General features: G+C 69.0%; 50 protein-coding genes and 5 pseudogenes (1 of these 55 only partly in view). 30 read left to right on the plus strand and 25 right to left on the minus strand.

Annotation, left to right across the window (positions count from 1 at the left end):
- Positions 1 to 153, plus strand: partial view of a hypothetical protein gene (locus ACFVWD_RS13225; protein WP_389595832.1) — the final stretch only. The gene continues 699 nt to the left of window position 1, outside the view; 153 of the gene's 852 nt are visible here — the last part of the coding sequence; the start codon falls outside the window, past its left edge; its stop codon occupies positions 151 to 153.
- A 226-nt stretch (positions 154 to 379) separates the two neighbouring features.
- Positions 380 to 790 (plus strand): actin-binding ADF family protein, encoded by a 411-nt coding sequence (locus ACFVWD_RS13230; protein ID WP_389595834.1) that lies wholly within the window; start codon positions 380 to 382, stop codon positions 788 to 790.
- A gap of 171 nt (positions 791 to 961) precedes the next feature.
- Here ACFVWD_RS13230 and ACFVWD_RS13235 read toward each other — a convergent pair whose 3' ends face one another.
- The 5 genes from ACFVWD_RS13235 to ACFVWD_RS13255 all read right to left on the minus strand — a co-directional run bounded on the left by ACFVWD_RS13235 (position 962) and on the right by ACFVWD_RS13255 (position 5,872).
- The gene (locus ACFVWD_RS13235; RefSeq protein WP_389595910.1) at positions 962 to 1,486 is read right to left on the minus strand and encodes an AAA family ATPase; all 525 of its coding nucleotides are present in this window, start codon (positions 1,484 to 1,486) and stop codon (positions 962 to 964) included.
- A gap of 229 nt (positions 1,487 to 1,715) precedes the next feature.
- Entirely contained in the window at positions 1,716 to 3,392 is a 1,677-nt protein-coding gene (gene murJ / locus ACFVWD_RS13240) for a murein biosynthesis integral membrane protein MurJ (RefSeq protein ID WP_389595835.1), read from the minus strand.
- Positions 3,370 to 3,855 carry an Lrp/AsnC family transcriptional regulator gene (locus ACFVWD_RS13245; RefSeq protein ID WP_389595912.1) on the minus strand — a complete coding sequence of 162 codons (486 nt, stop codon included), beginning with the start codon at positions 3,853 to 3,855 and terminating at the stop codon, positions 3,370 to 3,372. Before ACFVWD_RS13245 ends, murJ begins: the two co-directional genes overlap by 23 nt.
- A gap of 596 nt (positions 3,856 to 4,451) precedes the next feature.
- On the minus strand, positions 4,452 to 5,018 hold the full coding sequence (locus ACFVWD_RS13250; protein WP_389595837.1) for a GNAT family N-acetyltransferase: 567 nt from the start codon (positions 5,016 to 5,018) through the stop codon (positions 4,452 to 4,454).
- A 260-nt stretch (positions 5,019 to 5,278) separates the two neighbouring features.
- A complete protein-coding gene (locus tag ACFVWD_RS13255; RefSeq protein WP_389595914.1) occupies positions 5,279 to 5,872 on the minus strand; it encodes a carboxylesterase family protein in 594 nt (197 codons plus the stop codon).
- 71 nt (positions 5,873 to 5,943) lie between these two features.
- On the opposite strand from ACFVWD_RS13255, the gene ACFVWD_RS13260 reads away from it, so the two are divergent.
- Positions 5,944 to 7,296 carry an IS701 family transposase gene (locus ACFVWD_RS13260; protein ID WP_389595839.1) on the plus strand — a complete coding sequence of 451 codons (1,353 nt, stop codon included), beginning with the start codon at positions 5,944 to 5,946 and terminating at the stop codon, positions 7,294 to 7,296.
- 7 nt (positions 7,297 to 7,303) lie between these two features.
- On the opposite strand, the gene ACFVWD_RS13265 is transcribed toward ACFVWD_RS13260, so the two are convergent.
- Positions 7,304 to 8,314 carry a carboxylesterase family protein gene (locus tag ACFVWD_RS13265; RefSeq protein ID WP_389595841.1) on the minus strand — a complete coding sequence of 337 codons (1,011 nt, stop codon included), beginning with the start codon at positions 8,312 to 8,314 and terminating at the stop codon, positions 7,304 to 7,306.
- 114 nt (positions 8,315 to 8,428) lie between these two features.
- On the opposite strand from ACFVWD_RS13265, the gene ACFVWD_RS13270 reads away from it, so the two are divergent.
- Positions 8,429 to 9,403: an Lrp/AsnC family transcriptional regulator gene (locus ACFVWD_RS13270; RefSeq protein ID WP_389595843.1), complete on the plus strand. Its 975-nt coding sequence runs from the start codon at positions 8,429 to 8,431 to the stop codon at positions 9,401 to 9,403.
- Between the two features lie 656 nt (positions 9,404 to 10,059).
- Here the strand turns inward: ACFVWD_RS13270 and ACFVWD_RS13275 are convergent.
- Positions 10,060 to 10,959 (minus strand): LysR substrate-binding domain-containing protein, encoded by a 900-nt coding sequence (locus ACFVWD_RS13275; RefSeq protein WP_389595845.1) that lies wholly within the window; start codon positions 10,957 to 10,959, stop codon positions 10,060 to 10,062.
- 147 nt (positions 10,960 to 11,106) lie between these two features.
- Between ACFVWD_RS13275 and ACFVWD_RS13280 the strand changes: the two genes are divergently transcribed.
- From ACFVWD_RS13280 to ACFVWD_RS13290, 3 genes are all read left to right on the plus strand, one after another.
- Positions 11,107 to 12,117: an aldo/keto reductase gene (locus ACFVWD_RS13280; protein WP_389595847.1), complete on the plus strand. Its 1,011-nt coding sequence runs from the start codon at positions 11,107 to 11,109 to the stop codon at positions 12,115 to 12,117.
- Positions 12,118 to 12,146: 29 nt separating this feature from the next.
- The gene (locus ACFVWD_RS13285; protein ID WP_389595849.1) at positions 12,147 to 12,560 is read left to right on the plus strand and encodes an SRPBCC family protein; all 414 of its coding nucleotides are present in this window, start codon (positions 12,147 to 12,149) and stop codon (positions 12,558 to 12,560) included.
- A gap of 182 nt (positions 12,561 to 12,742) precedes the next feature.
- Positions 12,743 to 13,027 (plus strand): hypothetical protein, encoded by a 285-nt coding sequence (locus ACFVWD_RS13290; protein ID WP_389595850.1) that lies wholly within the window; start codon positions 12,743 to 12,745, stop codon positions 13,025 to 13,027.
- A 24-nt stretch (positions 13,028 to 13,051) separates the two neighbouring features.
- On the opposite strand, the gene ACFVWD_RS13295 is transcribed toward ACFVWD_RS13290, so the two are convergent.
- On the minus strand, positions 13,052 to 13,792 hold the full coding sequence (locus ACFVWD_RS13295) for an SDR family NAD(P)-dependent oxidoreductase (RefSeq protein WP_389595852.1): 741 nt from the start codon (positions 13,790 to 13,792) through the stop codon (positions 13,052 to 13,054).
- Positions 13,793 to 13,978: 186 nt separating this feature from the next.
- On the opposite strand from ACFVWD_RS13295, the pseudogene ACFVWD_RS13300 reads away from it, so the two are divergent.
- Positions 13,979 to 14,593: pseudogene (locus tag ACFVWD_RS13300) on the plus strand (dihydrofolate reductase family protein).
- Positions 14,594 to 14,888: 295 nt separating this feature from the next.
- Complete coding sequence (locus tag ACFVWD_RS13305; RefSeq protein ID WP_389595853.1) at positions 14,889 to 15,125, plus strand: hypothetical protein; 237 nt, start codon at positions 14,889 to 14,891, stop codon at positions 15,123 to 15,125.
- A 189-nt stretch (positions 15,126 to 15,314) separates the two neighbouring features.
- Here the strand turns inward: ACFVWD_RS13305 and ACFVWD_RS13310 are convergent, their stop codons facing one another.
- Positions 15,315 to 16,436, minus strand: coding sequence for a trypsin-like serine peptidase (locus ACFVWD_RS13310; protein WP_389595855.1), 1,122 nt, complete (start codon positions 16,434 to 16,436; stop codon positions 15,315 to 15,317).
- Positions 16,437 to 16,966: 530 nt separating this feature from the next.
- Here ACFVWD_RS13310 and ACFVWD_RS13315 point away from each other — a divergent pair.
- Entirely contained in the window at positions 16,967 to 17,365 is a 399-nt protein-coding gene (locus ACFVWD_RS13315) for a hypothetical protein (protein ID WP_389595857.1), read from the plus strand.
- 625 nt (positions 17,366 to 17,990) lie between these two features.
- Here ACFVWD_RS13315 and ACFVWD_RS13320 read toward each other — a convergent pair.
- Positions 17,991 to 19,505: a glycosyltransferase family 39 protein gene (locus ACFVWD_RS13320; RefSeq protein ID WP_389595858.1), complete on the minus strand. Its 1,515-nt coding sequence runs from the start codon at positions 19,503 to 19,505 to the stop codon at positions 17,991 to 17,993.
- A gap of 399 nt (positions 19,506 to 19,904) precedes the next feature.
- Here ACFVWD_RS13320 and ACFVWD_RS13325 point away from each other — a divergent pair, with 399 nt between their 5' ends.
- Positions 19,905 to 20,558 carry a DUF1707 domain-containing protein gene (locus ACFVWD_RS13325; RefSeq protein ID WP_389595860.1) on the plus strand — a complete coding sequence of 218 codons (654 nt, stop codon included), beginning with the start codon at positions 19,905 to 19,907 and terminating at the stop codon, positions 20,556 to 20,558.
- Between the two features lie 630 nt (positions 20,559 to 21,188).
- Here the strand turns inward: ACFVWD_RS13325 and gcvH are convergent.
- Positions 21,189 to 21,578, minus strand: a complete 390-nt coding sequence (gcvH, locus tag ACFVWD_RS13330) for a glycine cleavage system protein GcvH (RefSeq protein ID WP_389595862.1) — start codon at positions 21,576 to 21,578, stop codon at positions 21,189 to 21,191.
- A gap of 290 nt (positions 21,579 to 21,868) precedes the next feature.
- On the opposite strand from gcvH, the gene ACFVWD_RS13335 reads away from it, so the two are divergent.
- A complete protein-coding gene (locus ACFVWD_RS13335) occupies positions 21,869 to 22,288 on the plus strand; it encodes a DUF6417 family protein (RefSeq protein ID WP_389595863.1) in 420 nt (139 codons plus the stop codon).
- Between the two features lie 20 nt (positions 22,289 to 22,308).
- On the opposite strand, the gene ACFVWD_RS13340 is transcribed toward ACFVWD_RS13335, so the two are convergent.
- Both ACFVWD_RS13340 and ACFVWD_RS13345 read right to left on the minus strand, forming a co-directional pair.
- Entirely contained in the window at positions 22,309 to 22,461 is a 153-nt protein-coding gene (locus tag ACFVWD_RS13340; RefSeq protein WP_389595865.1) for a hypothetical protein, read from the minus strand.
- Between the two features lie 150 nt (positions 22,462 to 22,611).
- On the minus strand, positions 22,612 to 23,235 hold the full coding sequence (locus ACFVWD_RS13345; RefSeq protein WP_389595867.1) for a LysE family translocator: 624 nt from the start codon (positions 23,233 to 23,235) through the stop codon (positions 22,612 to 22,614).
- A gap of 93 nt (positions 23,236 to 23,328) precedes the next feature.
- Here ACFVWD_RS13345 and ACFVWD_RS13350 point away from each other — a divergent pair, with 93 nt between their 5' ends.
- A complete protein-coding gene (locus tag ACFVWD_RS13350; RefSeq protein WP_389595869.1) occupies positions 23,329 to 24,318 on the plus strand; it encodes a CehA/McbA family metallohydrolase in 990 nt (329 codons plus the stop codon).
- A gap of 51 nt (positions 24,319 to 24,369) precedes the next feature.
- Here the strand turns inward: ACFVWD_RS13350 and ACFVWD_RS13355 are convergent.
- Together ACFVWD_RS13355 and ACFVWD_RS13360 are read right to left on the minus strand one after the other, a co-directional pair.
- Positions 24,370 to 24,713, minus strand: a pseudogene (locus tag ACFVWD_RS13355) (transposase); the annotation flags it as partial.
- 523 nt (positions 24,714 to 25,236) lie between these two features.
- Positions 25,237 to 25,836: a cation transporter gene (locus tag ACFVWD_RS13360; RefSeq protein WP_389595871.1), complete on the minus strand. Its 600-nt coding sequence runs from the start codon at positions 25,834 to 25,836 to the stop codon at positions 25,237 to 25,239.
- A gap of 498 nt (positions 25,837 to 26,334) precedes the next feature.
- On the opposite strand from ACFVWD_RS13360, the pseudogene ACFVWD_RS13365 reads away from it, so the two are divergent.
- From ACFVWD_RS13365 to ACFVWD_RS13375, 3 genes and pseudogenes are all read left to right on the plus strand, one after another.
- Positions 26,335 to 26,827, plus strand: a pseudogene (locus ACFVWD_RS13365) (FAD-dependent oxidoreductase); the annotation flags it as partial.
- Positions 26,828 to 27,118: 291 nt separating this feature from the next.
- On the plus strand, positions 27,119 to 27,241 hold the full coding sequence (locus ACFVWD_RS13370; RefSeq protein WP_389595872.1) for a hypothetical protein: 123 nt from the start codon (positions 27,119 to 27,121) through the stop codon (positions 27,239 to 27,241).
- Positions 27,242 to 27,520: 279 nt separating this feature from the next.
- On the plus strand, positions 27,521 to 28,252 hold the full coding sequence (locus ACFVWD_RS13375; protein ID WP_389595873.1) for a hypothetical protein: 732 nt from the start codon (positions 27,521 to 27,523) through the stop codon (positions 28,250 to 28,252).
- A gap of 146 nt (positions 28,253 to 28,398) precedes the next feature.
- Here the strand turns inward: ACFVWD_RS13375 and ACFVWD_RS13380 are convergent, their stop codons facing one another.
- The gene (locus ACFVWD_RS13380; protein ID WP_389595875.1) at positions 28,399 to 29,673 is read right to left on the minus strand and encodes a phosphatase PAP2 family protein; all 1,275 of its coding nucleotides are present in this window, start codon (positions 29,671 to 29,673) and stop codon (positions 28,399 to 28,401) included.
- Between the two features lie 1,328 nt (positions 29,674 to 31,001).
- Between ACFVWD_RS13380 and ACFVWD_RS13385 the strand changes: the two genes are divergently transcribed.
- From ACFVWD_RS13385 to ACFVWD_RS13395, 3 genes and pseudogenes are all read left to right on the plus strand, one after another.
- Complete coding sequence (locus tag ACFVWD_RS13385; RefSeq protein ID WP_389595877.1) at positions 31,002 to 31,277, plus strand: hypothetical protein; 276 nt, start codon at positions 31,002 to 31,004, stop codon at positions 31,275 to 31,277.
- 117 nt (positions 31,278 to 31,394) lie between these two features.
- The gene (locus ACFVWD_RS13390; protein WP_168514631.1) at positions 31,395 to 31,748 is read left to right on the plus strand and encodes a VOC family protein; all 354 of its coding nucleotides are present in this window, start codon (positions 31,395 to 31,397) and stop codon (positions 31,746 to 31,748) included.
- Positions 31,749 to 31,943: 195 nt separating this feature from the next.
- Positions 31,944 to 32,168: pseudogene (locus ACFVWD_RS13395) on the plus strand (IS630 family transposase); the annotation flags it as partial.
- Positions 32,169 to 32,173: 5 nt separating this feature from the next.
- Here the strand turns inward: ACFVWD_RS13395 and ACFVWD_RS13400 are convergent.
- Together ACFVWD_RS13400 and ACFVWD_RS13405 are read right to left on the minus strand one after the other, a co-directional pair.
- Positions 32,174 to 32,761, minus strand: a complete 588-nt coding sequence (locus ACFVWD_RS13400) for an inositol monophosphatase family protein (RefSeq protein WP_389595878.1) — start codon at positions 32,759 to 32,761, stop codon at positions 32,174 to 32,176.
- Positions 32,653 to 33,021, minus strand: a complete 369-nt coding sequence (locus ACFVWD_RS13405; RefSeq protein WP_389595880.1) for an inositol monophosphatase family protein — start codon at positions 33,019 to 33,021, stop codon at positions 32,653 to 32,655. Before ACFVWD_RS13405 ends, ACFVWD_RS13400 begins: the two co-directional genes overlap by 109 nt.
- Positions 33,022 to 33,458: 437 nt before the next feature.
- On the opposite strand from ACFVWD_RS13405, the gene ACFVWD_RS13410 reads away from it, so the two are divergent.
- The 4 genes from ACFVWD_RS13410 to ACFVWD_RS13425 all read left to right on the plus strand — a co-directional run bounded on the left by ACFVWD_RS13410 (position 33,459) and on the right by ACFVWD_RS13425 (position 36,260).
- Positions 33,459 to 33,983 (plus strand): GNAT family N-acetyltransferase, encoded by a 525-nt coding sequence (locus ACFVWD_RS13410; protein ID WP_389595882.1) that lies wholly within the window; start codon positions 33,459 to 33,461, stop codon positions 33,981 to 33,983.
- A 228-nt stretch (positions 33,984 to 34,211) separates the two neighbouring features.
- Complete coding sequence (locus ACFVWD_RS13415) at positions 34,212 to 34,841, plus strand: hypothetical protein (protein WP_389595884.1); 630 nt, start codon at positions 34,212 to 34,214, stop codon at positions 34,839 to 34,841.
- A 555-nt stretch (positions 34,842 to 35,396) separates the two neighbouring features.
- Entirely contained in the window at positions 35,397 to 35,600 is a 204-nt protein-coding gene (locus tag ACFVWD_RS13420; protein WP_060899524.1) for a cold-shock protein, read from the plus strand.
- A 180-nt stretch (positions 35,601 to 35,780) separates the two neighbouring features.
- Positions 35,781 to 36,260 carry a hypothetical protein gene (locus tag ACFVWD_RS13425; protein WP_389595886.1) on the plus strand — a complete coding sequence of 160 codons (480 nt, stop codon included), beginning with the start codon at positions 35,781 to 35,783 and terminating at the stop codon, positions 36,258 to 36,260.
- Between the two features lie 95 nt (positions 36,261 to 36,355).
- On the opposite strand, the gene ACFVWD_RS13430 is transcribed toward ACFVWD_RS13425, so the two are convergent.
- The 3 genes from ACFVWD_RS13430 to ACFVWD_RS13440 form a co-directional block, all read right to left on the minus strand.
- Positions 36,356 to 36,532 (minus strand): hypothetical protein, encoded by a 177-nt coding sequence (locus ACFVWD_RS13430; protein ID WP_389595887.1) that lies wholly within the window; start codon positions 36,530 to 36,532, stop codon positions 36,356 to 36,358.
- A complete protein-coding gene (locus tag ACFVWD_RS13435; RefSeq protein ID WP_389595889.1) occupies positions 36,529 to 38,526 on the minus strand; it encodes a hypothetical protein in 1,998 nt (665 codons plus the stop codon). The genes ACFVWD_RS13430 and ACFVWD_RS13435 overlap by 4 nt, the downstream gene beginning before the upstream one ends.
- Positions 38,527 to 38,748: 222 nt before the next feature.
- Complete coding sequence (locus ACFVWD_RS13440; protein ID WP_389595891.1) at positions 38,749 to 39,201, minus strand: hypothetical protein; 453 nt, start codon at positions 39,199 to 39,201, stop codon at positions 38,749 to 38,751.
- Between the two features lie 250 nt (positions 39,202 to 39,451).
- Between ACFVWD_RS13440 and ACFVWD_RS13445 the strand changes: the two genes are divergently transcribed.
- From ACFVWD_RS13445 to ACFVWD_RS13465, 5 genes are all read left to right on the plus strand, one after another.
- Positions 39,452 to 39,922 carry a hypothetical protein gene (locus tag ACFVWD_RS13445; protein WP_389595892.1) on the plus strand — a complete coding sequence of 157 codons (471 nt, stop codon included), beginning with the start codon at positions 39,452 to 39,454 and terminating at the stop codon, positions 39,920 to 39,922.
- Entirely contained in the window at positions 39,892 to 41,310 is a 1,419-nt protein-coding gene (locus tag ACFVWD_RS13450) for a hypothetical protein (RefSeq protein ID WP_389595894.1), read from the plus strand. The genes ACFVWD_RS13445 and ACFVWD_RS13450 overlap by 31 nt, the downstream gene beginning before the upstream one ends.
- Positions 41,307 to 42,734: a VWA domain-containing protein gene (locus ACFVWD_RS13455; protein ID WP_389595896.1), complete on the plus strand. Its 1,428-nt coding sequence runs from the start codon at positions 41,307 to 41,309 to the stop codon at positions 42,732 to 42,734. Before ACFVWD_RS13450 ends, ACFVWD_RS13455 begins: the two co-directional genes overlap by 4 nt.
- Before the next feature lie 59 nt (positions 42,735 to 42,793).
- Entirely contained in the window at positions 42,794 to 43,906 is a 1,113-nt protein-coding gene (locus tag ACFVWD_RS13460; protein ID WP_075030117.1) for an AAA family ATPase, read from the plus strand.
- A gap of 113 nt (positions 43,907 to 44,019) precedes the next feature.
- Entirely contained in the window at positions 44,020 to 46,788 is a 2,769-nt protein-coding gene (locus ACFVWD_RS13465; protein ID WP_389595916.1) for a hypothetical protein, read from the plus strand.
- Positions 46,789 to 46,819: 31 nt separating this feature from the next.
- On the opposite strand, the pseudogene ACFVWD_RS13470 reads toward ACFVWD_RS13465, so the two are convergent.
- A pseudogene (locus tag ACFVWD_RS13470) lies at positions 46,820 to 47,331 on the minus strand (GDSL-type esterase/lipase family protein); the annotation flags it as partial.
- A 530-nt stretch (positions 47,332 to 47,861) separates the two neighbouring features.
- On the opposite strand from ACFVWD_RS13470, the gene ACFVWD_RS13475 reads away from it, so the two are divergent.
- Both ACFVWD_RS13475 and ACFVWD_RS13480 read left to right on the plus strand, forming a co-directional pair.
- The gene (locus ACFVWD_RS13475) at positions 47,862 to 50,831 is read left to right on the plus strand and encodes an aminotransferase (protein WP_389595897.1); all 2,970 of its coding nucleotides are present in this window, start codon (positions 47,862 to 47,864) and stop codon (positions 50,829 to 50,831) included.
- 8 nt (positions 50,832 to 50,839) lie between these two features.
- Complete coding sequence (locus ACFVWD_RS13480; protein ID WP_389595899.1) at positions 50,840 to 51,871, plus strand: LacI family DNA-binding transcriptional regulator; 1,032 nt, start codon at positions 50,840 to 50,842, stop codon at positions 51,869 to 51,871.
- A gap of 73 nt (positions 51,872 to 51,944) precedes the next feature.
- Here ACFVWD_RS13480 and ACFVWD_RS13485 read toward each other — a convergent pair whose 3' ends face one another.
- The 3 genes from ACFVWD_RS13485 to ACFVWD_RS13495 form a co-directional block, all read right to left on the minus strand.
- Complete coding sequence (locus tag ACFVWD_RS13485; protein WP_389595917.1) at positions 51,945 to 53,825, minus strand: ATP-binding cassette domain-containing protein; 1,881 nt, start codon at positions 53,823 to 53,825, stop codon at positions 51,945 to 51,947.
- A gap of 91 nt (positions 53,826 to 53,916) precedes the next feature.
- On the minus strand, positions 53,917 to 54,240 hold the full coding sequence (locus ACFVWD_RS13490; RefSeq protein WP_389595900.1) for a hypothetical protein: 324 nt from the start codon (positions 54,238 to 54,240) through the stop codon (positions 53,917 to 53,919).
- Positions 54,241 to 54,603: 363 nt separating this feature from the next.
- Positions 54,604 to 55,593 (minus strand): alpha/beta fold hydrolase, encoded by a 990-nt coding sequence (locus ACFVWD_RS13495; protein WP_389595902.1) that lies wholly within the window; start codon positions 55,591 to 55,593, stop codon positions 54,604 to 54,606.
- Between the last annotated feature and the right edge of the window lie 313 nt (positions 55,594 to 55,906).

Genomic DNA, 55,906 nt, shown 5'->3' on the forward strand with positions numbered 1-55,906 from the left:
GAGGCCGAGGCGCTCACCGACCGCCTTGACGCCGCCCCGTACTCCCACCTCGGCACTGCCGCCACCGCGCGCCTCACCGAGCTGGCGGGCGGCTTCACGAGAACCCTCAGGGCGGCGGGTGCCTTCCCCGCGGCGCACTTCGGCAAGGGTTGAGACCGAGGGCCGGGTCCTCGGTCGGTTGCCGCCCGGCGCGGCATGCGCCGGGCGGCCCAGGGACGTACGGCCGAAGCAGCGGCTGACGCCGGGCGTCTGGATCACCGCCCGCCGGCACGCCCTGGTCAGCCAGAACAGGTGCTCAGAGCACGCGGCCCAGAACCTCCCGGGGAGCCGGTTCGTTGAGCCGCTTGGCCTGCTCTCCCAATGATCAGAAGGACTCGTCGTGAGCGGTGGTTTCCCAGTGGACGACAGCTGTATCAGCGCCTTCCAGGAGCTGAAGAGCAGGCGGGACATCAACACAGTGATCTACCGGCTCAGCGACAACCTGGAGACCGTCATCCCCGACTCCAAGGGGAACCTGACACATGACGAACTGCTGAAGGCCCTGCCGGCCGTCGAGTCCCGGTACGTTGTCCACGACCTGCTCTTCGCAACAGCGGACGGGACCCGTCAGGAAAAGATCGTGCTGATCTCCTGGTGCCCGGCGGGGACGGGGGCGGGGGCCGAGGAGAGGATCGCGCACTCCTCCGGCTACAGCACACTGCGGAACCTGCTCGATGGTGTCCAGGTCTTCGTGCAGGCCACAGACCTGTCCGACCTGGAGTACAAGGCGCTCGTATCCCGGGCCTGTTGACCCGTCCCTCCACCTTGGCGGTGATCAGGGCGCGCCATCGTCGACTGGTGGCCGGCTCGCCCGTCGACCCACCGAGTGCCGGACGCCCGCACGGGGGCTCGGCGATTTCAGCATGCGAGTAGCCGGTCGACCACGCTCCCGGACGGGCCGCACCAGGGTCGGGCCGGACAGTCACATGAAAGACGGCCACCGATCGGCGGCCCACTCGAGCCAGCCCGGCCACCCTGGAGGCGCACCGCCGATATCCTGCCCATCGAGCTCGATGGCATTGGGCTCCTCGAACAGCGTCCTCCAGTGCAAGAGGTCCGCCTCGCTCATCGGGAAGGTCCGATCCGGAGCGGTCGACTGGCGATGGGCGATCCGAGCGCGTTGGGTCTCCTGGTCCACCGGCATGTACACGAGGTGACAGGACGCGCCCACAGCCTCCACCAACCAGCGGATCGCGGACCTCTCGTCACGAGACCAGCATCCGAAATCCAGGACGACGTTGGTTCCGAGTCTCAGTGCTTCCAGAGCAAGCGAGAGCATCCGCCCTTCCAGGACATCGCGTTTCCCGTCCGACTCCGGCTCGCCGAACAGCGGAATCATCCACTCGTCCGGCGTCAGCCGCAGCGCGCTGTGCTCCTTCGCCAGCTGCCGAGCCCTCGTGGTCTTTCCGGCCCCCGGCAGGCCGACGATCAGAAACAACCTGGTCACACCGGGATCGTTCACGGAAACCACATGAAGGACAACTGCTTTCTCTGAGGAGCAGGCGGGGAAGCTCTCACAGGCGCTCCGGTTCGGGGCAGGCCAGTGCTTCCGAGTCACTGTCCCGGCCGGAGCGAAGTCCCCGGGCAAGCTCTGCGGCCGAGGATGCCGCGGGCTCACGGTGAGCGTGTGCACCGCTCCCTGAGCCCTGTCGACGTCACGTCTGTCGGCGCCGGGTTCAACCCAGCCCCGGCAGGCTGCGCAGTTCCCCGATGCGCATGAGCCGCGCAAAGAGCAGGAACAGCAGGGCCATCGCGATGCCGCCCGCGGCCAGTGAAAGCGCCGGCGTCGAGGAAGCCGATGTCAGACTCTGGCTGCAGGAGCGGGCGATGAGCCACCCGGCGCCTCCGGCAGCGGTGGCGGCCGCGGTCAGTCTCGCGTAGGTGCGGCAGATCCGCCGGCCATCGAGCAGCCCCTCAGTGCGCCGCCGCAGCCGCGAAGCCGTAAGCAGCAGGCCGATCGCGTAGGACAGAGCGTAGGCGGCGGCCATCCCCGTGACCGCCCATCGCGGGGACAGCAGGAGGTGGCAGGCCGTGGCGAGAGCGATGTTGATGCCGCTGATCCACAGCGCCATCCGGAACGGCGTACGGGTGTCTTCGAAAGCGTAGAAGCCGCGCAGCAGGAGGTACTGGGCGGAGAACGGGACCAATCCCAGACCGAGGGCTTGCAGCATGTGGCCCAGGGGGACGGTGGCTTCGGCGTCGGCGGCGCCGTGGGCGAACAGTAGTTGGGCCAGCTGCGGACCGAACGCGACGAAGAAGAAGGCGGCCGGGACGATGATGACGCCGCTGACCCGCAGCGCGCGTGACAGGTCGGCGCGCAGGTCATCGACACGGTGCTCGGTCACTGCCCGGCTCATGCGCGGGAGCAGGGCTGTCACAAGGGAGACGGTGACGATCGACTGGGGCAGCATCCAGATCTGCTGGGCGTAGCTGTAGGCGGTGTAGCCGACGCCGTCGTGGGGCAGGGCGGCGTCGGCGGCGGAGGCCAGGCGGGTGACCACCGTGCTCGCCACGAGGTTGGCCAGCACGAACAGCAGGGTCCAGCGTGCTGCGTTCACGCTCTTGCGCAGGCCGGTTCCTCGCCAGTCGAAGCGCGGTCGGAACCGGAATCCGGCTGCCTGGGCGTAGGGAATCAAGGTGAGTGCCTGGAGGGCCAGGGCGAGTGTGGTTCCGATTCCGAGCAGCCTGACTTGGGCGCCGGTGATGTCCGAGATCTGTTCGGGGGCGGTCACCATGCCCAGGTAGAGGCCGAACATGGTGATCAGGACGAGGTTGTTGAGGACCGGGGTCCACGTCATCGCGCCGAACCGGCTCCGGGCGTTGAGGACTTGGCCGAAGATGCTGAACACGCCGTAGAAGAAGATCTGCGGGAGCAGGAAGCGGGCGAAGACCACGGTCAGGTCGAACGCGTCGTGCGTGGCGGGTGTGTCGTGCTGGTAGACACTGATGATCTCAGGGGCGGCCCACGTGGCCAGCGCGGTCCCCACGCCGAGGACGCACAGCACCAGGGTGACCAGGCGTTGCTCAAAAGCGGCTCCGCCGTCGGAGTCGTCTGCGCGGGCCCGGACCAGTTGGGGAACCAGGACGGAGTTCAACGCGCCGCCGATCAGCAGGAAGTACAAACTGGTCGGCACCGTGTTGGCCTGGTTGTAGGTGGTGGCCAGCAGCCCGGTGCCCAGCGCGGCGGCCTGCAGCACCTGCCGTATCAGTCCGGTGGCGCGCGAAACCACCGTTCCCGCCGCCATCAGCGCAGACGAACGCAGCAGCCCGTCCCCGCCTTTGGCCTTCTTCGGGGCGGCATGCCTCCGTCTGGTGGACCGCGCTAATCGCTCAGGCGACGTCTCCTTGGTCATGAGCACAATCTACGATCCGGACCTCACCCGCTTGGAGGGGCCTCGGGCTTCGAGGACTGCCGCAGCGACAGGTGGCCAGACGCGGGAGAGAGACCGCTGATGAGCACCATGTGCGCAAGGAGGGTCGGCCGGTTTGGTCCGCACCCCGGTGTAATGTCGGACCGATGACCTTCTTGCGCATGTGCCCATAGACCACCGACGTCCGTACGACGGCGAGTTCTGGGCACTTCGTCAGCTTGTCCGGGACCACTGCGTGAAGATGGTCGGTGTCCCGGACGGCGATCACCGCCTGCAGCCCGCGACCGACCGCCGCGAGGTCCGCCTCAGCGTGAAGTCCCGTCAGGATGCCGCTCCTGCGCAGCGACCGGATTCGCTCCAGACACGTGGACGGGGCGACACCGAGTTCCTGAACCATGTCCCGATTGGTGCGCCGACCGTCCTCCTGGAGCATCGGCGCCTTCATCGTCGTACGCAACGGGGCCGAGGATGGCGGCAGTTCGCGCTGGCCGGGGGACTCCTGCTGCTGCTCGGCGGGCTGGCCTGGGCCGGCTACAACGTGCTCGGCAAGCGCGCGAGCGCCGGCCAGGACGCCGCGAGCGTCACCTACTACCAGACCCTGGCGGGCGCGACTGCCTCATCGCTGCTGGGGCGCCTCCTCGATCTCTCGCCGCAACGTCTCCCACACATCGGCCAGGCTGTTGCCGCGCCCGCCACCGCGAGGGTGCCGAGCCGGATCAAACGGTGCGGGCGCCGTCCATCTGCGGACGTTGACGGTTCGCCGCACCGACCTGGTTCCGACCGAAGCGGCCAGGTATCGCCGACCAGCATGGCCAACCGCCGCTGAGCATCGTGTTGAGGACGGCCTCCTGGCCCGCCAACTCACGGGCAGTGCTTCCTTCGGGGGCAGTTCCCGCGATGCTTCGGCGAGCATCGGCCGGACCGGAGGAGTCAGCGCCACACCGCTGACGAGCAGGGACTGCGGCTGGTGGTGCGGATCGGCTTTCACCAGCCGAGGAAGGTCACCGCCGCGGCCGGCAGTGTGGAGAGGGCGCAGGGACCTCAGGCATCCATGCGCCGTATGTGCAGGTGACCGTCGCGAGGGAAGGAGGGTGGCGCCGCGGGCAGGACGCTGTCGAAGTCGTACCGGCTCTTCTGCGCAACCCGGCACGACGCCAGGTTGTCCTCCTGGTGCAGGAGTTCGAGACGCTCCAGCCCGTCGGCTTCGAAGGTGTCGAAGGCCCAGTTCGTGAGAGCCTCCAGAGCGCGCGGGGCCACTCCCCGCCCGCGAGCGTGCGTCGCGGTCCAGTAGCCCACCTCGGCCGCCGGTTTGCCGGAGGCGACTTCTTTGAGGACGACGTTGCCCAGCAACTGTGCGCGAACTGGACCGGATTGTGCCTCAAGGACGGCGAAGCTGAACCGGTCTTCCGCTGTCCAGCTTCGCTGCTGGGCCTGCACCCACCGTGCCCCGTCAGCATCGTTGTCCACGACATGGCTCGTCCAGCGGCGCAATCCGGGATCCCGGTGCGCCTCGACCAGAGCGGCAACGTCCTCCATGCACCAGGGGCGAAGAACGAGAGCGGGAGAGGCCGGCGTCGCGGCCACCTGAAGTACGACGGAGGCAGTCACCAACTGATCATATGCGGCGCGGCGTTCTCACCCCTGCGCGAGGGCCGTCACACCCCGTTGGAACGCCGTCTGCGCCTTGCCCGGGCCCGTTGTCAGTGGCGGCGCGTATGGTCCGATCATGAGCATTCCCGCGGTTGAGGACTCGTGGGGCCGTATCGACGCGTGGCTCCGAACGGCTTGCCACCGATCCAGTGGGTGACGGTCTTCATCGGCGGGACTCCTGCAAAGGTGACGGTGGCGGGCGGCGAGGTTCCTGTCGCTCACCCCACGGGCCTTGACTGCGACTGGATGGACCGCGGGCTCGGCCACGGGCACTCCCCCCACGGCCCCGAGGACGGGACTGATGAAATGGAATTTACTGTTCCGAAGTGTAGGACCTGGGAGTTCGATCCAGCGGCGTACGGCTGCCAGGAGGTCAGGCCCTCCCCATTGGGGAAGCCGGTGGTCACGAATGAAGCCAGTGCACCCGCGAAGGACCGCCAGAGCGCCTCGGTCCGAGCCCCGATGCGGCCGAGCATGGGGCTGTCCGGGTAGCTGTCGAACGTGCCGAAGAGGAACGGGAGCTCCCCGCAGTGGGTGGCCCCCAGGTTGGCCACGTCGGGCTCGGGACGAAAGTCCCACTGGTAGACGTACGCGTTGTTGCCGCCGGCGGCGTGGTGCGTGGCGATCTCGATCACGCCCCCTTGGAAGACCGTCTCGGTCTCCACGTCCGTCACGACCTGTGCGGGGGTTGCACTGGGACGCTGCGCCTCGTGCCGCTCGTAGAGCGCCTGGGCGTCACCACCGTGCAGGCTGACGAGGAAGTTCAGTGCTTCCTCACGCGTGAGCGTCTGACACGGCAGCTGTAGTTCCAGCGTCCGGGCTGGTCAGCGTGTTGCCGGGGCGGGCGCGCGCATGAGTACGGCCACCGTGATCATGAACGTTTGTGACGACGTATCAAGACGCGGTGGCCGTGGAGGCAACGATAGCCGAGCGGGCGTGGGGCGAGGCGTTCGGGAGGGCGATGCGGGCGGTCGCGGGCTGCTTTGTGCGACGTGAAGCCCGGGCGACGGCGGCGGAGTTGGTCGCGGGGCTGTTGCTGGAGGTGGACACGCGGAACTGCTGGACGCTCGCGCAGGTTCTGGGACATCCGGGCCCGCACCGGCTGCAGCACCTGCTCTCGCGCGCCCGGTTCGACCATGAGCGGGCCCGGCAGGAGATCGCCTGCCTCGTGATCGATGAACTCGCTGGCCAGAGCGTGGTGTTGGTGGCGGACGAGACGGGGGATGCGAAGTCGTCCACGGACTGCGTGGGCGCCGGCCGGCAATACTGCGGTGCAATCGGCGGTGTCGGACTGTGCCAGGTGGCGGTGCACCTGGCGGCGGTTACCGCGGCGACGAAGGTGATCATCAATCGGGCCCTGTATCTCCCGGCGGACTGGGCTGCGGACGAGGAACGCCGCGAGGTCGCCGGAGTGCCGCAGGAGATCACCTTCGCGACGAAGCCGCAGCAGGCGCTGGCCATGGTCACCGACGCGTTCGCCGCCGGCCTGAAGGCCCGCTGGTTCGCGGGCGACGAGGTGTACTGCGGGCGCGAACTACGCCGGGGCATACGGGCGCTGGGGCTCGGCTACACCGTTGGTATCGCCGCCACCTACCAGGTCATCGACGGGACCGGACGCCGGTGGGAGGCCCGCAAAATGATCAACAAGGTACGGCCCGGGCAGTGGATGCGCCGGCAGACCGGACACGGCACCAAGGGTGCCCGCGAGTACGACTGGGCCTGGCTCGATGTCCGCCCCGACGACGCTCCCGACGAGAACCGGAACGAGAAGGAGTCCGGGACGAGTGTGCTGGTCGCGCGGCGGCACCGCTACACCGGCGAGGTGTCCTACTTCCGCTGCTGGGCACCCGGCGACGTCTCGCTCGGCACGCTGGTGGAAGTGATCTGTCGCAGGTGGCGGATCGAGGAAACCTTCCAACTCGCCAAGGGCTTCACCGGACTCGACCAGGGCCAGGTGACCTGCTGGAACTCCTGGATGCGCTGGTCACTGTTCTCCCTGATCGCCGCCGCCGTCCTTGCCCTCACGGCCACCGCCGTCCACGACGCCGCCGAGGACGAGCCCGCGCTCGTCCCGCTGAGCTGCCCCGAGCTCATCCGGCTCCTGCGAGCCCTCGTGCTGCCGCCACCCGTCCGCGACCGCGAGCACGTCCTGCACTGGACCGCCTGGCGACGCCATCACCAAGCAGTCGCGACCGCCTGCCACCAGCAAAGACACCACCGTCACGACCAACCGTGATCAAGAACTACAGCTGCCGTGTCTGAATGCGTTTGTTGAACGTGAAGAAGGCGGTCATCTCGTCCCGCGTCGATCCGATGAGCAGGTCCTTGCCGGCCAGGGCGCCTGCCTCGAGTGCCTGCCTCCACGCGTAAGGCATGCCCGATCCGCCGAGCACCGGGTACATCGGCGGCGCGACGACACCGAACTCGGCCTTGTCCACCATGAGTTTCGAGTAGGCAGCCAACAACTCCTCGACACGCACCTCGCGCAGCGCGTGGGCGAGGTCCGCGGAGTCTTCAAGACCCAAGAGGCGCAGGTAGGACTTGGTGTTCTCGGTTGCCAGCTCGGGGTCCTGCGGTTCAAGGCCCCATGGACCACTCTCGGCGATCACCCGGCGGATCATCTTGCCGGTCTCCGGGTCGACCGCGAGCTGAAAGGCGGAGAAGGCACCGGCCGACTGGCCGCCGACCGTCACGGTCTCGGGGTCGCCGCCGAAGGCCGCGATGTTGTCCCTCACCCAGCGCAGCACCGCGCCCTGGTCCTGGGCGCCAAGGTTGTCGGCACCGATCTCCGGCAGCCGGAGATTGCCGAGCGAGCCGACCCGGTAGTTGGCGGTGACCACCACCATGTTGCCCAGCGCGGCCAGTCGGGCCCCGTCGTACCAGTCCCAGCCGCCCGAACCACTGGTGAATCCGCCGCCGTGAAACCACACCAGGACCGGTAGGGAAGCGTTGCCGTCCAGCACATGCTGGGGGCTCCAGACGTTCAGTGTGAGCGAGCCGTCTTCGTCCCAGCTCTGCTTCCGGTTGCCCATGACCAGCTCGAGCCTGGACGGCCCCTGGGGCGCGGCCGGGCCCGCTTGCACGGCTTCCCGCACTCCGCTCCATGCGGGGTGCGGCTGCGGCGGCGCGAAGCGCAGCTTCCCGACGGGAGAGGCGGCGTAGGGGACACCGCGGAAGGACGCCACCGCGCCCTCGACGACACCGTGCACTCTGCCCTTGTCCGTGGCCACGATCGGCCGGTTCTGCTGCGTCATCGCTCCTGCCTTTCATCCTGTGATGTGCTCTGTGACCGTTGTATTTTTAGGCAGCAGGAAGCAGCCAGAAATGGCATGCGCAGACACGGAAAGAAGACAGCTGGCGGGTTCAGAATGCAGAAAGAGCGCCATTCTCTCGGTGAAACGGACCGGAGGATCGCCGCGGTCCTGATGTCCTTGCCGCGAGCGTCCTGGCGTGCGGTGGGCGAAGCTCTCGGTATCTCCGAACGCACCGTCGTGCGCCGTGCCGCCACGCTGTACCACGACGGCACACTGCGCGCCACGGCCGTGCGCAACCCGGCATGCTTCCCCGACATGGTGCCGATGGCGCTGCGCATCCGCTGCCGCCCCAACCGCATCGCCGCTGTGGCCACGACTCTGGCACGCCGCCCCGACACGCTCTGGGTGGACGTCTTGGGCGGTGGAGACGAAATCTGCACCGTCCTCTTCCTCGACGGGGCCGCTGCACGCAACGCCCTCCTGCTGCGCGACCTGCCCGCGACAGCCGCTGTTCAGAGCTGGACCTCACATGCGCTGCTGCGCGTCTTCCCGGCCGGTTTCGCCTGGAACGCCGGCCTGCTGCCGAAGGAATTCGTGAGCCTCATGGACGACGCGCAGCCGCTCGCCACTGCTCCCGAGCCACTGCCCATCGATCGTCCGCTCATCGACGGGTTGATCGAGGACGGGCGCGCCACATACACCGAACTGGCGCACCGGACGGGCACCACGGCCCTTACCGCCCGCCGCCGGCTGGACACACTGATCAGCGGCCAAGTCCTCAGGCTCGCAACCGAGATCGACCTTGCCCTGCTCGGTGTTCACGCGGAAGCACTGCTGTGGATCACCGTCGCACCCGGCGGCCTCGAACAGGCCGGACAGGAACTCGGCCGTCACCCCCAGGTCCGTTTCACCGCTGCCACCACTGGGTCGAGCAACCTCCTGGTGGCCGCCGCCGCAGCCGATCTCAACGCTCTCTACACCTTCCTCACCGATTCGATCGGCACTCTTGAGCACATCACCGGCATCGAGGTCACCTCCATCCTGACCACCGTCAAGCGGACCGGCCTCGTCCGCCCCGGCAGTATCTGAACCCGCGAAGAACCCGCGAACCAGGGAATCCGGCGACGCCGACAGGGGACACGCGCACCCTCGGATCGGAAAACCTGCAGGTCGGCGTTGTCCAACGAACCGATTCGTTCGGGCTTGTGTCTCAGCGAACCCAGCCGCGCGGCCGAGTGCGCGGGGGTGCTGATGGCTGTACCGGCCGGCGTGGATCCGGCGGAACCGTGCGTCGAGCTGCCGTACGTGGACGCGGTGCACGGGTGTCGTCGGCGTCCGCTGCGGGACTGTGCGACGGGCCGGTTACCCCCGTAGGAACGAAGGGATGGTCGGACCAGCCCGCCGGTCGCCGGTCCAGCAGAAAACCTCGCTCGTGTGCTGGACATCCGGCCCCACAACAGGAGCAAGGGCTGCTCCTCAGGCATTCGAACTGCCCAGGTGCCCTGCCAGGTCGTGCAGCGTCCACTCGCCGCAGTGCTCTTCGGTACGGACAGGTCGCCGTCGAGGCATGCGCGGAAGGCGTTGAGCTCATTGCGCAGATGGTGAAGCAGAGAAGCCGAGTCCATGACAGGCGCCGCAGGCATGCGGACTCGCCGGGGTGTCTCGGCCGCTGCCAGGCATCAACGATGGACGCGAGCATCTGCGCACCCCGCTGCCCAGTAGGACATGGACCTGTCGGAGAGGGCTTAGGCGGTGCTGCTTGTGCGCAGGACTGTGGCGCGGAACGAGGTCACGAGGGGTCGCAGGTCGACTCGGTGCCATGCGGCCCACAGTTGGATGCATGTGTCGTGCCAGGGAAGCTCGCGCACCGCGACATCCTCAGTAGTGGCGCGCACCATGCTGTTTTGCACGAATGCGAGTCCGAGCCCGGAGGCGACCAGGCCGAGCGCGGTCAGCGGCTCGGCGGCGTCGAGGCGGATGTCGGGCGTGAAGCCGGCTGCCGTGCAGGCGGCGACGAACGTGTCGCGCCAGGTGGGGTCCTGGGCATTCTCGACTGCGATCCACGGCTGACCATCGAGGTCCCCGGGAGTCACTTTTTCCTGGCTGGCGAGCGGATGCCCTGCGGGCAGGGCGAGTAGCAGCGGGTCCTCGAGCAGAGGTGCGGCCAGCAGGTCGGGGTCATCCGCGGTCGGAGGTTCATGGACGAGCGCGATGTCGAGGCTGCGCTGCCGCAGGCCTTCGAACTGCTCGGTCGGCGAAAGGTTGTACAGGGCGATGTGGATGCCGGGGCGTTCGTTGTGCAGAGCGCGTAGTGCGCCGGGCAGGATGCCGGTGTGCATGGCGTCTGCGACGTAGCCGATGCACAGGCCGCCCTCTTCTCCGCGGCCCAGCCGACGGCCCAGGTTCTCCAGACGATCCGCATGCCGCAGTAGCGCGCGGGCTTCGGCCAGGAAGACCTGGCCGTCCCGGGTGAGCCGGATTCTCTGCTGGCCGCGTTCGAACAGGGCAAGGCCCAGGTTCTGCTCGAGTTGCGCGATCTGCCGGCTGAGCGGTGACTGGGAGATGTGCAGCCGCTCGGCGGCCCGGCCGACGTGTTCGGTCTCGGCGACGGCGACGAAGTAGCGGAGTTGCCGCAGGTCAAGCATGTCAGACCTCTAAGGACTCAAGTGTGTCCAAGTAAGTCTTGGACAGTCTCAAGTCTAGATCCTAGCCTCGAACGTGCCAGACCGACGGACCGCGCAAACGGCGCAGAAAGCACATCCGTCGCCACTCGCACAGCAAGGATCCGCACCATGTCCATCAAGTCCTTCCTGCCCGGCCGCCTGGGCTTCGGCACCGCACCGCTGGGCAACATGTTCCGAGCCATACCCGACGAGGAGGCCGCGGCCACCGTGGACGCCGCCTGGGACAACGGCATCCGCTACTTCGACACCGCGCCCTTCTACGGCGCGGGCCTGTCCGAGATCCGGCTCGGTGAAGCCCTGGCCGACCGCCCCCGCGACGAGTTCGTCCTGAGCACGAAGGTCGGCCGCGTCATCCTCGACGAGATCGAGGACCCCTCCGCCCGCGACCTGGGCGAGAAGGGCGGACTGTTCGAACATGGACGCCCCAACAAGATCGTCAACGACTACTCGGCCGACGCCACGCTGCGCTCCATCGACGAGAGCCTCAAGCGGCTGAAGACAGACCGCCTCGACATCGTGTGGGTGCACGACGTCGCGCAGGACTTTTACGGCGACGAGTGGCTCGCCGCATACGAGACCGCCCGTACCGGCGCGTTCCGGGTGCTGCAGAAGCTGCGCGACGAAGGCGTCATCAGGGCCTGGGGCCTCGGGGTCAACCGGGTCGAGCCCCTGGAGCTGACGCTGGACCTCGACGAGCCGAAGCCGGACGCGTTCCTCCTCGCCGGCCGCTACACGCTGCTTGACCACGAGCGGGCCCTGCAGCGGCTGCTGCCGACGGCGAAGGCTCAGAACGTCGACATCGTCGTCGGCGGACCCTACAGCTCCGGCGTCCTGGCCGGCGGGCAGCACTTCGAATACCAGAAGGCCCCCGCCCCTGTCATCACCAAGGTGGAGCGCATCAAGGCGCTCGCGGGGCAGCACGGCGTCGGCATCAAGGCGGCAGCGTTGCAGTTCTCCCTTGCTCACCCCGCGGTTGTCGCGGCCATCCCCGGCGCCTCCCGGCCGAGCCGCATCGTAGAGGACGTCGCCGCACTCGGCGAGAAGGTCCCGGCGGCCTTCTGGACGGCTCTGCGCACGGAGGGGCTGATCGCTCAGGACGCCCCCGTACCCAGCGCCTGACCTCCACCTCACCTGTTCGGGAGACGACCATGGCGACCACGACCGCAACCATCGACATCCCCGCGCCCGCCGCGCGCGTGTGGCAGCTCATCGGCGGCTTCGACTCCCTGCCCGACTGGCTGCCCTACATTCCCAAGAGCACGCTCAGCGAGGGCGGCCGCGTCCGTAGCCTCACGAACGAGGAAGGCGGCGTCATCGTCGAACGCCTCGAAGCGTTCGACAACCAGGCGCGCACGTACAGCTACTCCATTCTTCAGGCCCCGTTCCCTGTCACCGGCTACCGCTCCACCCTCACCGTGTACGAAGTGCCCGGCGGTCAGAGCCGTGTGGAGTGGTCCGGCACCTTCACACCGGCAGGGACAAGCGATGAAGAAGCGATCACCCTGTTCCACGGCATCTACGCCGAGGGCCTGGCCGCACTGAAGAAGACACTCGACGCGTGACACGACACGGGATGCTCGGCAGCGCCCACCGGCGTCCCATGGTGCCCGACGAGCGTCAACCGGGGACCCGGCTCGATCTATGACGAGGTGAGGAAGTACCTGCCCCGCGACCAGCTGCACCGGACGGCCGGTCGTGGGGCCCGGGCTCGCTTCATCGGAGGAAAAAGGGAAGGCGAAACAGCATGAGCGGACCTGTCAAGGTCTACCTGCTATGGCACGTACATCACCGGGCCGAAGAAGACGGAGCGATTCGGCATTTCACAAATCCCGATGACTTCCGGTCCGACGAAGAAGCCGGCGACGATGTCAAACACCTCGGCACTTATTCAAGCCGCGAGGTCGCGCAGAAACGCATAGAACGGGCCCGGAGTCTTCCCGGTTTTGCCGACGAGCCCGACTGCTTCTACGTCGAAGAGGCTGTGATCGACGAGGACCAATGGACAGAAGGGTACGTAACGGAACCCTGACAGCGCTTTGGTCGAGCTCCCGTGTCAGGCGGTGAAGCCGCCGTCGACATGGATCGAGGCTCCGGTGATGTACGCGCCGTCCGCACTCGCCAGGTGGGCGACGGTGGCCGCGATCTCGGCCGCTTCCGCATAGCGGCCGACAGCGGTGAAGCCGGCGATCATCTCGGCGTTCGGCCCGTCGGCGGGGTTGGCGTCCGTGTCGGTGGGGCCGGGGTGCACCAGATTGACGGTGACTCCACGCGGGCCGAGTTCTCGGGCGAGGCCCTTCGTCATCCCGACCAGAGCCGTCTTGCTCATCGAGTACAGCGCCAGTCCGGGGAATGCCGCACGCTCGGCGACATTGCTGCCGATGCTGATGATGCGGCCGCCCTGGTCCATGTGACGCACCGCCGCCTGGGACGCTGCGAACGGCGCCCGGACGTTCACCGCCAGAGTGCGATCGATCTCTGCCGACCCCAGGGATTCAAGTGGGCCAACGAGGAAGACGCCGGCGTTATTGACCAGGATGTCGAGTCTGCCGAACATCGCGGCGGCCTCGTCCACCGCGGCGGTGAGTGCCTCAGGGACCGCGCTGTCGGCTTGGATGGCAAGGGCCCGGCGCCCCCTGGCCTTGATCTGCTCCACGACCTCGCCGGCGCGTTCCGCGCTGTTCTCATAGGTCAGGACGAGGTCGGCGCCTTCTTCGGCCAGTCGTAACGCCACAGCGGCACCGATACCCCGGCTTCCGCCCGTGACCAAGGCCACGTTTCCTTCAAGTCGGTTCATGACGTCGAGCATTGCTGGCAGCAATGCCGGAAGCTGGCGGGAATCCGACCTGGCGTTCCACTGCCGGGAAGGCACCCTCTGACGGGTGGGGGCTGTCGAGTGTCGCCGGGAGTGTCGAATACGTGGGCTCCCGATCGACGTGAGAGTAAAGGCAGCGCATCCCAGGACGTCAGGAGCAACCCCATCGTGACCGTAACCGCGGATATGGCCATCTCCCTCGACGGCTGCGTCGCCGGCACCGACGTCGCCATCGACAACCCGGGAGGCGACGGTGCCGAGCCGCTCTTCGAGTGGATCCACAGCCTTGCGAGCTGGCGGCAGCGTCAGGGCATGACCGGCGGGGAGGAGAACCGCGACTCGGTGCTGATGCGCGAGTAGTTCGATGCCACCGGCGCGGTGGTCATGGGGCGGATGATGTACGACACGGGGGAGGAGTTCTGGGGTGACAACCCGCCGTTCAGGGCCCCGGTCTTCGTGCTCACCCACCGCCCCCGGCCGGCCCTGGTCAAGGAGGGCGGCACCACCTTCACCTTCGTCACCGACGGCATCCACAGCGCCCTCGACCAGGCGAAGGCCGCCGCCGGGGACAAGAACGTCGACATCGCGGGCGGGGCGAGAACGGTGCGGCAGTACCTCAGGGAGGGACTCATCGACGAGCTGCAGCTGCACATGGTGCCCGCGCTGCTCGGAGAGGGACTGCGGCTCTTCGAGGGACTGGGCGCTGGGCGGCGGAATCTTGAGCCGGTCAGGGTGGTCGACACGCCCCTCGCCACCCACTTGAAGTACCGCTTCGTGAAGTGACTCGGCACGGATGAAGCTCGGCCCCGGCAGCCCACTACTGCTGCCGGGACCGAGGGCCTTCGGCGGTCCAGGACGAAGTCCCGTGCAGGACGAGGGGGAGAGACGCGGCGTCGGCAAGTGGCTCGGGTCCGGGTTGTTCGCCGGAGTTGAAGACAGGCCTTAGGCGTCCTGCTACGTAGTTCCCCTGATGCCCTGATCTCTCAGGCACCGTACGGTCGTTGGGTGTCGGGCCCGGACCGAATGCACTGCGCCGAGGCTCGGCCAGACACATCCGTCCCGCACTGACGGAGTGAACATGAGGACGAAGCCCACGAGCCTGCTGTACGGGCTCCGCGCGAACGGATGGCTGGAGCTGTTCGTGGCGGGTGCCTCAGGTGTGGGGTGCGTGGGGCTGCTGATCGCGGGCGCCCGGGGCGCCGTTTCCCCGTGGTGGTGCGTGGCCGCGGTGCCGTTGGGAGCGTTCAATGCCGTAGAGGTCATCGGCTTTGTCCTGGCACGGCAGAGCCCCCAGCACGCCGGACCTGGCCTTTGACGGACGGCTCGGCAGACCTCTGGCCTACCAGATCGAGGACAGGCTGCGGGTGCCCAGCCGATCCTCGTGCGGGGTGTGACGGCCCTGGACCTCAGCCCGGTCGAACCGCTCGCAGTGAGGTTGGGAGACAGCCACGAGTGGCCCGGCGCCCCGGTGGTGGCGGGGCGTCGGGGCTGCGGTGGTTGTGGCTCAGGGGGTCGCGGCGACGAGTGTGTGTTCGGTCCCTGGCCGGGTGGCGCCGGTGTCGGTGTACATGGTGATGTCGTCGTCGGACCAGCGGATGACGAGGTCGTCGGTGGCCCCGTTTCCGGTGTAGTCGCCGGCCGTGAGGGTTTGCGCGTGAGTCCAGGTGCTGTTGGAGGCCAGCAGTTGCCGCGTGGGGTCGAAGTGCCCGCTGTGGCGGATGTCGCCGGAGGCCAGGAGGCTGGCGTGCTGCCAGGTGCCCGCCGAGCCGGGCAGGACCGGGCTGCCCGTCGACGGCTGGTAGGGCGGTCTCGCGCCCACCGTGCGATGGGCGGCGGCGTCGTTGAACAGGCTCTGGGCGTCCTTGCCGTAGATGGGCGCGTACGTCACCCAGTCGTCGTTGGCGTCGTTGCCGCCTCCGTTGTATCCGCCGGTGTTGCCGATGACCTTGCCGGTGCCGGTGGTGCGGTCGTAGTTCTCGATCCACGGGCCGCCGGAGACCCCTCCGTAGAAGCCGGTGCAGGTCATGCGCACCTGCCGGTATCCGGGCAGGCGCGAGGTGGTGACGTGGCAGCGGATCGCCTGGTGCTTCGAATTGACGCGTTCGGAGCTGGGATACCCGATGACCGTGACGTTGTGGGTGTAGTTGGTGGTGGGCGTGAACGTCAGGGCGCCCGTCACGTCCTCCACTTTGCCCCGGCTGTTGCGATCGACCTGCGCGAAGGCCAGGTCCAGGTCGGAGGTGGGCTTCTTGGTGTTCGCCGCGTAGCGCGGATCGATGTACGTCTGTGACACCGGGAAGACGCCGCGCGGCTGGTTCGCGGCGGACAGCCCGTCGCGGTACTGCGGCACGAAGATACGGTGGGTGGCCCTCTCCAGACCGCGGCCGCAGTGCCCGGCGGTCAGGACGATGTCATGGGCGGCCGTGTGCACCACGCTGCCCGTGCAGTACGTGCTCTTGCCACCCAAGGGCTTGCCGTCGTAGAAGAACGTGCCCACCATCGGGTGGCCGCCGAAGTGCTCGGGATGGGGCGTGCCGGTCGGTGGCGTGCCGCGCGCGCCGATGTGGGGCGCCGAGGCTGCAGGGGCCTGGCCGGGTGGGCTCTCGAGCGGGACCGCGTTGTCCATGCGGCTGGCAGTCCAGTACTTCTCCTCCTCGCTCAGGCTTGGGCCGCCGGAGGAGGTCGGGGAGACAGACGGGCGGCTGGGCTGGGCGGGAGTCGGCGTCGCCGAGGGGGCGGGCGACACTGCCGCCGCCCCGGGCCCTGTCGGACGGGCCATCGCTGCAGCGGGGACCGGCGGCACCGGAGTACCGGTCGCGGCAAGCGCCTGGCCTGTGCCGAGTATGCCCACGCACAGACCGAGCGCTAGGGCCGGAATCCATCTGGAACTGGAACTCAACGAGGTGTCTTTCCGTCTTGGAGAAAGCCGAACGGCGGTCAATACCGATCTCACATAATCGGACATATGTTCGACATGGTGGTGAGTAGCTTAGCGTCACCTGCGGCTTGACGCGGCGTCACAAGTCAGACAGGCGAGGCCTTGGACCGATTCCGCACCGCGGCAGTGGTGGTACTGCCGCTCCTGCTGCCCCTCCTGGCCGCCGGACCGCCTCCGCCGCCGGACCGGCACCGCTGCCGTTCGGCAGTGTCCGGTCCGTGCACCCCGGCCATACGCTGGCCGCCACCGCAGCGAGCGGACAGGCCGTGAACGGCGACGCCATTACCTCCCCGGTATTGCCGAAGGCCGGGCGGATGCGGATGACGGCACCCCGGCTGACGGCCGCCGTCACCATCGCCTGCGACGCCCGGCCCGGCACCTACCCGGTCACGCTGACCGGTGCCGGTGTCTCACGCCCGGCCGAGCGCGGGGCCCCGTGGGCACACGTACGCGCCGAACCGGCCGACGAGGCCGCGCGTCGCGCCTGCCGGGGCAAGGTCAAGACGAGCCCCCCGCCCGACCGGGAGGAACACTGGGCGGCGAACACCACCTGGCCCCAGTCGGAACGGGATGTCAGGTCTTTCCGTGCCGGCAGCCGTCACGATCACCGACAATGACGACGAGGGGCTGGACGGGTCATCTCCCTCTCGTCCCCCGCCTTCGCCGACCAGCCCGTCCCGCGCGGCGCACGAGCGGTCCTGACCGCCACCGCCACCCTCAGATGCGACGTTGCGTCAGGTCTCTACCCCGTCTATCGGCACGCTCCCGACCAGGGCAAGAACCGCCCGAACCAGCCATGGGCCCGGCTGCGCATCGCCCCTGCCTCCAGAACAAGTACCTGCCCCGCGCAGCAGGCGGCGCATCTCTCCGGGACATCCCGCACCGAGGTCGTGACCTGGGTCGCAGGTGGCGTAGTTCTCGCTGCTGTCGCGGGCACGGCACTCCTCCTCAAGCGCTTCCGGTCCCGCCGTGCGGACACCGCGGGGACGCCGCCACGCTCAATCGACTGACGCTTCGTCAAGTATCAGCCTGGGACATGCATTTGGAGCGTGCACAAATTGGCGCGAGCTCCCAATGAGACGACTGCGATACGACTGTCATCACCCCCACGGGCGGCGGGAGCTCAGGCCGGTGCGGTCTCCTTCGCCTGCACCAGGGCAGCGAACGGGGAGCGCTGGCGACCGGTGCGGCCAGACGGTCGTGTCGGTCCCGGACAGCCGCAGCCCAGCTCCGGCCTGAGGCTCACCAGTTCCGGGACGAAGACATCACCCGGCTGTCTCCCCGCAGGCACAAGAACCTCGACGTGCCGGGCGGCCCCAGTTCATCGCGCCGAGTGTGGCGGCGCTGGTACACCGTGACCCGGCGGCCGCGTTCGTAGGTTTCGGAGCAGCGGACGAAGTGTGCCTGCAGGACACGTTGTTTGGCCCGGTCGCGATCTGTGGTGGCGTATGGCGCGCTCTCGTCGCTGACGACGATGACGCGGTGTACGGCCGGCATGGCGTCCGCTATCTGTTCCGGGGTGCCCTCCACGCCGTTCAAGGTGCCGGATTCCAGCGGGCCGCGGACCAGCGCCAGATCTCTGGTCCCGGTGAATTCGGCGGGCGAGACAAGGGCGGTGTCACGGCGTGCCGCGGGGATGTACAGCACCACGTCACCCGCCTCACGGACCGCAGCGACGTTCTCGGCCGTGGACAGCACGTCGTCGACTCGGCCGGCCGCACTGCGCAGTGACAGCTCGACGGGAAGCAGCCCGAGAAAGGCGAGAGCCATGACCACGACGATCAGTCGGCGAGGTGGCGTGCGGAGGCGGAACGCGAGGGCGCGGCACGCCGCGCCGATGAGGAGGGCGAGCCCGAGGTGGCTGAACAGGACGTAGCGGGCCAGGTAGACGGGATGGGCCAGAGAGACGGCGAGCAGTAGGAGTGGAGGAAGGACAAGCAGTGGCAGGGCAACCGTGGTGAGCGGGAGTCGGGCGCCGCGGGGCGTGCGGTGGTCCCCTCTCGGGCGTGCGAACCATGCGCAGAGCGCGCCCGCGAGCAGCGTCAGTAGGAGGCCGAGCAGTGTGCTCCGGTGGATCGAGGGGATCCAGGCGACCTGCGCCGACTGTGCCTTGCTGGCCATGACGAGGGGCATCGTGCCGATCACGGCGGCAGACGAGGCGACCGCCCATCGCAGGACGGTCGCGCGGGGCAGGCGGGCGAGGGCGATCGTCACTGCGTGTGCGAACAGCACCAGGAGCGAGAACCAGTTGAGCAGTGCACCCGTCAGCACGGCCATGCCGTACGCGACCCAGTGGCCGGCGTCCGGGCGGTCGACCGCCGCGACCAGCAGCCAGCAGGCCAGTGCCACACAGGCCGCGACCAGAGAATACGGACGTCCCTCCTGCGCATACTGCTGGACCGCGGGGATCAGGGCGAAAGCCAGGCCCGCGGCCAGCCCCGTGCACCGGTCGGCCAGTCGGGTACCCAGGAGCGTGACCAGGGCGGCGGCGCCGGCCATGGCCAGAACGGAGGGCAGTCGCAGGGCGAGGAGGCTGTCTCCGAAGACGGCGAAAACGCCGTGCATGAACAGGTAGTAGAGGCCGTGGACGACATCGATCCGGTCCAGCAGGTGCCAGATCTCGGGAACGGTCCTGTGGGCCACCTGCCACGTCGCCGCCTCGTCGCGCCACATGCTGTTCTCGCGTCTGATCCCCCAGAGGCCAAGGAGAAGAGTGAGGGCTGTCGGACCGACCGCATCAGGTGTTGTTTTGGGCATGACAAATCCCTGGATCGGTGCGAAGGAGGAGGTGAGCGGAACGCCAGGCAGTCGCCGGACGATCCCGATCATGTGCAGCACGCTAGGCGGCGGGAGGGATCGGGGTCGTCACCTGCGATGACGACCCGGGGGGTCCGCCACAGGAGCTACGGTGGTCCCTGATCCGGCCGTTGGGCGTAGTCCTCCAGTGCCAGGCCGACCGGGAACAGCAGGGGCATATCAACGGCGGGCGTCACCGAGGCAGCGCTGCTGTTGTGGGGGCATGGGGATCAACGCTGACGATCGCCTCTCCTTCGTGATGGGGGTTGGCCGGGACTCATGTCGCGATATAGCGTTAGTCCTCTCGTCGTGCCGCTGGCTGCACCGCGCGAACCCCTTCGACAGGATCAGGACGGAAGCATGTCGCAGGAGATCTCGCCCAACAGGAAGCACCCCGGCCCCGGCTCGTCGCCCGAGCTGCGGGCCTCTCATGCGGACCGGGACGGAGTGGTGGACGTACTGCGTGTCGCGGCGGGGGACGGCCTGCTGACCGCGGCCGAGTTGGACGAGCGTCTGGAGGCTGCTCTGTCGGCGCGGACCGTCAGCGAACTGACGCCGCTCACCGCTGACCTGCCGCCCGTGTCGACCTCGACCGGAGCGGCCGTGGCAGAGGTCAAGGATGTGCTTCGGATCGACCGGAGGTTCAGTGCGGTCGAACGTGCGGGGCGCTGGGTGGTGCCGCGGAGGCTGGAGCTTGCAGTGGAGTGGTGCGAGGTGACACTCGACTTCACTCAGGCAGTGATTACGCAGGACACCTTGCGGATCGACGTGGACATGCAAGGCAAGACCCTGACGCTGGTCACCAAGCCGGGCATCGTGGTCGATGCCGATGCCCTGACACTGGAACACAGCAAGGTCAAGATCCGTCAGGCTCCGGCCCCTGGTACGCAGATCACGCTGCGAGTGGAGCTGGTCGGCAAGAAGAGCTTTGGTCGCGTCGTGGTGCGGTCCCCACGTCGGACGTTGGGACAGTGGCTGCTGCGCAAGCCCGCGTCCCTGCCTGCTGGCGATTGACTCTTGGAGCCCTTCTATCTTGATTTCTGCAGGCCACTGGCCCTGGTGTGAGAGGTGGGCGGGACCCTCGAGACGGTCGACGGCGTGATCGCCTCACAGCGATCGTCTGTCGCCGAGCGACCTCGGTGTTCGTCAGCACCAGCAGGATCCGCCACGACTCAACGCGCTGGGCAACCGGCCGGAGGTCGACGTCCTGGGCACGCACCGCTTGGGCCGGTTCGAACAGTTCGTCGCTCGTCGCCTGGACGGGTAGGCGGGACTTCGTAGGTGGAGCGGTCACGCACCAACCATTTTCGGGTCCGCCCGTCCGCCCGCCCGTCCGCCCGCCCGTCCTTCTGGCCGGAGCCCGTGCCGCACAGACATGTCCGCGCAGCCGTCGGCCCTCCCGTGGGGAGGCCGGGAGGGACGGCGCGGCCCGCCAAGGTGACAGCACACGGACGGGCCCAAGGGCGGGGGCCTCCGCCTGGGAGCAAGAGGATCACCGCCGTCACAGCATGGCACTGGATTCGGCCAGGCGACAGGGTTATGGCCGGAATCCGCCCACAGTGGCACGTCCGCGCCGTCCGGCCGCCGCCCATGGTCGCGAGGAATGTGGCGGGGCCTGGCTGGGCCCCGCCACACGTGGGAGGGCTAATCCCCGGACGTGATGTAAGCGTCGTACTCCTTCGCGCTCAGCAGGCCGTCGGAGCTCGGGTCCTTGAGGCTGATCTCAATCAGCCATCCGTCGCCGTACGGGTCTGTGTTGACCAACTCGGGCTCGTCGTTCAGCCGGTCGTTGCGTGCGGTCACCTGGCCGGCGGCCGGCATGTAGAGCTCGGTGACAGCCTTCACCGATTCCGCGGAACCGAACGGCTCGTAGGCCTCGAACTTCGCGCCGATGTTGGGTTGCTCCACATAGACGAGGTCGCCGAGCTCCTTTTGGGCGTGGTCGGTGATGCCGACGCGGGCCTTGCCGCCGCTCATGGTGAGGACCCATTCGTGGTCCTTCGTGTATTTGAGTTCTTTGGGGATGTTCGTCACACCCCAAGGCTGCTACAGGATGTGCTCATAAGGTAATAAATTCGACATGTCGAGTGAGTGTTGCCTCGAGAATTCCTCCGTGCGGCTTCGGGTCCCCTGCGCCGGGCACGTCTGGCAGAGGACCGGCGGCGGTGCCTCACGGCCACCGTGTAGCCCTCCGATGCCGGCGGATCGCCACCCCGGCAGGGAACACAGGCCGTCGCCCATCGACGTCTACGGTCGGCGAACGCGTACGGATGCGGCACACAACGCAGGGGAGTGGGATGAGGAGTTGAGAGCGGGCGCTGTCGGTGCTGGAGGCGCCGGGCGAGCGCGGGCGGGCGGCCGGGCGCGGCTGGACGCTGGACACGGAGCTCCTCCCGCCGCGCCAGCAGCAGGTGAACGCGCTGGAGAGCCAGTGCCAGGTGGAGCTTGCCGACCGGGAGGACCGCGCGGAGCAGCGGTTCTGGGAGGGGCCGCCCGTGCGGTGGGCGGCCCGTCTGACGCCGTACGGCCACGACCCTCGCCTACGGCTGGCAGAGCAGGTCAGGGCGGCATCGTGTGATCACGGGATCAAGCGGTGGCAGCGGTATCTGACGCAGGAGCAGATGGAGTCGGCGGCCTACGGGTTGTGGCTGCACCGGATGACGGGAGCCGCCGCGGAGGCCAACCGCTTCGCCCGCGAATACGGCGTCGCGCACAGCCCGGCTCCGGGCTCGGACGTTCGATGACTGGCGGGAGCCACCAGCCATCACTGCGGCACTGCTGCGGCGCTCTCGTCGAAGGCCAGGCCGCGCTGTTCGAGCTGCCGCGTCTCGTAGCGGCCCTCGATCGTGGCCTCGACGTCAAAGGTGTGCGCGACTGTTGCTGGGTAACCGATCAGCTCAAGCGCCCGACTGGGCAACGGCTGCTGAGCCGCCTCCTTCGATTCCCAGAGCAGGACGGTGCCCCACCTGTCTCACCAGACGATGACAGCGTGCACAGCGGTCCTCTTCCCTTGCGCGAGCGAGCGAGCGAGTGAGCGGACGGACGGGACGGGACCGGCTCCGACTGCCTACGACTCGACCGCCAGGCGCAGCCCCAGCCCGACCAGGACAGCCCCGGAGATCTGCTCCATCCGGCGCTGAATCGACCGCCGCTGGAGTACACCGCGGACCCGTCCGGCCAGCCAGATCAGTGGAAGGTACCAGAGCAGGTCGATCACGGCCCAGATCACCGAGAAGGCGAGCAAGGTCGGCAGTACGGGAGCTCCCTGCGGCACGAACTGTGGCAGGAAGGACACGGCGAACACGCCCGCCTTGGGATTGGCGAAGTTGGTGACCAATCCCTGCCAGTACGCCCGTCGGTGCGACACCGCCGCCGTTTCCGCCGGTTCCTCACCCAGTCCGTCAGGCCGCCGCCCCCGCCACAGAGCACGCGCCCCCATCCACACCAGCAGCGCGGCGCCGAAGATCCGCGTCGCGTCGTAGGCGACCTGCGAGGCCAGCAGAAGGGCGGAGAGCCCCAACGCCGCCGCGAGGCCCCACAGCAACACCCCGCACTCATTGCCCAGGACCGTGGCGATACCGCTTCTGCGGCCGTTCATCACCGCACGGCGCAGGATCACGGCCGTACTCGGCCCCGGGACCATCGCAATCAGAAAGGCCGCACCGGCGAACGCAATTACGGAACTGAACATGGGGTCAGCGTATCGAGCCCGCGACTACGAAACCCTCTCCGCTCCGCTTACCCTGCATGCGTTCGGTTGGCAGGGGAACGATGGAGGACAGGGATGCCGGTGGCGAACTTCCCGCCCCTGCGCGTGGCTGGTCGAGGGCGTAGCTGGTATCGCGGGGACTGCCACGTCCATTCCGTGCACTCGGACGGCGAGCTCACCCCGGAGCAGCTGGCAGCCGGCGCGTGTGCGGTAGGGCTCGACTTCATCGCGACCACGGAACACAACACCGCTGAGGCGCATGATGCTTGGGCTCCCCACGTCGATCACGATCTCCTGGTGGTCCTTGGCGAGGAGATGACGACCGAGACCGGGCATTGGCTCGCTCTCGGTATCGGCCCCGGGCAGGTGATCGACTGGGAGTACCGGGTGCGGGACGGGCTGATCGACCAGCACCTGGATCAGGTTCACGGAGTCGGCGGTTTGTGCGTGGCAGCGCACCCGCACGCGCCTTATCCGTCCGGCGGCTTCATGTATCCGTATCAGGGCTTTGACGTGGTCGAGGTATGGAACGGGCTGTGGACGTCGGACCGATCGTGGAATGCCGACAACGAGGCGGCCCTGGCCGAGTGGGGACGCAGCCTGGCCGCAGATGTCCACAAGGGTCAGTGGCGACCGGCGATGGGCAACAGCGACACCCATCTGGAGGGCCAGATCGGCATCCCGCACACCGTTGTGTTCGCCGAGGAGCTGAGCACCCAGGCGATCCTTGCCGGCATCCGCGCGGGTCGGAGTTGGATCGCCGAATCGGCCACCGTCGAAGTGTCGCTCACTGCCTCCGCGGGTGAACACCGCGCAGAGGTGGGCGAGCACCTCAAGACCTTGGGACAGAGGGTCGCTGTGCGGGCACACGTACGCGGTGTCCCGTCGGCGACCGTCAGCTTCCATACCGACCGGGGCAAGGTCCACCGCGAACCACTTCCCAGCAATGGCACTGGCACCGCCGAGTGGTTCACCACAGCGCAGGAGTCGGCTTTCATCAGGATCGAGGTACGTCACCCGCACGGGCACATGGCGGCGCTCACCAACCCGATCATCCTGTCCTGAACCTACGTGCTGATTCGTCGCAGGCAGATGAGGCTGCAGGCGAGCCGGAGCAGGCGCTGGTGCATCGAGCAGTGGGATCAGTTGGGTGACATCGCGCCGGTTTCCCCCGGTCACAGAGACAGCCAGTGGGGTCCCGCAACGATCCACGATCACATGGTGTTGAGAACCGGTCCTGCCGCGGTCGACGGCCGAGGCCAGACACCGGCCTCGGCCCCGTCCCGCAAGCGGCGCCAACCGGTCACCTCCGAGCACCCCACCACCTGAACGGGGACGTCTCGCCAGGCAACGCCTTCGCGGAGCACATGAACGATGCCTGCCAGCGCGACCCGGTCCGTCACCGGCGGGCGTCCAGGACGACGGTGGCGCCCGGCAGGACGGACCGGCAGCAACGAGGCTCAGGGAGCGCGGGCGAAGTGGCGGACAGCGTAGTAGTCCAGGTTCAGGTCGCGGTGATACTGCATAACGACCGGCCCTGACAATGGAGTTGCCGAACCTCCGTGTGCTTCCGGAGCATCGTGGCGACGATACGGCGTGGTCGCCCGCGGGAGTCCAGCATCCCCGTCCGGTATCCCGTCCGGCATCGGTGGGATCCCCTCGCCGCCGATGTCTGCTTCGCCGTCCGGTTCAGGCGCTCGGAGGCCCGAGCAGTGGCTGGTCAGACACTTCTCCACGGCCTGGGCGAGGTTGTGCCAGACATGCCGCCGGTGCCCCAAATCCCCAAATCCCCAAACCCGCACACTCGAAGGATGCCCAGCTCAGCCCGGTACCGTGACGAGACCAGCGTCAGACCCCTTTCATCCGCACGTGATTGGGCACGTTCGCGTGTACGCCGACACGAGGGACAACTCCTCCAAGGACGGGAACCGCTCGTACGCCGGATCACCACCCAGCGGGGAAGGGGCCGGTGTGGCTGTCTGTTCAGTGGCCGCCGGTGAAGATCTCGCGGACCTCGCGGATTGCGTAGTAGACCAGCACGTAGCCGGCCGCCGGGTCGGCCCACCACCAGCCGACGGCGGTGTTCAGGGCCAGGCCGAGCAGGACCGCGGAGGCCAGCAGGCCGTCGATCAGCGTCACACGGCCCTCGGTCTTGAGCACCGGGTTGTCCAGGGCGGCGCCGGTGCGGGCCTTGCCCGCGGCGAGGGTGAACATCACGACGGCGGTGACCGCGGTCCACCCGATGCCCAGCGGCGAGTGGCGCGGGTGGTAGCCGGCGGCCAGCACCCAGGTGGACTGCACCAGCAGGAATACCGCGAGCGCCCCGAACCCGACGCCGATCAGCCGCAGCGCGCGATGCCGACGTGCTTCACCGGTGCCCGACAGCTCCCAGATCACTACCGTCGAGGCGCCGATCTCGATCAGGGAGTCCAGTCCGAACCCGGCCAGTGCCACCGACCGGGCGGAGACCGCCGCGACAGCAAGCACCACGATGCCGATGGCGTTCCAGGCCAGCGTGGCGTACTCCAGGACGAAGCCCTGACGGAGAAGGGAATCGCGGGAGATCTCTTTCGGAGGGGTCATGTCGTGATTCTCTCCAGTCCGCTCTTGCCGCCGGCAGCCCCCGTCGCCCGAGAGCGGCGGTCAGCGTCGCACTGCAAGCACCCATGTGGCGCGTTGACGTCCACACCTTTGATCAAACGGCTGGAGCAGACAGGGGGGTGCCCACGGACTGCCCCGGAGCAGAGTCCAGACTTCCGTCATGAGCACCGAACGACGCCGACTCGGCACCGGCCCGAGCGCCATCAGGAGCATGCCCCCGGCGGACGAGTCCCCGCGGCTCCTGCCCATCGAACGAGCAGACCTTGCCGCACGCCTGCAGCCACCGGATCAGAACGAGTTGGGGCCCACCCGGCCGATGCGTAGGCCGCTTCGTACCCCTTGTGCGGAGGACTGACCGACCGCCCTTGAACGCCCGGTCGTGGGTTCGCGACGGGCAGACGGACAGACGGGCAGACGGGCAGACGGGCAGTCACGGCTGGGCGTCGACGCGCCCCGGTCCGGTGGCGGGAGTGACGACCCTACGTCGCGCTCACCGAGCCGCAGGACTGGTTTGCCGCCATCGATTTCACCGATGCCTCCGCGGCCACCGCCCGGATCGCGCAGGAGTTCAGCGGCTGGGCACCGGAGCTCACCGCGCTGATCACCGACAGTGACACCGTGCCGATCCTGCGCTCCCTCTATGCCCTGCCCATCGGGCGCCGGTGGGACCGCGTGCCGGGGGTGACCCTGCTCGGCGACGCCGCCCACCTCTCGGCCCCGAACGGCGAAGGCGCCAACCTGGCCATGTACGACGGCGCCGAACTCGGCCAAGCCATCGCCGCCCACCTCGACGACGTCGAAGTCGCCCTCACCGAGTACGAGCAGGCCATGTTCCCCCGCGGCACCGAAGCCGCCACCGACGGCACCCAACTCCACGAGTTCCTCTTCAGCGACAACACACCCCTTCCTCTTCGGCGACAACACACCCCACAGCCTGATCGCCCCGTTCATCGAAGACGAGCAGACCCCATGAGCCGCTTGCCGAGGTCACCACGGTGACTGTCACCTCTTGCTCAGGTGCCCCCCCCGCGGGCGCGGGGACGACACTTCTTGACCTGCGGTGATGCCGGCAAGGGTGCCCGGTTTCCTTCGCCTGCTTCGCCTGCATCGAAGTTACGGGCCGCATGAGTGGTCGATCGTGCTGTTGATGCGGTCGATGATCCTGGACGAACCTTCCTCTGTTTCCCCCAAACTCCTTCGACAGAGTGGAAGCGGGCTGGCAGGCTGCGCACATGACCTACGGAATCGAGTCCCACTGCGTCCGGTGAGCGCCCAGGAAGAGCGTGACGCGCTCACCCTCCCGCTTGCCTTGTACGACCACGTTCCGCGCGTGTTGCGCGAGTCCCCCGACGGAGTCCCGCCCCGGCGTGGCGACTCCCAGCGCTGAGCCCGCTACCGGATGACTCCGCCACCCTGCACCGCCGCTGCGCTCGGCTCGGCGTCGGGGACCGCCACAAGCACTTGATCCGGTCAGCCGTCTCCAACCTGGCACTGCAGGCCGGGCAGCATGACGCGGCCCGGTCGCTGGGCCGGCAGCTGACCCGGACCGGCACAACCGTGTCCGCCGTCACCGCTGGCCTCGCCCTGCTCATGCGCCTCGGCGAGTCCGAAGACGTCCCGTATCTTTCCGCCCTCGGCCTGCTCCGGGAGCTCACCCGCCCGGCCATTGACGCCCTCGACATCCTCGACCGACGGTCCGCCGCCGTCATCTGGCTCATCGGCCTACACCCGCCACGACGAACTGCGGCCACTCGTCCGCGCCCTGTGGGCAGGGGATCCCCAAGCGATCCGTACGGAGCTGGAAGCGTTCTCTGCCGCACCCCGATTCCTCAGCACCACGGCTGCCCGCCGGATCGAGGAGGCCACCCGGCTGCCCGGCCTGCTCGACCAACACCCCTCCGACACGGCCCTGCTCGCCCGGGCGGGCAGACTCCTCGTCCGGATGGGATGCACGCGCGACACCCCGACCGACCTCCTCGCCTACCATGACGCGCTCACCTTGTACGAAAGCGTCGTCACACGGGCCAGGCTCCTGCCGCCGACCCTCGACCACCACGCCACCCTGCTCTCGCTCGCCCTGGACCTGAGCGGCGGTCCCGGCATGCTGCTGGACTGGCCTCCCGGTCGGCGCGCGGCGTTGCTGGAATCACTCGGGCGGCTACTCGGCGAACCGCAATGGGCCTCACTGGCGGACACCGACGCAGACGAGGCGGACCAGCGGCTGCGGGCCGGCTGGATCCGGCGCACCGGGCGACAGCCCTTCATGCGCCCAGCCACGCCCGGCAGGCTGCGCGTCGAGATCGTGGCGGGCGACCCTGTGGACCGGGAACCCGTCGAGACCCGCATCCTCCTCGACGAGCGTCCCCTTGTCCCGGCGGTCTTCGCCCGCCCCGGATGAGGAGAAGCCGCCGGTCGTCTCCTTCGACGAGACTCAATCGCTGCCGTTCGTCGTCGTGCAGCACTTCGTGGCTTCGTCGCGGCCAAGGTGGAATGGTCCGGATCGCAGGTCAGCCATGAGGGCTCAGCAGGGCTCCCTGACCGGGATTACGAGTTCAACTCCAGTAGTTCGGGTTGCGGTTCCGGTCGCTGCGCTGGTGCGGTCTTCGGTTCCCACAGCTTGATGGTCTGCGTGTAGCAGTGGACGACTGAGGCCATCGCCAGAATGAGAAGTGGTCCAAACACCCACGGATGTTCGGCCATCTTTATCGGCAGATAGCGATATGACACCAAGAGCGCGGCGAAGACCGTTGCACTGTAGGTGACCAGCCGGATTCCTGACCGGTCCCAGCCACGTTCGAGCGTGCGCAGTGCTGCCTCGATCGTGAACGCAAACACCACGCCGGCAACGAGATCCGCACCGTAGTGGTAGCCGAATCCCAGCGTTGCGCCGAGCGTGGCAATCAGCCAGAACGCGCCTGCGAATCGCAGAATCCGTGGGCCCTTGCGGGAGTGAATGAAAATCGCGGTAGCCCATGCTGTGTGCAGGCTGGGCATGCAGTTGCGTGGAGTGATCTCGTCGAATGGCATCTGGTGCGGGGTACCGATCGGCGGCGGCGTGTTCGGCCACAGGTTGGCCACCGCCCAGTGCCCGCCGTCGGCTCCGTAGGCGAAGATCGGTCCGACGACTGGGAAGATCATGTAGATTGCCGGCCCGACGAGGCCGATCACCAGGAACGTACGCACCAGATGATGGCCCGGGAAGGCGCGCTCCACCGCCACGTCACGCAGTTGGTACAGCGCGAAGATGACCGCGGCTATCGCAAGCTGAACGTAGACGTAGTCGAGAACATGTGCGCCGATCGGGCCGGTGGCCGTGACAATCCGACCTACCACCCACGACGGGTTGCCCAGCGCGTGATCGGCGGTTGCCACGTACTGGTCGAGCACCGCCGGGCGGGTCTTGGAGGTGATGAGTAGCCAAGTATCGCCAGTCTTGCGCCCGGCAACCAGTAGCAGGCCCAGCCCGACACCCTTCAGTAGCAGGACACGTTCCCGGCCGGTGCGACGCGTGACGGCGATGACCGCATAGCCCAAAATCACCCACAACGCGCCGTTGCCGAAGGGGTGGCCTTCGGTCACCTTGGCGCCGACCGCCCACCGCACCAGGAAGAAGGCGACGTCGATGCCGATCGCGGCACCAGCCGCGATGAACCGTTGCCGCCAGGTGAGCACCACCATCATCAACGCCATACCGGCGTACAACAGGAAACCCGATTTAGGGGCGAATATCACCTCTTGCGCCTGATTGGTGATCGGCCCCGGCAGGCCGTAGTGGCGCGCGGCGATCTCCAGCGCGACGAGGAATCCGAGGGCCGCCACACTCGTCGTGGCCCACAGCAGCGCCCGCGGTTGACGCCATGTGGCGAACGTAATTCTGCAGCGTATTCGCGAAAACGCCCGCGACGCTCTAGGTATCAATGGTTTGGCCGATTTGTTAGATGTTGGTCAAATGGGTCACTCTTTGTGCCGGACAGCATGGTTTTCCGCTGACGGGCAGGTGATCTGGGCACTCGTCGTGAGTTCGAGCATGCTAGCGGAGCGGTGCGGGTGGGCTTCGCCGGTCAGCGGTGGTGCGAAGGCCAGTCGATCCTGCGCTCGATGGTCCAGCGCCTCGGGAATGGCCTTGAAACTCTCGACGCCTGGCGGACATCGAGGACGTCACGGGTTACCCAGTGGCTCTTGGAGGGCATTCCATTTCGATAGTTGGTAGTCCGGGATACTTTTGTGACGGGTGGCGTCGACGGTCGTTGCACAGGGTGCGAGTGCTCGTCGTCCGTCCGCCGAGATCGTCCGGCCGTGGTGTCCCGCCCCCGGTCCGGCTGCACGACCTCCACGTCAAGCTTCTGCTGCCGGATCAACTCATCCACCACTACTCCCGAGCCCGATCGCCTGATGCGACACCATCAGTGATCGTATCGGGCGCGACGCCGCGCGGGGACGCCGTTCGCGAGTCTGGTATCCGGGGCTACCTTGACCGCATCCGACCATGACCTGGAGGGCCCTGGCCACGACGATCGGGCAGCAGCCTTCACGACTGAACTGCTGTCCCGCCTGGACCATGTCTCGGACGTTGCTGAGCCGCTGCCTTTCGTGCTCCTGGAGGGCTTGCACCATCAAGCTTCGTCGGCGAGTCCGTTGACCCACTTCTGGGCAGCCGAGAGATCGGGCGCTGTGGCTGCGGGCTCGTGTGCGAACCCGTTCAGCTCCTCCAACCCTCGCGGCTCCGCCGGGCGGAGGCGGCCGGCGCCGCTTGCCGTACGCGGCGAGCGGATCGTCGGGGTCGGTGCGCGGGACAGCATGGGAGGGCTGGTTCGGGGGTCCGGGTCGGCGATGCCTGCCCATGCGCTCGATGGTCTCAGGCGGCGACCGTGGTCGGGCGGGCGGAGGTGAGATCCCGCGCCCTGCCGCGTACGTTCGCGACCGCGGCGCTCTCATACGGGCGGGCCGCGTCCAGCAGCGTATTGAGCCGGGAGACGACGAGCGTGGAGCCGACGCGGGCCGCTTCGTCGAGCGCGTGCTGGGCAGCGGCGGACCCCGCTCCGGGGCGCCCTCGTCGAACAGCGCAGCCGCGAGCCCGATGCGGTCCATGACCTTGATCCGGTCGAACCCGAGCTTGGCAATGTCGGTGAGTTTCGAGAGTGGGAGGCATGGCCTGCGGCTGTTGGACCCACAAGCACGGCGAAGCACTGGCTCAGCTGATCGCCGACCTTCCCTTCAACACCTCGGGCAAGCTCTGGATGGTCGACCCGTACAACGACACGGTTTTCAACGAGCAAGAGGCCGAAGCCGCACTCCGCGAAATCCCGGATCTCCTGGATCGCTGCACCGACGACTCTCAAGTCGAAGCGGTCCGAGACCTCACTGCCTTCTTGGAGGACTGTGCTACGACTCCAGGCAGCTATCTGGTCTTCGTCGGAGACTGATCCGCCAAGCGGAAGGTGGGAAGAGCAAGGTTATGAGCCCCCGCGATGGAGACGGGGACGAAGCGGGCGATGGCGTGGTGCCGGGCCGCCCGATCGTCGTCCTGGCAAGATAGCGGCATGGAACGTGTGCTTGGAATCGGTGGGTACTTCATGCGGGCTGCCGACCCGTCGGCCCTGAGCGCCTGGTATCGCGATTGCCTGGGCCTGGACGCGGATGAGAACGGCCTGTGGCGTCAGGGAGCCGGGCCGACGGTGTTCGCGACGTTCGAGTCCGAGACCGACTACTTCGGGTCCCGCGCCCAGCAGACCATGCTCAACTTCCGGGTCCGCGACCTGGATGCGATGCTCGCGCAATTGCGCGCCAAGGGAGCGGACGTGGCCAAAGAGACGCAGGACATGGAGGGTGTCGGTCGATTCGGCTGGGTCACCGATCCTGAGGGCAATCGGGTCGAGCTGTGGCAGCCCGCCTGACCGCGACTTCACGCAGTCGGTGACGTGGTGATGGACCACCAGGTTGTCGCGGTGTGAACCTTGGCCAGGCTCGCACGGTCATGTCCCATTACGTCTTCTGCGGGCTGTCGCGGGAACACCTTGGTGAGCTTGTCACCGAACTCGCGCCGCAGTGGGAGGCGCGATGCGAGTCCGGACGCCGGCGCGGCCGAGGTTCTGGATGGCGAGGAGCCGGTAGCCGAGCACGTACATCTGTACTTGACTGGCGAGGACACCACCCGCGACGTGATCCATCGGTTCAACGAGATCGGCCTGGCCTGCCTGAATGCTCAATGGGCGGGGAGCCGTTCCCGCCTACTCAGCCCTGACGGCGAAGACTTCGTCATCTGGGCGGCCACCACCCGACCGGTCAAACCCGGCCAGTACTTCACCCTCTGGTCACCGTACTAATCACCCTCCTCGACGGCGTGCAGGTCACGGCTGCGTGGCGAGCCCTCGACCAGGTGCAAGAGCGCGTCATGGAGATGGCCGTTGGTGGCCAGCACCGTCATGTCGCCTTCCAGTACCGATGCCCCGCCCAGGTCGGTCACCCGGCCGCCTGCCTCGGTGACGATGACAGGCATCGGAGTCACGTCCTCGTAACCCATCGGCGGCCCGGCGATCACCACGGCATCGGCCCGGCCGGTGACCAGATCCACGATGCAGCCCATCGAGGCCATCAGGAAGACCTGACGGTGGAGAGCGGTGAGGAGTTCTTCCGGCCAGCCGGCCGGGTTGAGCGCCTGGGTCCTTGCTCCGCGGATGCGGGTCCGCTCCGTGACACGGGCACGGTGGCCCGCCCGCAGGTCCGGGTCCGGACCCGTCAGCACCCAGCAGCCCAGCCCTCGTCCGGCCACGATCATCTGTTGGCTCATCGGCATGTTGATCACGCCGATAGCCGGACCGTGCTCGTCCTCGTAAGCGAGATCGTTCGAGAACAGCGGCCACCGGCGGGTGAAGGACGTGGTGCCGTTGATGGGGGGTCGATGACCCATCGGCGTCCGGATGTCCCGCTGGTCGCACCTCCCTCCTCGCCGAAGACGCCGTCCTCCGGGACGCGGCGGCCCAACTCGGCTCTGATCAGTTCCTCAACCGCTTCATCGACTTCGGTGACCTCACTGCCGTCCTCCTTGCGGCGACTGTGCCAGTCACCGAAGAAGCCCTTCACCGACACCTGCCCGGCACGGCTGATCAGGCGCACAGCGAAGTCAAGAAGTTCGCGGTCAGCGGGCGGAGCGTCGAACGCATAGTCCATCCGGTGAGCCTTTCACGCTCCACCGATGGCGTCAGGATGCGTCCGGCTTCCCTCCACCTGCCCCACCGAGTGACGTCAGCGCGTGCGACAAGACGGGGCCTTCGATCGGTGGAGGGGCGTTGGGACGGGTTACGAACTGCAGGCAGTCATCGCCGAAGACGAGGTGCTCCGTGGCGCCTCACGGGAGCTTGCCTGCCGCTCGGGTGGCCTCTTTCGGCCATGGACTGCCGCTGATGCCGATGACGGGCCGGCTCTTCGACGCTGCAACGGACGGCACCGAAGGCCCTCTTGGCTTCTGGAGGCTTCCGCCGCTTCCTCCCGAGCATGCCCTGGCCCCGGTTTCGGCACCCCGGAAACCGATTGAGCGTGCGATCCCGGCCGTGGTACCACTTCGTGATTCGTAAGATGATCACAAGACGCATAAGGGGTCGGTGAGCGTGGCGCTTGGAGAGCTGGTGAAACTGCGGGCGATGGGTCCCGCGGACGCCGAGGCACTGTGGCACTGGAACCACGACCCCCAAGTCATGCGGTGGATGGACGACACATATGCCCAGCCGGTGGAGCGCGTCCGCAAGTGGCTGGAGGAGCGCCCCCGCAACACCTATGGTGACTTGCTCCTTGGCATTGAGGCGCTTGCCGACGGCCAGCTCATCGGCCTGGTCATGCTGCACGACGCGGAGCCGGAGAAGGGCATCGCGAAACTCGATATCTACCTGGGTGAGAAGGCGTATTGGGGCCGCGGATACGCCACCGATGCGGTGCGGACGATCTGCCGCTACGGCTTTGAGGACATGCGCCTCCACAAGGTGACGCTGACCGTGGTTACCGAGAACCATGCCGCGCGCAGGGTCTACGAGAAGGTCGGCTTCGTTGAGGAGGGCCGTCTTCGCCAGGTCTTCCGCCGTGACGGCAAGTGGTACGACATGTTCACGATGGGGCTGCTGGCGAGCGAGATTTGCTGAGGCTCGATTTAGAAGTGGATCAAGATCTGCCGTGATCCGCCCTTGGGACTCGGGGATTTGACGAACGAGCGCCCTCGCTGACGCTATCCGCGTGTAGCAGCAAGAACAGCAGACCGCCCCGCCCTCCACGCGGATGGGGCTTGGTCGTGTCATAGCTTCGCAATCCTTTCCCCCCTTCCGTCCTGTCTGCCCTACGGTGTCCCGACTGGCTCAACCCTGGGGGAATCTGTGCGTACCCGCATCATCAGCGCCGTCCTGCTCACCGCTGCGGTCGGCGGTGTCGTCGCCTGCCAGCCGACCGACGGCAGCAAGACCACCGGCACCCCGGCGCCAGGCGCCACCACGGCAGCGTCGAAGGACGACAAGCCCGCCGCGGCCGCGCACAAGACGGTGCCCAACTTCGTTGGCATGGGCCTCCAGTCCGCGCAGGACGCAGCGCAGGAGCAGGGCTTCTACTCGCTGAAGTCGCACGACTCGCTCGGCCGGGACCGCATGCAGATCCTCGACCGCGACTGGAAAGTCTGCTCCCAGAACGTGAAGGCCGGCACATCGCAGGCGACGGACACGACGATCAACTTCGGGGCGGTGAAGCTCGCGGAGAAGTGCCCGGCGAAGGATGAGTCGGCCCCGTCTGCAGCCGGCGGAACGATGCCGGCCTTCAAGGGGAAGTCGGTGAAGGCGGCGCGGGCCGCTCTCGACCCGAGCACGTCGATCACGGTGAAGGACGCGTCTGCTTCGGATCGGCTGGTGCTGATCGAGAGCAACTGGAAGGTGTGCACGCAGTCGCCGTCTGCTGGTACCGCGCTCAGGGGGCAGCCGGTCGCGTTTACTGCGGTCAAGTTCGAAGAGTCCTGCTAGGCCCTGTCGTCAAATTCCCGTCTGCCCCGCGACGCCATGCACGCCCTCTCGCCGCACCGGGCACAGACCCAAGTACGTCCAGTACGAGGGCCTGTGCCCGGCACGCCGAGAGCACGCACCTGACGCCGCAGGGCCCGCCCTCCGGGCGGACGACGGGAATGTGACGACAGGACCTAGCGGACGCGGCGCAACGCACCCGCAGCCACTCCGCGGAAGGGGGTAGCTGCGGGGGCGTGCCCTGCTTCGTGAATGGCGGTGTCCCTACATCTGCTCGGCAACGGAGCGGACGTGCCGTGATGATCGTGGTCGGCCCGATGACGCCGGCCATGGGCCTGCTGCGGGGGCTCGCGGCAGGGGCCCGCCCGACCTGTGCGGATCATGGCTGTTGCTCTCTGGCGGTGGGCAGTTTCGCCGTGTAGCGTCGCTGTCAGATGTCGTGGTTCGCAGTACCTGCCCGCGCTCCGGCGCGGGCGCTTTGCTGTGCAGTGCCGGACCAGGACGACCACCTCCGGGTCCGCGCGGTGCGGATCCCGATATCGACTGGAAGGCACCAGCATGGCCAGCGGAACCGTCAAGTGGTTCAACGCAGAAAAGGGCTTCGGCTTCATCTCTCAGGACGGTGGCGGACCGGACGTGTTCGCGCACTACTCCAACATCAACGCCAGCGGTTTCCGCGAGCTCCAGGAAGGCCAGGCGGTCACGTTCGACGTCACCCAGGGCCAGAAGGGCCCGCAGGCGGAGAACATCACGCCTGCCTGACCCTGAAGCGGACGTACACCAGGGGCCCGGAGCGCGCGCTCCGGGTCTCTGGTCCGGCTTTGACGGCTACTTGCCGATCCGCTGGGACGCGGCGAACACACGCCGCCTGGCTTCCCTGGTCCGGGCCTGTACGCGCTTTGAGCGCGGCCGGCTCGTCGAGCGGCCGGAAGGAATCGCGGCATGACCGGCCTCCACACCGACGAGGAGCCCGCCGAGCACTGGCGCTTCGCCTGCTACCTGCAGGCCCTGGAGGCCGTCGCCGAGGCGGACGAGGCCGCCCTGGTGGCCGCCGTCCTGCGCGACCAGGACGTGACGATGGCGGACAGCGCAGTGGGCCGCCATCTGGATCGCCGGGCTGCCGACCTGCTGACCGACCGTCCGTTCACGGCCTGGGCCCGGACAATGACCGAGGTGGTCGCGGATCGCGACTTCCTTGCCCGCCGTCTGCGCGAGTGGACCCTGCTCAGAACCATCGCCCTGGGCAAGCCATGGGCCGCAGAGGACCTCACCAGCGCATCCGACTGGTTTCAGCGCAGGGCCGCAACCATGCAGATCGTGGCCTCACCCGAGGCCCTCGGGCTGCTGGCCGAACGTGGACGAACTCGCCGCGTTCGAAACGCAGCGAGCCGTCAGCTACGGCACAGTGACCAGCCCAAATGACTTGATCCACAGGTCTTGACGCTTCCCCGTGCCGGTTTCGAGCGGCTTTTTGGCCAGGCGCTACGGTCTAGGGATCGCGCCACTGCCTGCTTCCGTCAGGGGGCAGAGAGGGCAGCGGGGGCTGTGGGGGCCGTGAAGGCGGTGACGAGTGCCCGGACGCGTTTCCGGAAGTCTTCGTCCTGGCGAATGATGCGGTCTTCCACTCCCGAGCGGATGATCCGCGCGTCGCCGTCGGCGAGGACGGACAGCCGGCGCAGGTGGTCGGCGGTCAAGGCGGCGACGCCGAGGGCCTCCAGGGCGTCGCAGGCACCTGTCGGGTCGGCTTCCTGTTCGGCGGACCGCAGGACGGCCGAGGCGAGCCCCGTGCGGTCCAGCGAGGCGGGTTCCGCCACGGCCGTGAGGGCCAGCACCGCGGCCGGCGTCTGCACGGGATTGTCGAGCAGGGTCTGCAGGCGGGAGGTGAGCGGCCGCCCCGCCGGGCCGAGGAGTGCCGTCGTACGAGCGGCCCGGACCGTCGACCACTGGGACCAGGAGTTCTGTTCGGCCCGGACGAAGACCGAGTCCAGGGCACCGACCACCGCGGCGGCGTCCTCCGTGACATGCCACAGCGCCTCGGCGAGCGCAGTGTCCGCGTCCAGCGCCGGCGTGATCGTTTGCCGTCCGGGCCGCTGAGCGCCTCACGTAGGGCCGGGGCCAGGGCTGCCGCCCGGGGACCGAGCGTGCCGGTCGTCCCCACGGCCTCCCTGAGCCGGCGGCCACCGCTCCGAAGCTCCCGGTCGAGGCACCGCACCAGAGGCTCGTGCTCGCCGACGAGGTCGTACAAGGCCTTCGCCGCCGGGAGCGAGCCCTTCCCGGCCGCTGCCCGCAACACCGCGACCGCCTCGGCGCGTTCGCCCGGCGAGCTGTCGACGGCGATGGCGGCGATGGCCGGGGCGACCTGGCCCGGGAAGTGCGCGAACGCCTCGTACAGCTCGGGCAGCGCCGACGCGGCCCGGGCGCCCCACCCGCCCAGAAGCCTCGTCAGCAGCCCCGGTTCGTTGCCGCTCAGCGTCTCGGCCCGGACGAGGCGGCGCCGGATCGCGCCGAGGAGTTCGCCGTTGTACGGGAAGGCGGAGTCCGACGGACGCAAGAACCCGGCAGCGGCGTCGAGCGCCCGCGGCCGTCGTCCGAGCCCGCCTGCCAGGAACGGCGAGGCCTGGGCGGGCGCGACAAGGACGAGCGCGGCCAGCGCGCGGTCCGCGTGGTCATCCGCCTGCTCCGGGTTCCGGCCGGCGAGCGGGGCCAGGACGTCCGCGGCCGCTGCAGCGGCGGTGCCCCGACGGCCCAGCAGCGACGCCATCGCGACCACGGCCTCCTCGTCGACGGCCGCCGCACGGAGGCCGGCCAGCAGCCGCCGTGGAGCGCCGCGGGAGAGCATGCAGGCGCGGTCGGCCGCCCACAGGGCCTCGGCCCGCACCTCGGCCCTGGCGTCGCGCAGGGCGGCGTCGACCAGCGCGAACGTCGCCTCCCGGTCCGCGAGGCGGTCCCTGTTCAGCAGGGCCTCCACGACGGCCGCGAGCGGCTCGTCGCGTTCGAGGTCGAGGCAGTCACCGCCGAGCGGCTCGGCCGGCAGAAGGGACAGCATCGTCGCGTGATGCGCCTCGGTCCAGGGCAGGTCCGCATCGAGGCAGGCGAAAACGGCGGCCATGCGTATCCCGGCCGGCTGGGACGGGTCCAGGACGGTTGCGGCCGCCGCCGCGCCGGCCGGCGGGTCGAGCCGGGAGATCCCGGCAAGGGTCTCCGAGCGCACCAGCGGCTCGGCCTCCTCCACCCAGCGCCTACGGAGGGCGGGGAGCACGAGCGCGGTCGCACGGGTGTGGGACACCGCCCACACGGCGGTCCGGCGGACCTCCGGCTCTGCGGCGTCCAACAGGGGCAGGAGCAGCGGAAGCTGTCCGGCCACGGCCGCCCGGACCGTGCCCGGTGCCACGCCGTGCTCGTCCTCGCTCTCGGCCATGCCTCCGAGCAGCATCAGCACGTCCGCCACCTGGCGGCCGGTCACCGCGATCCTGGCCAGGAACGGCGCCACTTCCGCACTGGCGGCATAGACCGTCCCCTGATGCAGCACGCTTCCGTACAACTCCGACAGCGCCTCGCCCGCCGCCCCCGCGCCGCTGCCGGCCAGGGTCCGCAGCAGATCGGGGAGATCCTCCGCGCTCCCGTAGGCGTGGCTGAAAGAGGACCACAAGTGGGAGTCCAGGCCGTCGAGCGGGTGTACGAGATCCATGCGGTGCATGGTGCCAGCCACGTCTGACATCAGAATCAGTCAGTGACGGACAGCCTGTGCCACCAGTGACCGCAACCGTCGGAGCAGAAGCGCTGAGTGCGTCGAACCACTCGATGTCCCCTGACATCGGGCGAATCCCCGGGCGAGTTCGTTGAGCATGACGTCGTGCTCGGTCATGACTGCCTCCCGTGGGACAGGCGGCGCTCCGCCGCAGAGTCGGGGTCAGTGGAACCAGACGACAAGTCGGACGTTGTCCGCTCCGTGGAGTTCGCTGAGTGTTCGCATCACGCTCCAGACAGGTCCCCAGTGAGTGCCGTCTCCGGCGGCCATGGCTCGGCTTCGCGTGCCGGAGCTGTCTGCTTCCTGCCAGTCGGTGGAGGCGAGTTCGGCCCAGGTGATCTGCGTTGTGCCATGCACGTCGGCTGAGCCACCGTAGGCGGCGTACTCGGTTCTCAGCCCCTCGGACGCGTCGCTCGGAAAGCCGCGGCCTTCGGCCAGAGGGCGGAAGCCGAAGGAATTGCGGATACCGAAGAGGCAGGCGAGGGCGTCGTAGGCGTTGCCGTTGTTGAGCAGGAACAGGTCGATGGCGGCGTGCCACACGGAGTCCTCGTCGTCGGGGCCCCAGAGGCGGGCACCCGGTCGACACTCGATCAAGCCGCTGACGTCGGTAGACATGCCGGCATCCTGCCTGCACGCGCGGTGACGCGGCATCCGCATTTCCCCTAGATCGGCACCTTACGTCGCGGTCCCGTCGATGAGCAGGCGTCGCGCACCGACCTTGCCCACCTCGGCGGTCGTCGGCGAGACGGCGTTGTCAGTGGTCGCCACTATGTTCAGTCGTGTCCCGCCGAAGTGGCGCGGAAGTCCCCTCTGATGCATAGGAGATGGTGCGTTGTCGGATTGGGAGAGGTCGAGCACGGCACGGGTGACAGCGCCCGCGCGGCCGCGGAAGCTCGCCAAGGTGCCCTTCGTCGAGCTGGCCGACGGACGCCTCCAGGGCGTGGTGTCCAGCGGCTCGGACATCGAGCGGGTCTACGTCTCGTCGGTCGCGGCCGGCACCTACGCGTTCGCCTGCAGCACCAACAACAACCGCCCCTGCGGCGGCGCGCGGGGCATGTTCTGCAATCACATCCGGGCCCTGATCAACGAGGCGGTACTGCAGTACGGCGCCGAGCGCGTCGCCCGCTATCTGAGGGTCGAGCTCGCGGACGGCGAGCCGAGCGGACAGACCATCGCCCACGTCATGGACAACACACGGCCGGCGCAGGGAGACACCAAGTCCGCCGCGCCCGTCTTCAGCCGGTTCCTGCGCCACCTGGCCTACCTCGAACTCGCCCCGACCACCGCGCCCTTGCCGGAGATGCAGTGGTTCCCGCCGACCAGGGCGGTGGCGTGATGCGCGCGGACCTCCTCTCCGACACCATCGCCGGGCTCGACGAAGCGCTGGCGGCCGTCGGCGCCTTCGACCAGGCTCTCGTCGCGGGCCTGCTGCGTCCGCAACCCGCCCAGGCCGCCGGTCTGACCGAGCTCGCGCACGCCGTCTCGGGGACACCACTGGCCGCCCGGGTCTCCGAAGCGGCGGCGAAGGCGGCGGCCGGAGCGGCGGGCGAAGACCACTTCGTCGCCCTCGCCGCCGCCCGCACCGCACTGCTCGGGTCCGTCCACGACGCACTGATGACCCGCGTCACGGAGGCCACCGGTCGTCCCCGCGGCGAGGAGGCCGTCCCGGTGACCGGTGGGCAGCAGGCGGCGAACCTGCTCGCCGCCGCCCGCGCCTGGCTCTGCGATCTCGCACGCACCGGATGGCAGGGCATCGACCACGAGGTGGTCTCCGGGGCGGCGCAGGTCGTCTCCGCGATGCTTCCGGACCCGTCCCTGCGCCGGCCGGCGACGCTCATCGACGGCTTCGCCGCGGAACTCGCCGCGTCCTGCCCGGGCTCCGCCCTGGAGAAGATCCCGGCACGCCGCTGGGGCGACCTCTGGTCACGCGGGATGCTGCTGACCCTGCCCGGTGCCGCCGACGCGCCCGCGCCGGGTACGGCCACGGGTCGTCTGCTGCCCCTGGGAGTCGACCTGCAGGAACACGCGACCGCGGCACAGGCCCAGGTCCACGCGGTGTTCGAACCCGCCGACGGCTCCGCGCCCGGCCTGGTGCGCGCCAGCGTGTCGGTGCCGAAGCCCGACACGGTCGTCGGAGCCGGCCTCTGGCAGCTGCTGCGCCCCCACATGTCGCTCCTGGCAGCCGTCGGTGAAGGCCGCTCGATGGAGCTCACCGACATGCCGGTCACCGCCGAGGGCGACCTGATCTGGAGCGACGAGCACGCCCGCCCGAGCGAGCCCGCCGACGCCTTCACCACCGCCCGCGTCGCCCTGCCCACCGCCACCGACCCGGTGACCACACCGCTGGACCGGCACCCGACGCGCATCGCCGTCCCCGTGTTCCTGGAGGGCTACGCCGCCCGGAAGGACGACGAGACGATGACGTTCACGGTCGCCGGACACGCTCTCGCCGTCGACATCGACCGCCTTCCGACCGCCGGCCCGCTCACCCCCGAGGCCGTCGCGACGTCGAACGCCTGCGTAGGGCTGCTCCGGTGGGACGCGGGAACGTATCGCGTCCAGCCCCTGGCCGTCGAGACGACCGTACGGAAGAAGCCCGTCGCGCTCCATGCCGGGGCATGGGCCGGGGGCACGGCCGACAAGGCCGGCGTCAAGGCCGAGAAGGCCGCCACCGACGCCGTGGCCGTGCTGCGGGAGCGCGCCGGAAGGCTGCTGCGGAAATGACCGACGCGACGACATCACCCCACTCCGAAGTGGACCCCCACGACAACCGCCGTCAGGTCCTGTACTGGCGGCTCCTCGCCCGGCTCTTCGACCCCGAGGAGCAGGCCACGCTGGAGTCGGCGAGCCTGGCCGTCGTCGAGGACATCGGTCTGCCGTCCGCGCTGCTGGACCCGGGAGCCTCCGTCGACTCGATCGTGCAGCGCCATCCGGAACTGGCCGCCGAGTTCGACGGTCTGATGGTCCCCGAGACCGACGACGAGGCCCGGGACCGGTCCGCCGAAGTACGGCGCGCGGCACTGGTGTCGAAGGTGCTGCTCAACGTCTTCGCCGCCGGCTCCGGCACGGTCACCGCCGGACAGTTGGCGCGCTGGCAGTCCGACGCGGGCTGGCTGGAGCGCGCACTCGGCTGCAAGCCGGGCGAACTGCGCGGCGGCCGCGCAGGGGCGGGATCCGGGGCAGGCGCCGCGGGACCCGGGGTCAGCCCGACCGGCACCGGCGGCCCGGGCACGACCCCCGACCTCAGCCGACTGATTCCGGCGATCGGCCCGGAACTCGGCGCGATCGAGGCCGACCTCGTCAAGCGGATGCGCCTGCGCGAGGTGCTGGCCGACCCCAGGCTCGCCGCGCAGCTGACCCCGAGCATGTCGCTGATCGAGCAGCTGCTTCGGGACAAGAACAACCTCTCGGGCGTGGCCCTGGCCAACGCCAAGTCCCTGATCCGCCGATTCGTCGACGAGGTCGCCCAAGTGCTGCGCACCCAGGTGGAGAAGACCACCGTGGGCGCGCTGGACCGCTCCGTCCCGCCCAAACGGGTGTTCCGCAACCTCGACCTCGACCGCACGATCTGGAAGAACCTCACCAACTGGAGCCCGGAGGAGGAGCGGCTGTACGTCGACCGCCTCTACTACCGGCACACCGCGCGCAAGACGACACCCCAACGGCTGATCGTCGTCGTGGACCAGTCGGGCTCGATGGTCGACTCCATGGTGAACTGCACCATCCTGGCATCCATATTCGCCGGGCTCCCGAAGGTGGACGTCCACCTGATCGCGTACGACACCCAGGCGCTCGACCTCACACCTTGGGTGCACGACCCCTTCGAGACCCTGCTGCGCACCAACCTCGGAGGCGGCACCGACGGCACGGTCGCCATGGCCCTGGCCCAGCCGAAGATCGCCGAGCCCCGCAACACCGTCGTGGTGTGGATCTCCGACTTCTACGAATGGCGGTCCGAGCCTCTGTTCGACAGCATGGCCGCCATCCACCGCTCGGGAGCCAAGTTCATCCCGGTCGGCTCGGTCACCAGCTCCGGCCGCGGCAGCGTCAACCCGTGGTTCCGCGAGCGTTTCAAGGACCTCGGCACGCCGGTGCTCTCCGGCCACATCCGCAAGCTGGTCCACGAGCTCAAGACGTTCCTCGCGTAGGCGTCTCGCCCGCTCAGTCACTTCTCACTTATTTGATTGCCCTTCAGAAAGGCCCTGTGATGTCCGACTTGTTGCGCGCCCCCGCCGAGATCAAGTTCGCCGAGGAACTGGACTGGCTGGAGTCCATCGACGACAACCCCAAGCCCTTCTCCTGGCGGCTGTCCCCGAAGATGGTCCGTCTGTTCATCCTGGGCTCCGAGCGTTCCGACGGCCTGGACCGGGAGATCTCGCAGAAGTGGTTCGGCGACCGCAGTTTCGTCGAGCGCTCCATCGTCACACTGGCCTCCGACCGCGGGCTGCTGCTCATCGGCGACCCCGGCACCGGCAAGAGCTGGCTGGCCGAGCTGCTGTCCGCCGCGATCTCCCGCAACTCCACACTGGTGGTGCAGGGTACGGCCGGCACCACCGAGGACCACATCAAGTACTCCTGGAACGTGTCCATGGTCATCGCCAAGGGGCAGTCGCGGGAGTCGATGATCCCCTCGCCGATCATGACCGCGATGGAGACCGGCGCGATCGGCCGTTTCGAGGAACTCACCCGCTCCACCAGCGACGTTCAGGACGCGCTGATCTCCATTCTGTCCGAGAAGTACATCTCGGTCCCGGAACTGGACAGCGACAACATCGTCTTCGCCCAGCCGGGCTTCTCGATCATCGCCACCGCCAACAGCCGTGACCGGGGGGTCAACGACCTGTCCTCGGCGCTCAAGCGCCGCTTCAACTTCGTACGTATCCCCGTGGTGACGAACAAGAAGAGCGAGGCGGAGATCGTCCGCTTCCGCACCGAGGAACTGCTGGGCCGTCACCAGATCGAGCTGGACGTGCCGCCGACCTTGCTCGACGTGCTGCTGCAGAGCTTCGCCGATCTGCGCGCCTCCGCGGCCGCGGCCGGCAGCGACGACGAGAAGCTGGAGTCCGCGCTGTCCACCGCCGAGCAGATCGGCGTGCTCGAGGACGCGATCCTGCACAGCAACTTCTTCGGCGAACGGGCACTGACCGCCCACACCCTGGCCTCCTCGCTCGTCGGGTCACTGGCCCGGCGAGAGCCCGAGGACCTGGCCATCCTCAACAAGTATCTGCACGGCGTGGTCGAGCCGCGCAGCAAGGAAGAGGGCGGATCCTGGCCGGAGTTCCTGGAGGGCGGCCGCGACGCGATCGCCACCCTGTCATGAGCGGCGCTCACGAGAGCACCCAGGACGGGTCCTTGAGCGGCACGCAGGAGAGCACCCAGGACGGGACCACGAGCGGCACGCGCAAGAGCACGCACGAGGGCACCTTCGAAGCGCTGCGCGCGCAGTTGCAGGGTGCCGCCGCGACGCTGGCCGACGGGCCCGACGCCCTGGGGGGCATCCTCCTCGGCATCGTCGAGGACGTCGACCGCGCGGTGCGCGAGCCCCTGGAGATCTTCCCCGTCTGCCACCACTCGCCTGCTTCCGCGCTGGCCATGGCACGCCGTCTGCGGGAGAAACAGCCGAAGGTCGTGTACCTGGAGCTGTGCGAGGACATGGCGCCGCTACTGACCGAACTGCGCAACTGCAGACTCCCAGTGGCGGTCCAGGCCTTCGCGACCGAGATCGACGGCTTCCCGGCCGAGTGGTCCCCGCTGTCGGTGGTCGCACCGATCACCGAGGCCTCCGCCGAGTACCAGGCGATCGCCTACGCACTGGACACGCCCGGCGTCGGACTGGTCCTCGTCGACCGTTCCTCGGACCACGTCTTCCAGTGGGACGCACGCGGTTCGCACGCCGGCGAGCCCGCCGACCCCGACGCCCCGCCCGTCGAGGAGGAGGCCGCGCTGCACGGCGACGCGGTCGGAGTGGAGATCGGCGACCTGCGCCCGCGCTTCGCCGAACTGGAGGAACACCTGCTGCGGCACGGCAGGGTGCGGCACTGGTCGGAGTGGTGGCACCAGTACGTCGAACTGCCGCTCGGCGACAGCGACCACGACACCTACCGTCAGGTGATGCTTCTGATCGGCAGCCTCTTCCGGCGCCTCGCACCCGGCGACCCGCACCGGGTGCGGGTGGACGAGGACCGCGAGCGCTACATGTGGACCAGGATGCGCGAGCACCTGACGGCGACCGGCACCGATCCCGACGACTGCCTCTACGTCTGCGGAGCCTTCCACGCGGCCAGCCGGGTCGAGGAGTTCGGCGTCCACGGCACCGACACCTTCGAGATCGCTCCGCGCAGCGCGACCAAGTGGCAGCACGGCCTGATCCCGTCCAGCCACGCGGCGATCGAGGCGCAGTTCGGCCTCGCCGCCGGTTCGGTGTCGATCGCCGCGACCGTCTGGGCGAATCATGTCAGCCGCACACGTGTGAAGCCCTACCGCCTGGAGGGGCAGGCGGGCGCGAAGAAGTCGAGGGCGAAGAAGACCGTGGCCGCGGTGGCTCCGGCACCGGCGCTCCCGCACGCGGACAAGCTGACCGGCTTCCTGCGGCGACCGCCCGTCCTCGACCGGCTGGACGAGGACGAACTGCTCGGCTGGTCCGTGGAGATCGTGCGGGCAGCGCGACGCAACGGCTACCTCGCCTCCACCGCCGACGCCATCGCCGTGTTCGAGACGTCGATCCTGCTGGCCGGGATGCGCGACCGGGCCAGGCCGACGCCGTACGACTTCCAGGACGCGGCTGTCACCTGTATCGAGAAGGACACCGTGCCGGGCCGGCGCGATGTGCGCCGGCTCGTGGAGATCATGATGGGCGGCGACCGGGTCGGCCAGGTCGGCTACGACGCGCTGCCACCGCTGGCGCGCGACGTGCACGACCGGCTCGCTCCGCTGAACCTGAAGCTCCAACAGCGCGGCGTGCAAAGGGCGTTGCTGAACATAGCCGCCCAGCCGGAACTGGAGCGGTGCTCCGACGTGCTGTGGATGCTCCGCAATCTGATGCCCCAGGGCGCCGCGCGGCCGATCATGGGCGAGCGGAAGCTCGGAGAGCGGTCGATCCAGGAGTCGTGGGACCTGGCGCTGGGCACCCACCAGCGTGCGCTCATCGAGCTCGGCTACGAGGGCGTCAGCATCGAACAGGTCCTCGAGCAGCGTCTGCGCCGGACGGCGTACGGTCCGCAGGCCACCACGGCGACGGTTCTGGGGACCGTCGAGGACGCGACGCTGTACCTGCGCAGCCGCCGCCTCGCGGACGAACTGGGCACCCGCGCCCTGGAGGTACTGGCGACCGAACGGAGCGTCGACGGCGCGCCTGAGGTGCTGCGCCGGGTGCGCCGACTGCTGGCGTACTACCGCACCAGCGAGCCGACGCTGCCCCCATGGATCGAGTCCTTCGTCAAGACCGGGTACGCGCACTACTGCACCCTGCTGCCCACGGCGTTCACCGACGAGGACGCCACCGTCCGCCACGTGGCGGCGATGCTGGGCTTCCTGTTCAGCATGGAGAGCCTGGCGCTGTCGCTGGGCTGCGACCGGACCCAACTGGAGCTGGCCGTCGGCCAGTCGCATCCGGCCGACCCCTCGAAGACGGCGCTGCTGTGGGCGGCGCAGACACAGCTCGGGAACCTCTCCCGCGCGGACCTTCGGACAAGGTGCGACGAGCTGCTCGGCAACCCTCTGGTGGTGCCCGCCTATCCGCGCTACCTCAGCGGCTTCGTACACGCCCTGGAGCCCGTCCCGGCCCTCACCGACTTCGTCGTGGAAGCGGTGTCGAACGCGTTCGGACGGCTGCCGGACCCGGTGCTCCTGCCCTGGCTGCCCACCCTGATCACCACCCTGCGCTCGAGCGGCACCGAGCTGGCCCCGCTGCTGATCCGGGAGGCCGGACGGATCTTCCCCGGCCGGCTGGCGGCGCTGGACGCGTGGGTGCCGCCGTGGCGGGCGCAGTCGGCGCCGGAGGCCCCGCCCTCGGCGCGGAGCGCGGACGACAGCCGCGGTGCCGCGCTGCTCGCCGCCCATCCGGCGACGTGCGACGCGGTGGCGAGCCTGCTGGGCTGTGACGGTACGTGGCGGACGGCGGCCCCCGGCCCGTCCGGGGCGGCGCTGCTCGGACTTCACCCCGATACGGCACTGGCATTGGAGGCGCTGCTGGCCGGCCCCTGACATCGGGTCCGGGACAACCCCGGCCGGGTGGCTATTCGAGTCCGAAGTCCCCCGAAATCGGTTGGAGTTGGAAGAGCCGAGCGGGGACGGTGTCGGCGAGGAGTCGGTAACCGGCCGGGTTGAGGTGGAGGTGGTCGCCGTCGTCGATCGCGGTCAGAAGCCGAGCCGGTTGCCGGGGGTCCCGGGCCGCCCGGTCGAAGTCGACGACGGCGTCGAAGCGGCCGCTCGTGCGGATTGGTTGACCGCCTGTCGGGAGGACGCCCGGTACCCGGCCGCGTCGTCGTATCCGGTGTCACCCCCGAAGGGGGTCAGGGTCGCCCCGTACACCTGGATGCCCTGTGCGTGCGCCCTCACGACGATCTGTTCGTAGGCCGCGATCAGATCCGCCGTGACCTGTTTCTGGGCTGCTTCGGTGGGCTCGGCGGTGCCGATGTCGTTGACGCCCTCGAAGACCAGCAGCCACGCGACACCACTCTGTGCGAGGACGTCACGGTCGAGTCGGGCGAGAGCATTGGGCCCGAGACTGTCGTGGAGCACGCGGCTGTCCTGCGTGAACGGCGCGGGCGGCATGTTGGCGGGTTCGGTGAGCTGCGGCATGGAGACCCAGGTGTTCACCCAATGCCCGTTCGACGGCTGATGCGTTTCAGTGGGGCGAGATGACCTGAGGTCGGCGTCCGCCGCCCGCACGGCGGACGAGGCAATCACGAAGGCGGCGGCGAGTAACCCCGCGACCACCAGGCTCACCGTCGACGATCTTCGATTCATGGACGTGCGCCCTCCGTGTTCCCGGGTCCCAGCGATGCCGGGTCCCAGTGATGCGGATGAGGAAGCTGAACCGGTTCAGTGGCGCACGCTGAGGCATTCCGCCGGGAGGCCGGCTGCGCTTCCCGGCCTTTCTGTACGGGGGCGGCTACAGGAGCGGCTATGGGTGCGGCTACGCGGCGGCTATGGGATCGCCCTCGGGATCGTTGACACACATCAGTGGGCGAACCTACGGTTGCCGGAACGTTCCGGCAACCCTTGCGCCGGGCCCCCGCGCGCGTGCGGCGTGCCGAACAGAAGCGAGCGACCCCATGGGCATTCCGTCCGCCGACTGGCTGGTACGGCCGATCGGTCCTGTCGACGAAGCCGAGGTGTCGGCGGTGCTCGCGCAGCGGTTCGGGGTGACGGGAACCGTCCACGACCTGGGGAGTCAGCAGGACCGCAACTACCGCGTGCGTACGGGGACGGGGGACTACGTCCTCAAGATCGCCAACCCCGCCTCGGACCCGGCCGCGCTGCGCGCCCAGTGTGCGGCCGTGGAGCGCCTGTCCGACGCGATGTCCGGGCTGCGGCTGCCGCGAGCCCACGCCGGCGTCGACGGCGAGGTGGTGCAGCGGTTCAGCGCGGGTGGCGTGGATCTCGTATGCCGTCTGCTGGACTATGTGCCCGGTGAGCCGATCATGGACAGCCGCCATCTCGCGCCACCGGTCGTGGCCAGGCTGGGCGAACTCGCCGGACGCTTGGTGGCCGGGCTCGCCGACTTCGCGGGCGCGGAGCAGGAACGGCCCCTGCTGTGGGACCTGCGCAACGCGCTCACCGTCGTCGAGACGCTCGCCCCCCACCTGCCCGACCAGGAACGGGCCGCCCGGGTACTGCGCGCATCCCGAGCCGCGCACACCCTGCTGGAGCCGTACGCGGACCGCCTGCCGGTGCAGGTGATCCACGGTGATGTCACCGACAACAACGTGGTCTGCGAACCGGCGCCGGACGGCCGCCGGATGCCGGTCGGTGTGATCGACTTCGGTGACCTCGGTCTCGGCTGGACGGTGGCCGAACTGGCGGTCACCTGCGCATCGGTGCTCCATCATCACGGGGCCGGACCGGCGTCGGTGCTGCCCGCCGTGCACGCCTTCCACGCGGTGCGACCTCTCGCGAACGAGGAAGTGGACGCGCTGTGGCCGCTGGTCGTGCTGCGGACCTCCGTCATGGTGGTGAGCGGCCAGTACGACACGCTGCTGGACCCCGACAACAGTTACGCCGCGGTGGCGCTGGACCGCGAGTGGGCGATGTTCGAGGCCGCGGTGTCCGTCCCGGCCGAGGTGATGACGGCCCAGCTGCGGCACGCCCTCGGCCGCCCGTCGGCGCAGCTCCTGCCGGTGGCCGAACATACGCTGCTGCCCGGCCTGCCGGACGACGTGGCGAGCCTCGACCTGTCCGTGTCGAGCGAGGAGCTGCACACGGGACGCTGGCTGGCGCCCGACGCCGAAACCGCCCTGGCCCGAGCCGCCCTGACGGCCGGACACACGGCGGTACGGACCAGGCACGGCGAATACCGGCTGACCCGCACCACCGTCGACGACTCCGTCCCCGCCGCGACCTGCGCACTCGGCGTGGAGCTCCACCTCGCCGGTCCGGCGGAGATACGGGCACCCTGGGCGGGCATGGTCACCCGGCACGGCGACACCGGCGTGACGCTGCACACGGGAGGCCTGGACCTGCTGCTGGACGGCGTCGACGCAGAGGTCCAGCCGGGTCCCGTGTCCGCCGGGCAACCGCTCGGAACGGTGGCCGCCCGCGAGGGCGTACGAGTGCTGGGCGTCCAGCTCTTCCGACCGTGCGCCACCGGGGGGCGACCGCCACGGTTCGCGGCGCCGGACCTGGCCGCCGGATGGCTGGAGGTGTGCCCGGACCCGGCCCGCCTCTTCCTCGCTCCCGACGCGTCGTCCTCCGCTCCCGACGACGCGCCGCGATGCGCCCGCGATGCCCAACAGGCCGTTGCGGAAACGGAGTTGCTGGAGCGGCGCGAACACTCCTTCGCCACCGTCCAGGAGCACTACTTCGAGACGCCGCCCCAGATCGAACGCGGCTGGCGGCACCACCTGGTGGACACCCGGGGCCGCGGCTACCTCGACATGCTGAACAACGTGACCATCCTCGGCCACGGCCACCCCGGGCTCGGCGAAGCCGTACATCGGCAGTGGCAGCGGCTGAACACCAACTCCCGTTTCCACTACGCCTCGGTGGTCGAGCTCTCCGAGCGGCTCACCGGACTCCTCCCGGCCGAGCTGGACACCGTGTTCCTGGTCAACAGCGGTTCCGAGGCCGTGGATCTGGCGCTCCGGCTCGCCTGGGCGGCGACCGGACGACAGGACGTGGTCGCGGTCGAGGAGGCGTACCACGGCTGGACCTACGCGAGCGACGCGGTGTCGACCTCGATCGCCGACAACCCGAACGCCCTCGCCTCACGGCCGCCGTGGGTGCACACCGTCGCGGCACCCAACTCCTACCGGGGCCGCCACCGGGGACCGCAGTCGCGGCGGTACGCCCCCGAAGCCGCCGCCATGATCCGTGAACTGGCCGACCAGGGGCGCCCCTTGGCCGCCTTCGTGTGCGAGCCGTACTACGGCAACGCGGGCGGCATGGCCCTCCCCGACGGCTATCTCCGGCAGGTGTACGAAGCCACCCGCGACGTCGGCGGACTGTGCGTCGCCGACGAGGTCCAGGTCGGTTACGGCCGGCTCGGCTCGCACTTCTGGGGTTTCGAACAGCAGGGCGTGGTGCCGGACATCGTGACCGTCGCCAAGGCGATGGGCAACGGGCATCCGCTGGGCGCGGTGATCACCCGGCGCGAGATCGCCGACGCCTACCGTACGCAGGGCTACTTCTTCTCCTCCGCGGGCGGCAGCCCGGTCAGCTCGGTGGTCGGGCTCACCGTCCTGGACGCACTGCGCGACGAGGACCTTCAGACCAACGCCCGTGAGACCGGCACCTACCTGAAGGACCGGCTCCTCGAACTGGCCGAGCGTCACTCACTGATCGGCGCGGTGCACGGCTCGGGGCTGTATCTGGGCGTCGAGTTCGTCCGGGACCGCGAGAGCCTGGAACCGGCGACCGGGGAGACGGCCGCGATCTGCGACCGGTTGCGGGAACTCGGCGTGATCGTCCAGCCGACCTCGGACCGGCAGTGCGTGCTGAAGATCAAGCCGCCGCTGTGTCTGACCCGGCGGAGCGCCGACGTGTTCGCCGATGCCCTGGACGACGTACTGACGCACGGCTGGTGACACGGGAGATGCCGAACCCCGGATCCGCGGCCGTGCCACCGCCCCGCCCCGGCACCCCGCCCACGATCGCCGACGTGGCGCGCGTGGCAGCGGTCTCCAAGACCACGGCCTCGGACGCCCTGCGCGGTCACGGCCGGGTGTCGGCACCGACTCGGGAAGCCGTGCTGGAGGCGGCCCGGCGGCTGGGCTACGCGCCCAACCGCAGTGCCCGCAGCCTGCGCACCTCCGTCACGGACACCGTCGCGCTCTACTTCCCGGAGTTCCTGACCAGCGCCGAGTACTCCATGGCGTTCGTGTTCGGGGTGGCCGAGCGGGCCGCGGGCGCGGGCCTGAACGTCACCCTGCTGTCCTCCGGCCATCTGCCGCAGCACGGCACGGCGCCGCCCCAGGTGGACGGGCTGGTGCTGTGCGACCCGGCCCCCGAGGACCCGGTGGTCCGGCACCTGATGAACACCGGGCTGCCGGTCGTGACGGCCGAGCGGTACGCCGGTGACCAGCAGCCGACCGGGGTGGTCCGCTCCGACCACGAGGCGTCGATGACCGAACTGCTGGACCATCTGCGCGACTCCGGTGCCCGGCGGCCCGCGCTCATCGCCTCCGAAGCCACCTCCGACTGGTCCCTCACCCTCCAACGGACCCACGCCCGCTGGTGCGCCGACCACGGCGTCCCCCTCGTCCTGCGCAAGGCGCCCGTCGGCGCCACCCCCGAGCTACTGCGGGGTATCGCGCGGGACCTGCTCGCCCAGGAACCCGGGATCGACGCCGTCGTGTGCGCTCCCGACGGCGCCGCCGCGGCCGTGCTGCCCGCACTGCGTGCGGCAGGCCGCACCGTGGGCGGGGACCTGCTGCTGGCATCCTGCGTGGACTGCTCGGCGATGCGGACGGCGGAGCCGCCGATCACCGCGATCGACCTGCGCCCCCGCTCGATGGGAGCCGAATGCGCCCGCCTGCTCTGCGAGATCCTGTCCGGCCAGACGTCACCGGGAACCGTGCGCACCCTGCCCGTCGAACTGAAGGTACGGGCGTCGACCCGCGCTTAGCGACGCCGTGGCAGCGGCGCGGGCCGCGCCGCTGCCACGGATACCAGTACACCTGAGCTTCCCGCAGGGGCGCTCAGCGATCCTGGGAGAGGGCCAGCAGCTCGGCGAACAGACCCCCGGCGTCGGCGAGTTCCTCGTACGTCCCGTGTTCGGTGATGCGGCCGTGTTCCATCACGATGATCCGGTCCGCGATCTTCGTGTTGGCCAGTTGGTGGGTGACCACGAGGGTGATCCGGTCGGCGGCGATGGCCTTGATCTGTTCGAGGATGGCGTGCTCGCCGCGGGCGTCCATCTGGGAGGTCGGCTCGTCCAGGATCAGCAGGTCCGGCCGCCGGTACAAGGCGCGCGAGCACACCAGGCGCTGCCACTGCCCGCCGGACAACTCGGTTCCGCCGAACAGTTCCCGAGCCAGCAGCGTGTCCAGCCCGTGCGGAAGCCCTTCGACCGGCTCCCGCATGCCGACGGCGTCCAGGGCCTGCCAGACCAGGGTGTCGTCGAGGGCGCGCGGCTGGCCCAGCGTGACGTTCTCACGGACCCGGAGCGGCCACTCGGCGAACTTCTGCGGTACCAGTCCGCAGCGCTGCCACACCTGGTCGGGATCCAGTCCGGCGAGGCCGGTGCCGTTCCAGGCGACGTGCCCCGCGTCGGGGAGGAAGATCCCGCACAACAGCCTGGTGAGCGTGGACTTCCCGGATCCGTTCTCCCCGACCACGGCCCAGATCTCGCCCCTGCGCAGGGTCAGCGAGACTCCGTCGAGGGCCGGAGCGGTCCTGCCCGGATAGCGGTAGACGACCTCGTCGAGACGGATCTCCTCGAGCGGGCCCCCGATCACCGACTCACCGCGCTTCGGGGCCCGTTCGGCGGCATGGGTGAGGAAGGTGTCCATGTCGGCCAGATACAGAGCCGTGTGGAACATCGCGGCACCGTGGATGACCAGTTGGCTCAGAGCGGCGAGCGTGCTCTGCACGGCGATCACCGCGGTCGCCGCGACGGCGGGCTCGACCTGGCCGGTGGCGGCCAGCCAGGCCAGCACGGCCCAGGTCGCCACGAGGAACACACCACCGATCGCCGAACTCGCCAGCACGATCCGCAGCATCCGCGGCGCCACGTCGAGCACACGCCGGTCGATGCGCTCGGAGATCGCCCGGTACCAGAACAGCAGATAGCCGGTCATGCTGTTGGCGCGGATCTCGTCCGTGTACTTGGGGGTCGTGGACCAATAGCGCATCATCTGCCGGACGTTGCGGTCGCCGACGTTGGCGTAGTGCGTTTCGTACGTGACTTTCGCGTGCAGCACCGCTCCCACCGCGGCCGGCACCACGGCCAGCAGGAGCAGCGGCAGCATCAGCGGGTGCAGTACGGACAGTACGCCGCCGGCGGTGACCATACGGACCGCGGCGGCGGTCAGCCGGGTTGCGTCCTGCACCATCACATGGCTGCGGACCACCCCCATCTCGGCGGCCTCCTGCCGGTCCGCGAACCCGTCGTGTGCCCGCGCCGCCGCTTCGACCCGGCAGACCGCTTCGACGAGCGCGCTGTCGGCGGCCGTGGTCAGACGGGGAGTGATCAACCCGTCCGCATACGAGGCGAGCGCACTCGCCACCCGTCCGGCACCGACCGCGGCGGTGATGACCAGGAGCGCGGGCAGCGCCTGCTGCAACCGCTCCGACACCGCCCCTTCGGCCAGGACCGGACGCATGGCTCGCGCCGTGTTGGCCAGCAGTACGGCGGCAGCCGCACCGGTCAGCAACTGGCAGGCCAGCAGGAGAAGGACAGCCCGGCGGTCGATGGCCCACGCCATCCGGGCGGTCTGCGCCAGCACCCGCGGCAACCTGGCGCACATCGCGCCGAAGGCCACCTCGTCGAGCGGGTTCCTGGCGTGCCGGCCCCCGTAACGGAGTTCGGCGGGCGGTGGGGGCGACGGCCTTCTGGTGGCCGTGACGGGGGACGGCACGGTCTCGGGGGGAGTGCCCTGCGGAGGTACGGTGCCATCTTTCACGGCGCACCCCCGCCCGCGGGGCCGGTGAAGGTGACGAAGGGCTCGCTCACGCGGCATCCCCCCGTTCCAGCCGGGCCAGGGTCGCGCGGCCGCGTTCGACGATCTCGGGATCGTGGTGGGGGACACCCCAGGAGATGGCGCTCGCGGCGTCGAGCGCGGCCAGACAATCCAGATCGACCACCGCCGGCGTGCCGGGCCCGGTGTCGACCCCCGTGCCATCGCCCTGGTGGGTCACTTCCCACACCCGGGACCCGGGCCGGGAGTGTGAGGCATCGCGTACGACGGTGAGTGGGCCGCGGACGCTCTCGGCCCACGCGTGCACGGTGTCGGGCAGTGTCTTCGAGCCGGGCAGTGTCTTCGAGTCCGTCATGCCCCCCACCTCGGTGCCCCGCATGAGGTATCCGCGACGGAGACGGCCACGGCGTCAACACCGTGCACAGTGGGCGTCACCACGGTCCGGGGCGCGGCGGCGGGCTGTTCGAAAGCGGGCCGGGTAAGGGCGGGAGCGGGGATGGGATTCACGGTTCCTCCTACGGTGACGGCGATGAGTGGGTGCCTCAAGAACGCACCTGATCAAGAAGCCGTCACGGGTGTAGGAGGGCGAATCTTCAGACGAATGTTCGAGTAACTATGCTGGACCTAGGGAGCGTTGGGTGATGCGGTCGTGATGTGGTGTTCGATCCACTCGCCCGAGGTGAGTCACCCGGTCGAGGGATTGCCCCGGTCGGGAACGTCACTTGCCGCTCGTGACCCGGGCGAGCCAGTCGATCAGGATGCGGTTGACGTCCTCGGGTCGTTCCTGCTGGATCCAGTGGCCGCAGTCGTCGAGGAGGTGGGAGGAGAGCAGACCGGGCAGGGTGGTGGGGTAGGCCGCGATCGCGTCGGCCAGCCAGGTGGTGGACGCGTCCCGGCCGCCGCCGATGAACAGAGAGGGCTGTGCGATGGGCGCACCGTCGTGGTCGGCCAGGTCCTCCCAGTCCCGGTCCATGTTCCGGTAGCGGTTCAGGGCCCCCGTCATCCCGGTCCGCTCGAACTCTCCCGCGTAGAGATCGAGGTCGTGCTCGTCGAGCCAGTGGGGGAGCCGCCCCGTGGGAAAGCGTTCGCGCTGCGCGCCCCCGGGGCTCACAAAGTGCGGGTCCGGCGCGCCGGGTGCGGACATGGTGTCGGCGGACAGCGCCGCGTACAGGCCCGCGAGCCAGCCGCGGACGTCGGGCTCGATCTCGGACTCGGCCCGGCCGGGCTCCTGGAAGTAGGAGACGTAGAACTCCTCGTCCCCGCCCATCTGCGCGAAGATCTCACTGGGACGCGGGCCGCCGCGCGGGGCGTAGGGCAAGCTGAGCAGTCCGACCGCGCGGAACATGTCGGGGCGGACGAGGGCGGAGACAGCGGCGATGTTCGCACCCCAGTCGTGTCCGACGACGATCGCGGAATCCTCACCCAGGGCTTCCACCACGGCGACGTTGTCCTCCACCAGTTCGAGGATCCGGTAAGCGGTCGGCGCCTCGGGCCTGGAGGAGCGGCCGTAGCCGCGGACGTCGATGGCGACCGCCCGGTAGCCGGCCGCGGCGAGTGCCGGAAGCTGGTGGCGCCAGGAGTACCAGGACTCCGGAAAACCGTGAACGAGCAGGACCAGTGGGCCGGTTCCCTGCTCCACCAGATGGATCCGCCCGGCGGGCGAGGGGACAAGACGGTGGATGCGGTCTGTTGTCGACGGCTGCGGCACGGATCCTCCCAGAGGGCTCAACGCGTGGCCGGTGCGGTGAACGGGCCGAAGCGGCCCGCTCACCTGCGGCCTCCGGTACTACCGTCGATCATGCGGCGGTCGGCGCGGCGCGTGCCAAGCCTGTTGCCGATACGGCAAAACCGGCCCCGTGGTCACATGGTCACGAGGCGCGTCGGTGATTGGCCGAACGCGACCTAGGTCCTGTCGTCAAATTCCCGTCGTCCGCCCGGAGGGCGGGCCCCGCGGCGTCAGGTGCGTGCTCTCGGCGTGCCGGGCACAGGCCCTCGTACTGGACGTACTTGGGTCTGTGCCC

Source organism: Streptomyces sp. NPDC058086, assembly GCF_042885015.1.
Taxonomy (GTDB): domain Bacteria; phylum Actinomycetota; class Actinomycetes; order Streptomycetales; family Streptomycetaceae; genus Streptomyces.

Excerpts from the sequence above, each read along its gene's own strand:
- murJ (WP_389595835.1), bottom strand. The coding sequence starts at position 3,392 with ATGACCAAGGAGACGTCGCCTGAGCGATTAGCGCGGTCCACCAGACGG.
- ACFVWD_RS13245 (WP_389595912.1), bottom strand. The coding sequence starts at position 3,855 with ATGAAGGCGCCGATGCTCCAGGAGGACGGTCGGCGCACCAATCGGGAC.
- ACFVWD_RS13265 (WP_389595841.1), bottom strand. The coding sequence starts at position 8,314 with ATGACGCAGCAGAACCGGCCGATCGTGGCCACGGACAAGGGCAGAGTG.
- ACFVWD_RS13270 (WP_389595843.1), top strand. The coding sequence starts at position 8,429 with ATGCAGAAAGAGCGCCATTCTCTCGGTGAAACGGACCGGAGGATCGCC.
- ACFVWD_RS13275 (WP_389595845.1), bottom strand. The coding sequence starts at position 10,959 with ATGCTTGACCTGCGGCAACTCCGCTACTTCGTCGCCGTCGCCGAGACC.
- ACFVWD_RS13280 (WP_389595847.1), top strand. The coding sequence starts at position 11,107 with ATGTCCATCAAGTCCTTCCTGCCCGGCCGCCTGGGCTTCGGCACCGCA.
- ACFVWD_RS13285 (WP_389595849.1), top strand. The coding sequence starts at position 12,147 with ATGGCGACCACGACCGCAACCATCGACATCCCCGCGCCCGCCGCGCGC.
- ACFVWD_RS13290 (WP_389595850.1), top strand. The coding sequence starts at position 12,743 with ATGAGCGGACCTGTCAAGGTCTACCTGCTATGGCACGTACATCACCGG.
- ACFVWD_RS13295 (WP_389595852.1), bottom strand. The coding sequence starts at position 13,792 with ATGAACCGACTTGAAGGAAACGTGGCCTTGGTCACGGGCGGAAGCCGG.
- ACFVWD_RS13305 (WP_389595853.1), top strand. The coding sequence starts at position 14,889 with ATGAGGACGAAGCCCACGAGCCTGCTGTACGGGCTCCGCGCGAACGGA.
- ACFVWD_RS13310 (WP_389595855.1), bottom strand. The coding sequence starts at position 16,436 with ATGGACAACGCGGTCCCGCTCGAGAGCCCACCCGGCCAGGCCCCTGCA.
- ACFVWD_RS13320 (WP_389595858.1), bottom strand. The coding sequence starts at position 19,505 with ATGCCCAAAACAACACCTGATGCGGTCGGTCCGACAGCCCTCACTCTT.
- ACFVWD_RS13325 (WP_389595860.1), top strand. The coding sequence starts at position 19,905 with ATGTCGCAGGAGATCTCGCCCAACAGGAAGCACCCCGGCCCCGGCTCG.
- ACFVWD_RS13345 (WP_389595867.1), bottom strand. The coding sequence starts at position 23,235 with ATGTTCAGTTCCGTAATTGCGTTCGCCGGTGCGGCCTTTCTGATTGCG.
- ACFVWD_RS13350 (WP_389595869.1), top strand. The coding sequence starts at position 23,329 with ATGCCGGTGGCGAACTTCCCGCCCCTGCGCGTGGCTGGTCGAGGGCGT.
- ACFVWD_RS13360 (WP_389595871.1), bottom strand. The coding sequence starts at position 25,836 with ATGACCCCTCCGAAAGAGATCTCCCGCGATTCCCTTCTCCGTCAGGGC.
- ACFVWD_RS13385 (WP_389595877.1), top strand. The coding sequence starts at position 31,002 with ATGGCCTGCGGCTGTTGGACCCACAAGCACGGCGAAGCACTGGCTCAG.
- ACFVWD_RS13390 (WP_168514631.1), top strand. The coding sequence starts at position 31,395 with ATGGAACGTGTGCTTGGAATCGGTGGGTACTTCATGCGGGCTGCCGAC.
- ACFVWD_RS13400 (WP_389595878.1), bottom strand. The coding sequence starts at position 32,761 with ATGGGTCATCGACCCCCCATCAACGGCACCACGTCCTTCACCCGCCGG.
- ACFVWD_RS13405 (WP_389595880.1), bottom strand. The coding sequence starts at position 33,021 with ATGGACTATGCGTTCGACGCTCCGCCCGCTGACCGCGAACTTCTTGAC.
- ACFVWD_RS13420 (WP_060899524.1), top strand. The coding sequence starts at position 35,397 with ATGGCCAGCGGAACCGTCAAGTGGTTCAACGCAGAAAAGGGCTTCGGC.
- ACFVWD_RS13425 (WP_389595886.1), top strand. The coding sequence starts at position 35,781 with ATGACCGGCCTCCACACCGACGAGGAGCCCGCCGAGCACTGGCGCTTC.
- ACFVWD_RS13435 (WP_389595889.1), bottom strand. The coding sequence starts at position 38,526 with ATGGATCTCGTACACCCGCTCGACGGCCTGGACTCCCACTTGTGGTCC.
- ACFVWD_RS13440 (WP_389595891.1), bottom strand. The coding sequence starts at position 39,201 with ATGTCTACCGACGTCAGCGGCTTGATCGAGTGTCGACCGGGTGCCCGC.
- ACFVWD_RS13455 (WP_389595896.1), top strand. The coding sequence starts at position 41,307 with ATGACCGACGCGACGACATCACCCCACTCCGAAGTGGACCCCCACGAC.
- ACFVWD_RS13460 (WP_075030117.1), top strand. The coding sequence starts at position 42,794 with ATGTCCGACTTGTTGCGCGCCCCCGCCGAGATCAAGTTCGCCGAGGAA.
- ACFVWD_RS13475 (WP_389595897.1), top strand. The coding sequence starts at position 47,862 with ATGGGCATTCCGTCCGCCGACTGGCTGGTACGGCCGATCGGTCCTGTC.
- ACFVWD_RS13480 (WP_389595899.1), top strand. The coding sequence starts at position 50,840 with ATGCCGAACCCCGGATCCGCGGCCGTGCCACCGCCCCGCCCCGGCACC.
- ACFVWD_RS13490 (WP_389595900.1), bottom strand. The coding sequence starts at position 54,240 with ATGACGGACTCGAAGACACTGCCCGGCTCGAAGACACTGCCCGACACC.